The 57,671-nt window shown below is 65.6% G+C and carries 47 protein-coding genes (2 of these 47 cut by a window edge); 32 read left to right on the forward strand and 15 right to left on the reverse strand.

Features of this window, described 5'->3' with window-relative positions; translation table 11 throughout:
• The 4 genes from RRX38_RS24255 to RRX38_RS24270 form a co-directional block, all read left to right on the forward strand.
• Window positions 1-1,307, forward strand: partial view of an NADPH-dependent 2,4-dienoyl-CoA reductase gene (locus RRX38_RS24255; protein ID WP_315960974.1) — the 3' portion only. 730 nt of this gene lie to the left of the window's left edge; the window shows 1,307 of its 2,037 coding nt (coding positions 731-2,037); the start codon falls outside the window, past its left edge; it ends in the stop codon at window positions 1,305-1,307.
• Window positions 1,308-1,464: 157 nt separating this feature from the next.
• Entirely contained in the window at window positions 1,465-2,376 is a 912-nt protein-coding gene (locus RRX38_RS24260; RefSeq protein ID WP_315960975.1) for a 1-aminocyclopropane-1-carboxylate deaminase, read from the forward strand.
• 109 nt (window positions 2,377-2,485) lie between these two features.
• A complete protein-coding gene (locus RRX38_RS24265; RefSeq protein ID WP_295470015.1) occupies window positions 2,486-3,823 on the forward strand; it encodes an MFS transporter in 1,338 nt (445 codons plus the stop codon).
• A 150-nt stretch (window positions 3,824-3,973) separates the two neighbouring features.
• Entirely contained in the window at window positions 3,974-5,179 is a 1,206-nt protein-coding gene (locus RRX38_RS24270) for an MFS transporter (RefSeq protein ID WP_315960976.1), read from the forward strand.
• Between the two features lie 16 nt (window positions 5,180-5,195).
• Here the strand turns inward: RRX38_RS24270 and RRX38_RS24275 are convergent, their stop codons facing one another.
• A complete protein-coding gene (locus RRX38_RS24275; protein ID WP_315960977.1) occupies window positions 5,196-6,143 on the reverse strand; it encodes a DUF1853 family protein in 948 nt (315 codons plus the stop codon).
• Between the two features lie 148 nt (window positions 6,144-6,291).
• Here RRX38_RS24275 and RRX38_RS24280 point away from each other — a divergent pair, with 148 nt between their 5' ends.
• From RRX38_RS24280 to RRX38_RS24375, 20 genes are all read left to right on the forward strand, one after another.
• Window positions 6,292-7,185 (forward strand): NAD(+) kinase, encoded by an 894-nt coding sequence (locus tag RRX38_RS24280; RefSeq protein ID WP_315960978.1) that lies wholly within the window; start codon window positions 6,292-6,294, stop codon window positions 7,183-7,185.
• Window positions 7,185-8,156 carry a metallophosphoesterase gene (locus RRX38_RS24285; RefSeq protein ID WP_295470006.1) on the forward strand — a complete coding sequence of 324 codons (972 nt, stop codon included), beginning with the start codon at window positions 7,185-7,187 and terminating at the stop codon, window positions 8,154-8,156. Before RRX38_RS24280 ends, RRX38_RS24285 begins: the two co-directional genes overlap by 1 nt.
• The gene (locus RRX38_RS24290) at window positions 8,153-9,022 is read left to right on the forward strand and encodes a rhomboid family intramembrane serine protease (RefSeq protein ID WP_315960979.1); all 870 of its coding nucleotides are present in this window, start codon (window positions 8,153-8,155) and stop codon (window positions 9,020-9,022) included. Before RRX38_RS24285 ends, RRX38_RS24290 begins: the two co-directional genes overlap by 4 nt.
• A gap of 29 nt (window positions 9,023-9,051) precedes the next feature.
• Window positions 9,052-9,312 (forward strand): YeaC family protein, encoded by a 261-nt coding sequence (locus tag RRX38_RS24295; RefSeq protein WP_295470002.1) that lies wholly within the window; start codon window positions 9,052-9,054, stop codon window positions 9,310-9,312.
• Window positions 9,309-10,142, forward strand: a complete 834-nt coding sequence (locus tag RRX38_RS24300; protein ID WP_295469999.1) for a DUF2797 domain-containing protein — start codon at window positions 9,309-9,311, stop codon at window positions 10,140-10,142. The genes RRX38_RS24295 and RRX38_RS24300 overlap by 4 nt, the downstream gene beginning before the upstream one ends.
• Before the next feature lie 52 nt (window positions 10,143-10,194).
• On the forward strand, window positions 10,195-12,852 hold the full coding sequence (pepN, locus tag RRX38_RS24305) for an aminopeptidase N (protein ID WP_315960980.1): 2,658 nt from the start codon (window positions 10,195-10,197) through the stop codon (window positions 12,850-12,852).
• A 194-nt stretch (window positions 12,853-13,046) separates the two neighbouring features.
• Complete coding sequence (locus RRX38_RS24310; RefSeq protein WP_295469995.1) at window positions 13,047-13,700, forward strand: YjfI family protein; 654 nt, start codon at window positions 13,047-13,049, stop codon at window positions 13,698-13,700.
• 26 nt (window positions 13,701-13,726) lie between these two features.
• Window positions 13,727-14,428, forward strand: coding sequence for a PspA/IM30 family protein (locus RRX38_RS24315; protein WP_315960981.1), 702 nt, complete (start codon window positions 13,727-13,729; stop codon window positions 14,426-14,428).
• Between the two features lie 63 nt (window positions 14,429-14,491).
• On the forward strand, window positions 14,492-15,037 hold the full coding sequence (locus RRX38_RS24320; RefSeq protein WP_295469990.1) for a rhomboid family intramembrane serine protease: 546 nt from the start codon (window positions 14,492-14,494) through the stop codon (window positions 15,035-15,037).
• 40 nt (window positions 15,038-15,077) lie between these two features.
• Window positions 15,078-15,731, forward strand: a complete 654-nt coding sequence (locus RRX38_RS24325; protein ID WP_295469988.1) for a DUF2491 family protein — start codon at window positions 15,078-15,080, stop codon at window positions 15,729-15,731.
• Between the two features lie 16 nt (window positions 15,732-15,747).
• Window positions 15,748-16,173, forward strand: a complete 426-nt coding sequence (locus RRX38_RS24330; protein WP_295469985.1) for a DUF350 domain-containing protein — start codon at window positions 15,748-15,750, stop codon at window positions 16,171-16,173.
• A 10-nt stretch (window positions 16,174-16,183) separates the two neighbouring features.
• On the forward strand, window positions 16,184-16,903 hold the full coding sequence (locus RRX38_RS24335) for a DUF1190 domain-containing protein (RefSeq protein WP_295469982.1): 720 nt from the start codon (window positions 16,184-16,186) through the stop codon (window positions 16,901-16,903).
• Window positions 16,904-16,923: 20 nt separating this feature from the next.
• Window positions 16,924-18,081, forward strand: a complete 1,158-nt coding sequence (locus tag RRX38_RS24340; RefSeq protein ID WP_295469980.1) for a glutathionylspermidine synthase family protein — start codon at window positions 16,924-16,926, stop codon at window positions 18,079-18,081.
• Window positions 18,082-18,236: 155 nt separating this feature from the next.
• Complete coding sequence (locus RRX38_RS24345; RefSeq protein ID WP_410524853.1) at window positions 18,237-19,262, forward strand: WD40/YVTN/BNR-like repeat-containing protein; 1,026 nt, start codon at window positions 18,237-18,239, stop codon at window positions 19,260-19,262.
• Window positions 19,263-19,279: 17 nt separating this feature from the next.
• Entirely contained in the window at window positions 19,280-21,667 is a 2,388-nt protein-coding gene (locus tag RRX38_RS24350; RefSeq protein ID WP_315960982.1) for an RND family transporter, read from the forward strand.
• A gap of 76 nt (window positions 21,668-21,743) precedes the next feature.
• Window positions 21,744-22,022, forward strand: coding sequence for a DUF5629 family protein (locus RRX38_RS24355; RefSeq protein WP_295469973.1), 279 nt, complete (start codon window positions 21,744-21,746; stop codon window positions 22,020-22,022).
• Window positions 22,023-22,256: 234 nt separating this feature from the next.
• Window positions 22,257-22,802 carry a hypothetical protein gene (locus RRX38_RS24360; RefSeq protein ID WP_295469969.1) on the forward strand — a complete coding sequence of 182 codons (546 nt, stop codon included), beginning with the start codon at window positions 22,257-22,259 and terminating at the stop codon, window positions 22,800-22,802.
• Window positions 22,803-22,876: 74 nt separating this feature from the next.
• Window positions 22,877-24,052 (forward strand): lactonase family protein, encoded by a 1,176-nt coding sequence (locus tag RRX38_RS24365; protein WP_295469967.1) that lies wholly within the window; start codon window positions 22,877-22,879, stop codon window positions 24,050-24,052.
• Between the two features lie 154 nt (window positions 24,053-24,206).
• Complete coding sequence (locus tag RRX38_RS24370) at window positions 24,207-24,395, forward strand: hypothetical protein (protein WP_295469964.1); 189 nt, start codon at window positions 24,207-24,209, stop codon at window positions 24,393-24,395.
• A 292-nt stretch (window positions 24,396-24,687) separates the two neighbouring features.
• Window positions 24,688-24,867: a hypothetical protein gene (locus RRX38_RS24375; RefSeq protein WP_315960983.1), complete on the forward strand. Its 180-nt coding sequence runs from the start codon at window positions 24,688-24,690 to the stop codon at window positions 24,865-24,867.
• A 7-nt stretch (window positions 24,868-24,874) separates the two neighbouring features.
• Here the strand turns inward: RRX38_RS24375 and RRX38_RS24380 are convergent, their stop codons facing one another.
• Window positions 24,875-25,357: an Lrp/AsnC family transcriptional regulator gene (locus RRX38_RS24380; RefSeq protein ID WP_315960984.1), complete on the reverse strand. Its 483-nt coding sequence runs from the start codon at window positions 25,355-25,357 to the stop codon at window positions 24,875-24,877.
• A gap of 168 nt (window positions 25,358-25,525) precedes the next feature.
• Here RRX38_RS24380 and RRX38_RS24385 point away from each other — a divergent pair, with 168 nt between their 5' ends.
• Complete coding sequence (locus tag RRX38_RS24385; protein WP_295469956.1) at window positions 25,526-26,563, forward strand: zinc-dependent alcohol dehydrogenase family protein; 1,038 nt, start codon at window positions 25,526-25,528, stop codon at window positions 26,561-26,563.
• Between the two features lie 351 nt (window positions 26,564-26,914).
• On the opposite strand, the gene RRX38_RS24390 is transcribed toward RRX38_RS24385, so the two are convergent.
• From RRX38_RS24390 to RRX38_RS24435, 10 genes are all read right to left on the reverse strand, one after another.
• The gene (locus RRX38_RS24390) at window positions 26,915-30,559 is read right to left on the reverse strand and encodes an AAA family ATPase (protein WP_315960985.1); all 3,645 of its coding nucleotides are present in this window, start codon (window positions 30,557-30,559) and stop codon (window positions 26,915-26,917) included.
• Window positions 30,556-31,791: an exonuclease SbcCD subunit D C-terminal domain-containing protein gene (locus RRX38_RS24395; protein ID WP_315960986.1), complete on the reverse strand. Its 1,236-nt coding sequence runs from the start codon at window positions 31,789-31,791 to the stop codon at window positions 30,556-30,558. The genes RRX38_RS24390 and RRX38_RS24395 overlap by 4 nt, the downstream gene beginning before the upstream one ends.
• Before the next feature lie 66 nt (window positions 31,792-31,857).
• Window positions 31,858-33,516: a BatD family protein gene (locus tag RRX38_RS24400; protein WP_315960987.1), complete on the reverse strand. Its 1,659-nt coding sequence runs from the start codon at window positions 33,514-33,516 to the stop codon at window positions 31,858-31,860.
• Window positions 33,513-35,228, reverse strand: a complete 1,716-nt coding sequence (locus tag RRX38_RS24405; protein ID WP_315960988.1) for a VWA domain-containing protein — start codon at window positions 35,226-35,228, stop codon at window positions 33,513-33,515. The genes RRX38_RS24400 and RRX38_RS24405 overlap by 4 nt, the downstream gene beginning before the upstream one ends.
• Window positions 35,225-36,289 carry a VWA domain-containing protein gene (locus tag RRX38_RS24410; RefSeq protein ID WP_315960989.1) on the reverse strand — a complete coding sequence of 355 codons (1,065 nt, stop codon included), beginning with the start codon at window positions 36,287-36,289 and terminating at the stop codon, window positions 35,225-35,227. The genes RRX38_RS24405 and RRX38_RS24410 overlap by 4 nt, the downstream gene beginning before the upstream one ends.
• A complete protein-coding gene (locus tag RRX38_RS24415; protein ID WP_315960990.1) occupies window positions 36,282-36,776 on the reverse strand; it encodes a DUF4381 domain-containing protein in 495 nt (164 codons plus the stop codon). The genes RRX38_RS24410 and RRX38_RS24415 overlap by 8 nt, the downstream gene beginning before the upstream one ends.
• The gene (locus RRX38_RS24420; protein WP_295477474.1) at window positions 36,773-37,717 is read right to left on the reverse strand and encodes a DUF58 domain-containing protein; all 945 of its coding nucleotides are present in this window, start codon (window positions 37,715-37,717) and stop codon (window positions 36,773-36,775) included. Before RRX38_RS24420 ends, RRX38_RS24415 begins: the two co-directional genes overlap by 4 nt.
• A 4-nt stretch (window positions 37,718-37,721) precedes the next feature.
• Entirely contained in the window at window positions 37,722-38,681 is a 960-nt protein-coding gene (locus tag RRX38_RS24425) for an AAA family ATPase (RefSeq protein WP_295477472.1), read from the reverse strand.
• 217 nt (window positions 38,682-38,898) lie between these two features.
• A complete protein-coding gene (locus RRX38_RS24430) occupies window positions 38,899-39,657 on the reverse strand; it encodes an amidohydrolase family protein (protein ID WP_315960991.1) in 759 nt (252 codons plus the stop codon).
• A gap of 45 nt (window positions 39,658-39,702) precedes the next feature.
• Window positions 39,703-40,062, reverse strand: a complete 360-nt coding sequence (locus RRX38_RS24435) for a hypothetical protein (RefSeq protein WP_315960992.1) — start codon at window positions 40,060-40,062, stop codon at window positions 39,703-39,705.
• Window positions 40,063-40,435: 373 nt separating this feature from the next.
• Here RRX38_RS24435 and RRX38_RS24440 point away from each other — a divergent pair, with 373 nt between their 5' ends.
• A complete protein-coding gene (locus RRX38_RS24440; RefSeq protein WP_315960993.1) occupies window positions 40,436-45,292 on the forward strand; it encodes an NAD-glutamate dehydrogenase in 4,857 nt (1,618 codons plus the stop codon).
• 180 nt (window positions 45,293-45,472) lie between these two features.
• Here RRX38_RS24440 and acnB read toward each other — a convergent pair whose 3' ends face one another.
• Window positions 45,473-48,082 (reverse strand): bifunctional aconitate hydratase 2/2-methylisocitrate dehydratase, encoded by a 2,610-nt coding sequence (gene acnB, locus RRX38_RS24445; RefSeq protein WP_295477464.1) that lies wholly within the window; start codon window positions 48,080-48,082, stop codon window positions 45,473-45,475.
• Window positions 48,083-48,579: 497 nt separating this feature from the next.
• Here acnB and RRX38_RS24450 point away from each other — a divergent pair, with 497 nt between their 5' ends.
• Window positions 48,580-49,050 (forward strand): DUF1289 domain-containing protein, encoded by a 471-nt coding sequence (locus RRX38_RS24450; protein ID WP_315960994.1) that lies wholly within the window; start codon window positions 48,580-48,582, stop codon window positions 49,048-49,050.
• A gap of 11 nt (window positions 49,051-49,061) precedes the next feature.
• Here RRX38_RS24450 and RRX38_RS24455 read toward each other — a convergent pair whose 3' ends face one another.
• Window positions 49,062-49,922, reverse strand: coding sequence for a universal stress protein (locus RRX38_RS24455; protein ID WP_315960995.1), 861 nt, complete (start codon window positions 49,920-49,922; stop codon window positions 49,062-49,064).
• Between the two features lie 134 nt (window positions 49,923-50,056).
• Here RRX38_RS24455 and RRX38_RS24460 point away from each other — a divergent pair, with 134 nt between their 5' ends.
• The 5 genes from RRX38_RS24460 to RRX38_RS24480 all read left to right on the forward strand — a co-directional run bounded on the left by RRX38_RS24460 (window position 50,057) and on the right by RRX38_RS24480 (window position 55,576).
• Window positions 50,057-50,668 (forward strand): tRNA-(ms[2]io[6]A)-hydroxylase, encoded by a 612-nt coding sequence (locus tag RRX38_RS24460; protein WP_315960996.1) that lies wholly within the window; start codon window positions 50,057-50,059, stop codon window positions 50,666-50,668.
• Window positions 50,669-50,811: 143 nt separating this feature from the next.
• Window positions 50,812-51,300: a MarR family transcriptional regulator gene (locus RRX38_RS24465; protein WP_315960997.1), complete on the forward strand. Its 489-nt coding sequence runs from the start codon at window positions 50,812-50,814 to the stop codon at window positions 51,298-51,300.
• Complete coding sequence (locus RRX38_RS24470; protein ID WP_315960998.1) at window positions 51,297-52,763, forward strand: efflux transporter outer membrane subunit; 1,467 nt, start codon at window positions 51,297-51,299, stop codon at window positions 52,761-52,763. The genes RRX38_RS24465 and RRX38_RS24470 overlap by 4 nt, the downstream gene beginning before the upstream one ends.
• 5 nt (window positions 52,764-52,768) lie before the next feature.
• A complete protein-coding gene (locus RRX38_RS24475; protein WP_315960999.1) occupies window positions 52,769-53,974 on the forward strand; it encodes an HlyD family efflux transporter periplasmic adaptor subunit in 1,206 nt (401 codons plus the stop codon).
• Window positions 53,975-53,983: 9 nt separating this feature from the next.
• Window positions 53,984-55,576 carry a DHA2 family efflux MFS transporter permease subunit gene (locus RRX38_RS24480; RefSeq protein ID WP_295477452.1) on the forward strand — a complete coding sequence of 531 codons (1,593 nt, stop codon included), beginning with the start codon at window positions 53,984-53,986 and terminating at the stop codon, window positions 55,574-55,576.
• Between the two features lie 17 nt (window positions 55,577-55,593).
• Here the strand turns inward: RRX38_RS24480 and RRX38_RS24485 are convergent, their stop codons facing one another.
• Window positions 55,594-57,671 carry the 3' portion of an efflux RND transporter permease subunit gene (locus RRX38_RS24485; RefSeq protein ID WP_315961000.1) on the reverse strand. Its footprint extends 967 nt past the window's final position, so the window shows 2,078 of its 3,045 coding nt (coding positions 968-3,045); the start codon falls outside the window, past its right edge; the stop codon is at window positions 55,594-55,596.

The following is a 57,671-nucleotide window of genomic DNA, read 5'->3' on the forward strand; positions in this document are numbered from 1 at the left end:
GCGGTGCCACGCTGATCAACACCGGAATCGGCTGGCACGAGGCGCGGATTCCCACCATCGCCACCAAGGTGCCGCGCGCCGCGTTCAGCAAGGTGACCGCGCGGCTCAAGGGCGAGGTCAGCGTGCCGCTGATCACCACCAACCGCATCAATACGCCGGAAGTCGCCGAACAGGTGCTGCGCGAGGGCGATGCCGACATGGTGTCCATGGCCCGGCCGTTCCTCGCCGATCCGGAGTTCGTCAACAAGGCCGCTGCTGATCGCAGTGCCGACATCAATACCTGCATCGGTTGCAACCAGGCGTGCCTGGACCACATCTTCGCCGGCAAGCTGACCAGCTGCCTGGTCAACCCGCGGGCCTGTCACGAAACCGAACTCAACTACCTGCCCACCGAGCAACCGCGGCGCATTGCCGTGGTCGGTGCCGGCCCGGCCGGCCTGGCGGCGGCCACCGTGGCCGCCGAACGCGGGCACCAAGTGACGCTGTTCGATGCTGCCAGCGAGATCGGCGGGCAGTTCAACATCGCCAAGCAGATTCCCGGCAAGGAAGAGTTCCACGAGACCCTGCGCTACTTCGGCCGCAAACTGCAGAGCACTGGCGTAGCGTTGCGCCTGGGCACGCGCGTGTCCGCTGCCGACCTGCTGGGTGCGGGCTTCGACGAGGTGCTGCTGGCCACCGGCATTACCCCGCGTACGCCAGACATCCCTGGCATCGACCACCCCAAGGTACTCAACTACCTGGAGGTGATTGGCCAGCACAAGCCGGTTGGCCGTCGTGTCGCGGTCATCGGTGCCGGCGGCATCGGCTTCGACGTGTCGGAATTTCTGGTGCACCAGGGCGTATCCACCAGCCTGGACCGGGAGGCGTTCTGGAAGGAGTGGGGCATCGACATCCGCCTGCAGGCGCGGGGTGGGGTCACTGGTATCACGCCGCAGGTCGAGCCACCCGCCCGCGAGGTGTACCTGCTGCAGCGCAAGGCTTCCAAGGTTGGTGATGGCCTGGGCAAGACCACTGGCTGGATCCACCGCACCGGCCTGAAGAACCGTCAGGTGCAGATGCTCAGCAGTGTGCAATACCTGAAGATCGACGATGCCGGGCTGCACATTCGGGTGGGTGAGGGTGATGTCACCGTGCTGGAGGTCGACAACGTGGTGATCTGCGCCGGCCAGGAGCCGCTGCGCGAGCTGTACGACGCACTGGTTGCAGGTGGGCAGAGCGTGCACCTGATCGGCGGTGCTGATGTGGCTGCCGAGTTGGACGCCAAGCGCGCCATCGACCAGGGCTCGCGCCTGGCGGCAGCGCTGTGAAGCGCCGAGCAGAAAAGCACGGCCCGCCCTGGTCAGTCCTGGTAGGGAGCGGCTTCAGCCGCGAACAGCATCGCGGCTGAAACTGCTGCGTTCGGGTGCACAGCTGGCTGGCGCCGATTGGCGCTAGACTGGCGGCCCTCGCTCCCTGGAATGCGCCATGCTCGCCCATGCCCTGACCTGGCAACCCGATGCCCCCTTGCAACCCCTGAACCTGCCCTGGCTGCACCAGGCCGGGGTCGAGGTGGCGGTGCTGCGCCTGGACCTGCTCGATGCGCTGATCAGCGGCAACAAGTGGTTCAAGCTGATCGGCCACTTGCACACCGCCGTGGGGACCGGCGCCGCAGGCGTCGTCAGCCTGGGCGGTGCGCATTCCAACCACCTGCATGCCCTGGCGGCGGCAGGCAAGCGCTTCGGCTTCGCCACGGTCGGTCTGCTGCGCGGGCATGAGCAACTCACGCCCACGGTGCAGGACCTGCATGACTTCGGCATGCAACTGCACTGGCTCGGTTACGGCGGCTATCGGCAGCGCCATCAGGCGGATTTCTGGCAACCCTGGCAGCAACGCTACCCGCTGCTGTACCCGATCGCCGAAGGCGGTGGCGGCCTGCCGGGCCTGGAAGGCTGCGCGTTGCTGTTGCCGATGGTGGCGCGGCAGTTGGCGTCGCTGGGCTGGGACAGTTACCACGGCTGGTGGTTGGCTGCCGGCACCGGCACCACGCTGGCCGGACTGGTGAGCGCCGAGGCGGGACGGCGCCCGGTGCATGGCGCGTTGGCGGTGCCGGCCGATCATGGCGTGACCGGCAACCTGGAGAGTTTGCTGCAGTCTGCCGCTGGCTATCGGCTGGTCGACGCCAGCCGTGGCGGCTTCGCCAAGCTCGATGCGCACTTGCTGGCCTTCATCGAGGCTGCCGAACGCGACGCCGGCGTGCCGCTGGAGCCGCTGTACACCGGCAAGGCTCTGCTGGCCCTGCATGACGCCGTGAGCCAGGGCCAGTTCCCGCCCGGTACCCGGCTGATCTTCGTGCACACCGGCGGCCTGCAAGGGCGTCGCGCCCTCTCGAGGTCTTGACGGCCCGGTAATGTCGGCCTCGGATATGTCGACGCCCCTTTCAGAGTGAGCGGCGCGCTGCCAGCTTCGGATAATCGCTGTATTCCCCCTTCCGAACGCCGAGGTCAGCATGACAACCCCCGCTGCCGAGCAGGTCGATCCTGCCACCCTGAGAAAAGTCATCGTCGCGGCCGCCATCGGCAACTTCGTCGAGTGGTTCGATTTCGCCGTCTACGGCTTTCTGGCCACCACCATCGCGCTGCTGTTCTTTCCCAGCGGCGACGCCAGCGTCGCACTGCTCAAGACCTTCGCGGTGTTCGCCGTGGCCTTTGCCTTCCGGCCCCTGGGCGGCATCGTCTTCGGCATGCTGGGTGACCGCATCGGTCGCAAGCGCACCCTGGCCATGACCATCTTGTTGATGGCCGCCGCCACCACCCTGATCGGCCTGTTGCCGACCTACGCCAGCATCGGCCTGCTGGCGCCGGTGCTGCTGACCCTGATCCGCTGTGCCCAGGGCTTCTCGGCCGGTGGCGAATACGCTGGCGCCTGTGCCTATGTGATGGAGCATGCGCCCATCGGCAAGCGCGCCTGGTACGGCAGCTTCCTGCCGGTCTCGACCTTTTCCGCCTTCGCCTGCGCGGCGGTGGTGGCCTATGTGCTGGAGGCCAGCTTGTCGAGCGAAGCCATGACCAGTTGGGGCTGGCGTCTGCCGTTCCTGATCGCCGCGCCGCTGGGGCTGATCGGCCTGTACCTGCGCTGGCGTCTGGACGAGACCCCGGCGTTCCAGGCGGTCAGCGACGAGCATGAGGTGGCCCATTCGCCGCTGAAAGAAACCCTGGTGCATCACGCCCGGCCGATTCTCTGCCTGGGCGCCTTCGTGTCGCTGACGGCGCTGTCGTTCTATATGTTCACCACTTATTTCGCCACCTATCTGCAAGTGGCCGGTGGCCTGAGCCGCTCGGCATCGCTGCTGGTGGCGCTGATCGCCCTGGGTTTCGCCGCGGCATTCTGCCCGCTGGCCGGGGCGTTTTCCGACAAGGTCGGGCGGCGCAAGACCGTCGTGGTCACCTGTGTCTGGCTGGTGGTCGCGGACTTGCCAGCGTTTCTGATGGCCAGCTCCGGTTCGTTCCTCGCCTCGGTGCTGGGCGTGATGCTGCTGGCGGTCGGTGCGGTGCTCAGTGGCGTGGTCACGGCAGCGCTGCTCTCCGAAGTGTTCCCGACCCGCACCCGCTACACGGCGTCGGCGATCACCTACAACATGGCCTATACGCTGTTCGGCGGTACCGCTCCCTTGATGGCCACCTGGTTGATCTCCACCACCGGCAGCAACCTGTCGCCGGCCTTCTACCTGATCGCCGTGTCACTGCTGGCCCTGGTCGGCGGGTTGGCGTTGCCGGAAACCTCGCGGATCTCGCTGCACCAGGTGCCGTCGATGGATGCCAAGGTGCCGGCCGGTTCGCTGGCCTGAGCCCTGTCGGGCGGGGCGGGCGCCAGCCGGTCGAGGAAAGCCTGGCGCAGGCGCGGTGAAAAGTGGCACATTGTGGCCCCCTTGCGGCGACGACACATTTTGTAATCGTCGCCGCCAGGGCTTTGCTACCTGCCGCTATGGAAGACCCTCATGTCCAGTGCCCAATCCGCCCCTGCGGCGGCCTCGACCACCCCGCAGTCCAGCCCCCTGGTCATGCGCATCATCGGCGCCGTGGCGCTGGCGCACCTGATCAATGACCTGATCCAGGCGATCCTGCCGTCCATCTATCCGATGCTCAAGGACAGCTACGACCTGAGCTTCGCGCAGATCGGCCTGATCACCCTGACATTCCAGCTCACCGCCTCGCTGCTGCAGCCGTGGGTCGGCTATTACACCGACCGGCATCCTAATCCGCTGGTGCTGCCGCTGGGTTCGGTGTGCACGCTGATCGGTATCCTGATGATGTCGATGGTCGGCAGTTTCCCGTTGATTCTGCTTGCGGCGGCGCTGATCGGCATCGGCTCCTCGACCTTCCACCCCGAAGCGTCGCGCATCGCCCGCCTGGCTTCCGGTGGGCGCTTCGGCCTGGCGCAATCGACCTTTCAGGTCGGCGGCAACACCGGGACGGCGATCGGCCCGTTGCTGGCGGCGGCGATCATCATTCCTTTCGGCCAGGGCAACGTGGCCTTCGTCGGCGTGATCGCGTTGCTGGCTCTGGGGCTGCTATGGGCCATCAGCCGTTGGTACAAGAACCACCTCAACCTGTTCAAGCTCAAGGCCGGGCAGAAAGCCACCCACGGCTTGTCGCGGCAGAAGGTGATCTTTTCGCTGGTGATCCTGGCGCTGCTGATCTTCTCCAAATTCTGGTACATGACCAGCCTGACCAGCTACTACACCTTCTACCTGATCGAGAAGTTCGACCTTTCGGTAGCCAGCTCGCAACTGCACCTGTTCCTGTTTCTCGGTGCGGTAGCCGCCGGGACCTTCTTCGGCGGACCGATCGGCGACCGCATCGGGCGCAAGGCGGTGATCTGGTTCTCGATCCTGGGGGCGGCGCCGTTCACCCTGGCGCTGCCCTATGCCGACCTGTTCTGGACCAGTGTGCTGAGCGTCATCATCGGTTTCGTCCTGGCCTCGGCGTTCTCGGCCATCGTGGTCTACGCCCAGGAACTGGTGCCCGGCAATGTCGGCATGATCGCCGGGGTGTTCTTCGGCCTGATGTTCGGCCTGAGCGGCATCGGTGCCGGTACCCTGGGTTACCTGGCCGACAGCCGTGGCATCGAGTACGTCTACCACCTGTGCTCGTTCCTGCCCCTGCTGGGCATTCTCACTATTCTTCTGCCGCGCACCCGGTAACCTTGGACTTGGCCCGTCAGCGCCTGCTGTCGGGCAGCTCCGGCCAGGCGTCGGCCACCAGGAACAGCCGTTCGGCTTCCTGCCAGTCGTCCTCGGCCTGCTGCTCCAGGCGCACCAGCAGTTGCGCCGGGGCCTGTGGGTCGAGCTGCTGCAACCATTCATCCAGTTGCGTTTCCGGCCAGGCCGTGGTGCTGCGGGCCGGTGCCAGCCAGGCCTGGCGCGGTAGGGGTTGCCAGCGCCCGGCGGGGCACTGCGCGGCATAGGCCGGCCAGTCGCGCTGGTGCAGCCAGCGGCCGCGCAGATGCCGCTCATCGGCGCCTCGCGGTGGCTGTGCCTGCCCCGGCCAGGGGTAGAGCAGGTAGCCACCCAGCCAGAATTCGGCACTGAAGGCTTCGATGCCCAGCGCCGCCAGGGCCGTCTGGGCCTGTGGGCGGCTGGACATGGGCAACTGGTGCTCGCTCAGGTGGGCGAGCTTACGCCCCAGCCGGTCGTGGGAGGCGGGGCCGAGCCACTGCGCCGGGTCAGTGCCATCGTCGTGTGCCGGGCCGAGGTAGAGCTTGATGGCCAGTTCCAGGTGGTGCACGCCGTCGCGGTCGCGCAGCAGCAGGTCCAGCTCGCCCAGGGTATGGCCCTGTTCGCGCACCGGCAGATTGGCGGCCAGTACCTCGACACCTGGCGCCTGCTGGGCGGCGAACTGCCAGAGCTGCTCGTAGTAGCGGCCCAGGCGCCGGCTGCTGGCCTGTTGCAGCCAATGCTCGAGGGGCTCGGGATGCAGGTCCAGAGTACAGAGGAACCGCCGCCATAGCTCCGGGTCGTCCGCCCAGTCGCTGGCGCTGAGCGGATGACGCTGCGGCCATGGAGCCTGGGCCAGCAGCGGGGGTGAGCAAACCACCCAGGCGAGGTCACGTACCGCAGGGTGGTGCAGCTGGCGGGGCAGGTCGGCGAGGCAGGCGAAAGGTGTCATGCAGCGGATGATAGCCTGGGTCAGGCCCGGCGCGGGCGTCTTCGGCAGGAACGGGCAGGCCGGTTCAGGTGTCTGCCGGTTTGCCGCTGGCCGGGCGTTTCGCCATAATCCCCGGCATTACGCCGTTTCTACATTCAGCAGGAGCCTCATGGAGCACTTTCGCAATATCGGCATCATCGGCCGCCTGGGCAGTGCCCAGGTGCTGGAGACGGTGCGCCGGCTCAAGAGATTCCTGCTCGACCGGCATCTGCACGTACTACTCGAAGAAACCATCGCCGAGGTCCTGCCGGGTCATGGCCTGCAGACCTCTTCGCGCAAGATGCTCGGCGAGGTGTGCGACCTGGTCATCGTGGTCGGCGGTGACGGCAGCCTGCTGGGCGCGGCCCGCGCGCTGGCGCGGCACAACGTGCCGGTGCTGGGCATCAACCGGGGCAACCTGGGCTTTCTCACCGACATCCGCCCCGACGAACTGGAGACCAAGGTCGCCGAGGTGCTCGACGGTCATTACCTGGTGGAGAACCGCTTCCTGCTGCAGGCCGAAGTGCGCCGGCATGGCGAAGGCATCGGCCAGGGCGATGCGCTGAACGACGTGGTCCTGCACCCTGGCAAGTCGACGCGGATGATCGAGTTCGAGATCTACATCGACGGCCAGTTCGTCTGCAGCCAGAAGGCCGACGGCCTGATCGTCGCCACCCCCACCGGTTCCACCGCCTATGCGCTGTCGGCCGGCGGGCCGATCATGCACCCCAAGCTCGACGCCATCGTCATCGTGCCGATGTACCCGCATACCCTTTCGGGACGGCCGATCGTGGTGGATGGCAACAGTGAACTGAAGATCGTCGTGGCCAAGGACATGACCATCTACCCGCAAGTCTCCTGCGACGGGCAGAACCATTTCTCCTGTGCGCCGGGCGACACCATCACGGTGAAGAAGAAGCCGCAGAAACTGCGGCTGCTCCACCCGCTGGATCACAACTACTACGAAGTGTGCCGGACCAAGCTCGGCTGGGGCAGCCGCCTTGGTGGGCGAGGAGACGACTGATGGTCGATCCTGCGCGTAGCTTTGATCTTATCGGTGACGTGCATGGGTGTGCCCAGACCCTCGAACTGCTTCTGGAGCGGCTGGGCTATCGCCGTGAAGGCGGTGTATGGCGCCACCCCCGGCGTATGGCGTTGTTTCTCGGTGACATCGTCGACCGCGGCCCGCGTATCCGCGAGGCGCTGCACATCGTGCGCGACATGGTCCAGGCCGGACAGGCCCTGTGCATCATGGGCAACCACGAATTCAACGCGCTGGGCTGGGTCACCCCGGCGGCGCCGGAAAGTGGCCAGCGCTTCGTGCGCGAGCACACCCCGCGCCATGAAAAACTCATCGGCGAGACCCTGGCGCAGTTCGAGCGCTATCCCGATGAGTGGCGCGCCTTCCTCGACTGGTTCTACGAGCTGCCGCTGTTCATCGATGCCGGGCGCTTCCGTGCGGTGCACGCCTGCTGGGACCCCAACCTCATCGAGCCGCTGCGCGGCCTGCACGGCAGCGGCCTGATCGACCAGCATTTCATCCAGGCCTCGGCGGTGCCTGGCAGTTTCGCCAGCAACGTGTTCAACCGCCTGCTGCGCGGCACCGACATGCGTCTGCCACACGGCATGACCTTTACCGGTGGTGACGGCCTGACCCGTGAGTTCTTCCGCACCAAGTTCTGGGAAGACGACCCGCAGACCTACGGCGATGTGGTGTTCCAGCCCGACGCGCTGCCTGAAGGCGTGGCCAAGACGCCGTTGTCCACTTCCGACAAGAACGCCCTGCTGCGCTACGGCAGCGAAGAGCCGCTGCTGTTCGTCGGTCATTACTGGCGCAGCGGTACCCCGGCGCCGATCCGTCCCAACCTGGCCTGCCTGGACTACAGCGCGGTGCTGTATGGCAAATTGGTCGCCTACCGATTGGACCAGGAAACCGTGCTCGACCCTGGCAAGTTCGTCTGGGTCGACGTGCAGCGTCCGGAGCTGAAGCCATGAACCCGGTTGCCGTGCTACGCCTGCCGCTGTCCACCGACCTGAACGGCTTCGTCAGCCTGCTGCGGCGCCTGAACGTTCCGCACCGGGTCACCGAGGAGTCCGGCCAGCAGGTACTCTGGGTTCCGGATCACGCACAGTTGGCCGATGAGGTCCGCGAGCTTTACGAGCGGTTTCCCGCCGGCGATGACCAGTATCAGCCGCCCCAGTCGTTGGCACCGGCCGTGCAGCGCCCGAGTTTCGTCCAGCAACTGCGCCAGTCGCCGTTCACGGTGCTGGTGCTGCTGCTCACGCTGGTGGTGGCCGGGCGGACCCTGCTGGGCGAGAACCTGGAAGCGGTGCGCTGGTTCACCTTCCTGGATTTCCATATCTACGGCGACTACGCCAGCTTCGTGCCCCTGGCCGACAGCCTGGCAGCAGGGCAGTGGTGGCGCCTGGTATCGCCGATGCTGATCCATTTCGGCATCCTGCACCTGGCGATGAACAGCCTTTGGTACTGGGAGCTGGGCCGGCGTATCGAGCGGCGCCAGGGCGGGCTGATGCTGGTGCTGCTGACCCTGGTGTTCGCCGCCGTGTCCAACTACGTGCAATACCGCTTCAGCGGGCCGACGCTGTTTGGCGGGCTGTCTGGCGTGCTCTACGGCCTGCTGGGCCATTGCTGGCTGTACCAGTGGCTGGCGCCCAACCCGGTCTACCACCTGCCACGCGGGGTGCTGGTGATGATGCTGGTCTGGTTGCTGGTGTGCCTCTCCGGGGTGGTCAGCCTGCTGGGCTTTGGCGAGATCGCCAACGGTGCGCACGTCGGCGGGTTGATCATCGGTTGTGTCACGGGTCTGGTCGGGGGTGTCATGGCCCGCCGGACCGCTTAGAATTTGCGGCTGTCTTTTTGGAGTACGCCATGTCCTCGTTTATGGAAATGATCGAAAACATCACCCCTGACATCTACGAGAGCCTCAAGCTGGCCGTGGAAATCGGCAAGTGGTCCGATGGCCGCAAGCTGACCCAGGAGCAGCGCGAACTGTCGATGCAGGCGCTGATCGCCTGGGAAGTGCGCAACCTGCCCGAAGAGCAGCGCACTGGCTACATGGGGCCGCAGGAATGCGCGTCGAAGTCGGCACCGATCCCCAACATCCTGTTCAAGTCGGACGCCATCCATTGATCGAATTGGGCCGAGGTTCCGTCAACAAGATGGCGGCGCGTCAGTCGGACGCGCCACATGTGCAATACGCGTTTCGCCTGGGCGACGCGGAAATTCCGGTCAACCCGCTGATCGGCCAGAGCCTGCGCCTGGAGTACCTGGGCGCCATTCACTGCAGCCACTGCGGGCGCAAGACCAAGACCAGCTACAGCCAGGGCTATTGCTACCCTTGCATGCAGAAGCTGGCGCAGTGCGATATCTGCATCATGAGCCCGGAGAAGTGCCATCACCACGAAGGCACCTGCCGCGAGCCGGCCTGGGGCGAGCAGTTCTGCATGACCGACCACATCGTCTACCTGGCCAATTCGTCCGGGGTCAAGGTCGGTATCACCCGCGCCACCCAACTGCCGACCCGCTGGCTGGACCAGGGCGCCAGCCAGGCGCTGCCGATCCTGCGCGTCGCCACCCGCCAGCAATCGGGCTTCGTCGAAGACCTGCTGCGCAGCCAGGTCGCTGACCGTACCAACTGGCGTGAACTGCTCAAGGGCGAGGCGCTGCCGGTGGACCTGGTGGCCATTCGTGAGCAGCTGTTCGCCCAGTGCGCCGATGGCCTGGCGGCGCTGCAGGCACGTTTCGGCCTGCAGGCCATCCAGCTGCTCAGCGATGCCGAGCCGCTGACGTTCAGTTATCCGGTCGAGGCCTACCCGACCAAGATCGTCAGTTTCAACCTGGACAAGAACCCGGTGGTGGAAGGTACGCTGCTGGGTATCAAGGGCCAGTACCTGATCTTCGACACCGGCGTCATCAATATCCGCAAGTACACCGCCTACCAGATGGCCGTGCTTCAGTAGTCTTGCCGCGTGCCGCCGGTGGGTGGCACGCCGAACCTCACAAGGATTCCGTATGCGCACTGAACAACCGCAAGCGATCTACCTCAAGGACTATCAGGCGCCCGAGTATCTCATCGACGAGACGCACCTGACCTTCGAGCTTTTCGAGGATCACACCCTGGTGCATGCGCAACTGGTGATGCGCCGCAACCCGGAGCGTGGTGCGGGCCTGCCGCCGCTGGTGCTCGATGGCCAGCAGCTGGAACTGCTGGCACTGCAACTCGACGACCGTGAACTGCAGCCTGGCGATTACCAGCTGAGCGACAGCCACCTGACTCTGCAACCGGCCGGTGAGCGCTTCACCCTCGACAGCACGGTGCGCATCCACCCCGAGACCAACACCGCGCTGGAAGGCCTGTACAAGTCCGGCGGCATGTTCTGCACCCAATGCGAGGCCGAGGGCTTTCGCAAGATCACCTATTACCTCGACCGCCCGGACGTGATGAGCAGCTTCACCACCACGGTCAGCGGCGACAAGCAGAAGTACCCGATCCTGCTCTCCAACGGCAACCCGGTGGCCAGCGGCGAAGAGGGCGATGGTCGGCACTGGGCGACCTGGGAAGACCCGTTCCGCAAGCCCGCCTACCTGTTCGCTCTGGTGGCCGGCGACCTGTGGTGCGTCGAAGACAGCTTCACCACCCGCAGCCAGCGCGAAGTGACCCTGCGTATCTATGTCGAGCCGGAAAACATCGACAAGTGCCAGCACGCCATGGACAGCCTGAAGAAGTCGATGCGCTGGGACGAAGAGACCTATGGCCGCGAGTACGACCTGGACATCTTCATGATCGTCGCGGTCAACGACTTCAACATGGGTGCCATGGAGAACAAGGGCCTCAACATCTTCAACTCCAGCGCCGTGCTGGCCCGCGCCGAAACCGCTACCGACGCCGCGCACCAGCGTGTCGAGGCGATCGTCGCCCACGAATACTTCCACAACTGGTCGGGCAACCGTGTCACCTGCCGCGACTGGTTCCAGCTGTCGCTCAAGGAAGGCTTCACCGTGTTCCGCGACGCCGGGTTCTCGGCCGACATGAACTCGGCCACGGTCAAGCGCATCCAGGACGTGGCCTACCTGCGCACCCACCAGTTCGCCGAAGACGCCGGCCCCATGGCCCACCCGGTGCGTCCGGACAGCTTCATCGAGATTTCCAACTTCTACACCCTGACCGTCTACGAGAAGGGCTCGGAAGTGGTCGGCATGCTGCACACCCTGCTGGGCGCGGAAGGCTTTCGCCAGGGCAGCGACCTGTACTTCGAGCGTCACGACGGCCAGGCGGTGACCTGCGACGACTTCGTCAAGGCCATGGAAGACGCCAACGGTGTCGACCTGACCCAGTTCAAGCGCTGGTACAGCCAGGCCGGCACGCCGCGCCTGGACGTCAGCGAGGCCTATGACAGCGCCGCGCAGACCTACAGCCTGACCTTCCGCCAGAGCTGCCCGGCGACCCCGGACAAGCAGGAGAAGCTGCCCTTCGTAATTCCGGTAGCCCTCGGCCTGCTGGACGCGCAAGGGCAGGAACTGCCGCTGCGTCTGCTGGGCGAAGCGGCCGCTCAGGGCGGCAGCCGGGTGATTGCGGTCACCGAGGCCGAGCAGACCTTCACCTTCGTCGACGTGCCTGCCAAGCCGTTGCCATCGCTGCTGCGCGGCTTTTCGGCACCCGTGAGGCTGAGCTTCCCCTACGACCGCGACCAGCTGATGTTCCTCATGCAGCACGACAGCGACGGTTTCAACCGTTGGGAAGCCGGCCAGCAGCTGGCGGTGCAGGTGCTCCAGGAGCTGATCGGCCAGCATCAGGCCGGCCAGCCGCTGGTGCTCGACCCACGGCTACCCACCGCACTCGGCACGGTGCTGGGTGACGAGAGCCTGGACCCGGCCATGGTCGCGGAAATGCTCTCGCTGCCCGGCGAGGCCTACCTGACCGAGATCAGCGAAGTCGCCGACGTGGATGCCATCCACGCGGCCCGCGAGTTCGCTCGCCAGCAGATCGCTGCCGCCCTGTTCGACGCCCTGTGGGCGCGTTACCAGGCCAACCGCGAAGTGTCGCGCAACACGCCATACGTGGCCGAAGCCGCGCATTTCGCCCGCCGTGCCCTGCAGAACATCGCCCTGTCGTACCTGATGCTCAGCGAGAAGCCACAAGTGCTGGCCGCGGCCATCGAGCAGTTCGATGCCGCCGACAACATGACCGAGCGCCTTACCGCCCTGGCGGTGCTGGTCAATTCGCCGTTCGAGCAGGAGCGTGCCCAGGCCCTGGCGGTGTTCGCCGAGCACTTCAAGGACAACCCGCTGGTCATGGACCAGTGGTTCAGCGTGCAGGCCGGCAGCCCGCTGCCCGGCGGCCTGGCGCGGGTACGCGAGCTGATGCAGCACCCGGCGTTCAACATCAAGAACCCCAACAAGGTACGCGCGCTGATCGGCGCCTTTGCCGGGCAGAACCTGGTCAACTTCCATGCCGCCGACGGCTCGGGTTACCGCTTCCTGGCCGACATCGTCATCCAGCTGAACGGCTTCAACCCGCAGATCGCCTCGCGTCAGCTGGCACCGCTGACGCGCTGGCGCAAGTATGACAGCGCCCGCCAGGCGCTGATGAAGGCTGAGCTGGAGCGCATTCGCAGCTCCGGCGAGCTGTCCCCCGATGTGTATGAGGTGGTCAGCAAGAGCCTGGCGTGACCGCCTTGGGTCATGCTGAACCTCAAGGGCGCTTCCCGTTACGGGCAGCGCCCTTTTTCATGGGGCGTCGACCCCTGGCTGGTCATGTTGTGATGCAATCAGCAAAAAATCTCACATGTGATGACTATCGCGCCTGGGAAGCTTCTGTTAGCGTTCGCCATCACTGTGTCAACGAATTCAGGGAGCAGTGCCTCATGCCTCGCCAGAACGGCAGCGACAACGCAGCTGGCTCGGGCCGGAGCCTGAAAAGCTCGACCGACTACATGCGCGAGATGCGCCAGCGTCTCAAGGACGCCGGCCTGGTCAAGCGCGAGTTCTGGATCCGGCCCGAGAACGTCGATGCCCTGCGTGGCATCGAGAAAGCCCTGCGCCAGCCCTACCTCGGTAAACGAATCAAACTGGAGGATTTCATGACCGAGAACACCCAATGGACCATCCATTCGCTGCACAAGGCCCTGGCCGGGCTTGACCTGGTGATCCAGGGTCAGATCGAGCTGGCCCTGACCGAAGGTACCGAGACCGGCATTCGCCTGATCCTCACCGAGTACGGTGATCTGCCGGTGTATCTGGCGGTGGAGGGCGAGCAGATCCTCGCCGATACCACCCTGATCGAAACCCGCCGCGTCAAGGACCCGGCTGCGTTCAACGACCTGGTGCTGCGCAGTCGCGACCTGTTCCCGCTGTCCTCGGTGGGCATCGAGCGCCTGGCCGATGGCCAGGAGGTCTACTGCCTGTTCGGCGCGTTGAGCGCCGCGTCGAGCCTGACCGTGATCGTCCAGGAGATCCTCACCCTGGCCGACAACGTGATCCACGCCGCCGAAGCCTTCGAAGACCATTTCACCGCCTGAACACCGCCATAGGCAGGAGAGCATTCATGACCACAAGCATCTGGAAGAAACTGGTCACCGCCGTGCGCGGTGGTGCCTCGGAAGTCGGTGAAGCCATCGCCGATGCCAACGCCCTGCGCATTCTCGACCAGGAAATCCGCGACGCCGAGAACGCCCTGGCCAAGGCCCGCGAAGGGCTGATCGGCATCAAGGCCAAGCACAAGCTGTCGGCCCAGCGTCTCGAAGAGCACGCCACCAACATCGCCAACTGGGAAGGTCGCGCTCTGCAGGCGCTGAACAAGGGCGAAGAGGGCCTGGCCGTCGAATGCGCGGCGAAGATCGCCGAGATCGAAGCCCAGCGTGACCAGGAAAAGACCCTGGCCGACCAGTTCGGCCAGCAGGCTGAACTGCTGCAAGAGCAGGTGATCAAGTCCGAAGCACGCATCCGTGGCCTCAAGCAGCAGGTGGAAATGGCCAAGGCACGGGAAACCGTACAGCGTGCCCGGGTCGCCACCGCCAATGCCACTGGCGGTGCCAATGGTGCAGTGGAAACCGCCGTCGGCTCACTGGCGCGCCTCAAGCAGCGCCAGGACGAGCGCGATGCCAAGCTCGAAGCGGCCGAAGAACTGGCCAGCCAGGCCAACGGCGGTGACCTGGAGCGACGTCTGCAGGAAGCCGGTATCGGCGCCCGCAGTGGCGGTGCCGACGACGTACTGGCCCGCCTCAAGGCCCGCCAGACCCCGCAGTAACTCCCAGCGCTGCCCCCGGCTTCCCGGGGGGCAGCGGCATGCCATTTCGTTAAGGACGACCCCTTGGCACTCTCCACCCGACTGCGTGTCATCCTCGGCCTGGCCCTGCTCATGCTGGCGGTACAGCTGTATAACGCCGCCAGTGGCTACAGCCTGGTCGGGCACGGTATCCTGCCGCGCCACCTGTGGGGATTGCAGGGCATCGTCTTCGCGCCTTTCCTGCATGGTTCCATGGCTCATCTGCTGAGCAACCTGGTGCCGTTCCTGGTGCTCAGCTGGCTGGTGGCCACTGAAGGCGTCGGTCGCTACCTGAGGGTCGTGCTGCTGGTCTGTCTGGTCGGTGGCGGGCTGGTCTGGCTGGTGGGCCGCAGCAGCCTGCATGTGGGGGCCAGCGGCCTGATCTTCGGCTTGTGGACCTACCTGCTGGCCCGCGCCTGGTACCAGCGCAGCCTGGCCAGCCTGGGCCTGGCACTGATCGCCCTGGTGGCCTACAGCGGGATGCTGGCCGGTTTCGTGCCGGTGCCCGGTGTATCGTTCGAATCGCATATCGCCGGTGCGTTCGCCGGCATCCTCGCGGCCCGCTGGCTGCACGCGGGGCAGGGCACATGAAGCGCCGAGTGGCGGGCGCGCGGTTTCAAGGAGAAACGCTATGAGTTGGTTCAAGCGGGTCATGGGCCTCGAAGCCCCGGCCCCCAAGGGTGCGCTCAGCGCCAACGGCAGCCCGCTGGGGCTGCGCAATGGCGGCATGCTGTGCCTGGATTCGTCGTTGAAGCTGCTGCTCGACGGCCATTCCTATGTGGTATTGCCGGGCGACGAGAAGATCTGGGCCACCGGCCGGATCGACCTCGGCCAGGCCATGACCCTGTGGCGCTTCTACCTGGATGACGAAGACTACTTCCTGCAGGTGGTCAGCAACGGCCCGCAGCCTGAAGATGTCCAGGACATCATTCTCTTCGGCTACTACAGCGCCACGCCCATCAACAGCCGTGACGAACTGCTGCGCCTGACCGGGCCGGACTCGCCGATCGGCCTGCCCACCTACGAACATGAAGGCGAAGTGTTCGAACGCCAATGGGGTAGCGAAGCCGGGCAGACCGAACTCACGCCCATGCTCGAACAGGTTGCCAGCCCCGACAGCCGCTACCAGGTCAAGCACCTGAGCATGCTCTATGCCCGTGAAACCGGTCTGATCGGCCGCCGTGAGTTCCTGCTGTTTTCGCTGGAAGAAGACGAGGAGGGGAACCTCACCCTGACCACGGCGGTCGGTGTGACGCTCGCTTCCACCGATATCACCGTTCTCTAAAGACAAGGAAATCTTCATGATCGATGCGTTGCGCATGTCGCTCGATGCCCAGGCGGTCTTCGGCTTCATCCTCTACATTCTGGTGGCTGCGGCACTGTTCGCGCTTTTCCAGTTCATCTACACCCGCATCACACCGCACAAGGAGTTCGCGCTGATCCGCGACAACAACCCGGCCGCTGCGCTGGCCCTGGGTGGTTCGCTGATCGGTTTCGCCTTGCCCGCCAGCAACGTCATCGCCTACAGCATCAATATCCTCGACGTCATCGTCTGGGCGCTGATCGCCGCTGTGGTGCAACTGCTGGCCTTCGGTGTTACCAGCCTGGTGCTCAGGGGCCTTTCGGCGCGCATCGCCAAGGGCGAGATGGCGGCAGCCATCTATGCCGCCAGCGTGGCGATCAGCGTGGGCCTGCTCAACGCGGCCTGCATGACCCCCGCGAACTGAGGGCGCCGCCATGAGACGCAGCCCCACTCAACTGGTACTGGTCGGCACCCTGCCACTGGCCCTCACTGCCTGCGGAGGCTCGGACGACGAGCCGAACTTCAGCGCACAGACTACCTTCGCCTCGGTGCAGGAGTGCGCCAACGCCAAGGTGCCGGTGGATTTCTGTTCCGAGGCCTACATGAAGGCCCTGGCCGAACACCTGCGCATTGCGCCGACCTATGACGACCAGGCGTCCTGCGAGGCCGACTTCGTTCCCGACTACTGCCAGGCCACCTCCGACGGCAAGTACATGCCCAAGGTGGGCGGCTTCCAGCTGTCGTTCGAAGGCAACGTGCCCAAGGACGTGCTGCAGCAGACCAACCAGCAACTGGTGCAGTCCAACCCCGGCGCCAGCAGCAACTTCCTTACCGGCCTGCTGATCGGCAACCTGCTGAGCAATGGCTTTGGCAGCCGCTACGCGACGCAGCCGGTGTACATGAACCGCGATGACCGTGGCGGTTACTACAGTTCGACGCTGTACAGCCAGATCGACCGCGGCAAGACCTACAGCCGCTCGACCCAGGCGCGCTACAGCCCCGACAAGACCTACAGCAAGACCACCCTGGCACGCAGCCTGGGCGCCGGCTCCTCGGTTTCGTCCACGGTTTCGCGTGGCGGTTTCGGCAGCCAGGCCACCGCGCGCAGTGGCTGGGGTGGCAAGAGCAGCAGCCGCTCCAGCTTCGGCGGCTGAGACTCGGCAAGGACGGGGTCATGAAACGGATCAGCATCGCAGAACGCCCGGACTGGCGGACCACCGCCGAGCGCGAAGGCTTCGACTTTCACACCATCGAGGGTGAACGCTACTGGGACGAACGGCATTACTACCTGTTCAGCGAGGCGCAGGTGACCCGCGACCTCGAAGCCCCCACCCGCGAGCTGCACCAGCTGTGCCTGGACGCCGTGGCGCGGGTCGTGGAAAGCGAAGCGCTGTTGCACCAGTTGGCGATTCCGCCGGCGTACTTCGACCTGATCCGCGACTCCTGGCGGCGCCGCGAGCCGCACCTGTATGCGCGCTTCGACTTTGCCTACCACGGCGATGGACCGGCGAAGATGTACGAGATCAACGCCGACACCCCCACCAGCCTTATGGAGGCGGCGGCTTTCCAGCTGGTGTGGCTGGACGAACAGATCGCCCGTGGCGAGCTGCCGGCTGCGGCCAGCCAGTTCAATGCCATTGCCACCGACCTGGTCGCGGCTTTCGAGGCGTTTCGCGGCCCGGCGCCTTTCTATTTCTCGGCCATGTCCGGTTCGGCCGAAGACCGCGGCACCACCGAGTTCCTGCGACGCATGGCCGGGCACGCGGGGATCGCCACCCGGCATATCGACATCGAGGACATCGGACTGGACGCGGCGGGGCGCTTCGTCGACTTGCAGGGTCGCCCCATCGAGCGCTTGTTCAAGCTGCATGCCTGGGAGCACATCTTCCACGAGCCATTCGGCCAGCATGTGGCGGCCAGCGGCACGCAGTTCGTAGAGCCGGCCTGGAAAGCGATTCTCAGCAACAAGGGCATCCTGCCGCTGCTCTGGCAGTTCAACGAGGGCCACCCGAACCTGCTGCCAGCGTTTGTCGACGACCGTCCCGGGGCCGCAGTGCCCAAGGGGTGGGTGCGCAAACCGTACTTTTCCCGCGAAGGGGCGAACATCGAGATTCGTACGCCAGGTGACGAGACCATCGCTGAAGACGGCCCCTACACCGATGCGCCGTACATCCTGCAGGCGTATTCGCCATTACCGCGCTTTGGCGACAGCTATACGCTGGTCGGCGCCTGGGTGATCGGCGACCAGGCCTCGGGCATCGGCATTCGCGAAGATGACAGCCTGATCACCAAGGACAGCAGCCGCTTCCTGCCCCATGTGGTGATCGACTGAGCGGCCCGCATGGCAGGGGGCGACCGGTCGCTTAACAAAACATAACGTCGCGTCGATTGTCAGGCGTCGGCGTTGCCTTCTAGGATGAACCGGCTTCCACAAAGCGTCGCGCGGCCCCCGGGTGTGCGCTGCATAACAAGAACAGGGAGAGTTTCATGCACGAGCCCACCGCCCGGTGCCTGCGCCGCACCGCGCTCTGGCTGGCCACGCTGCTGGTCATGCCGTTCAGCGTTTCCCTCCATGCCGCCAGCGACACGGTCCAGGCCGATGTATATGCCATCGAGTCGAACAGAGCTGCCACGACCCTGTTGCTCGACGTGGCCCACGCCGGGCCGCGCGTGGTGGCCGTGGGCGATCATGGCCACATTCTCTATTCCGATGACCAGGGCCAGAGCTGGCAGCAGGCGCGGGTGCCCAGCCGCCAGCTGCTGACGGCGGTGTATTTCGTCGATGAACGACATGGCTGGGCCGTCGGCCACGATGCACAGATCCTTGCCAGCAGCGACGGCGGGCAGACCTGGAGCAAGCAGTTCGAGGACCAGCAGCGCGAGGCGCCGTTGCTCGACGTGTGGTTCCAGGACCCGAACACCGGCTTCGCGGTAGGTGCCTACGGCGCATTGCTGGCAACGCTGGACGGCGGGCGGCATTGGGACGATGTGAGTGCGCGCCTGGACAACGAGGACCAGTTCCACCTCAATGCCATCGCAGCGATTCCCGAGGCCGGGCTGTTCATCGTCGGCGAGGCGGGTGGCATGTACCGCTCCCGCGACCTGGGGCAGAGCTGGGAAAAGCTCGACAGCCCTTACCACGGTTCGTTGTTCGGGGTGATCGCCACCGGCCAGCCGCAGACCCTGCTGGTGTTCGGCCTGCGCGGCAACCTGCTGCGCTCCAGCGACTTCGGTGACAGCTGGGAGGCGGTGCAGGCGCAGGATGAGCGCGGCGCGCTGCAGGCTACCCTGGCCGGTGCCGGGCGGCTCGACGACGGTTCGCTGGTGCTGGTGGGCAACGCCGGCACCGTCTTGCGTAGCACGGACGCCGGGCAGAATTTCACCGTGTTCAATCGCCCGGACCACATCGCCCTGGCCGGGGTTACCGGCAATGCCAGGGGTGAACTGATTCTGGTCGGCCAGGGCGGCGTGCGCCTCGGCTCTTCAGACGGCGCGGCGCTCGAGCAGCGATAAGCACAAGGACCCCAGGCATGAACGATCTCCAGCACCCGCGTACCGATGAGCGCGCCACCTTCCTTGAGCGGCTGATCTTCGACAACCGCCCCACGGTGATCATCCTCTGTCTGCTGACCAGCCTGTTGCTGGCCTGGCAGGCTCTGCAGGTCAGGCCGTCGACCAGTTTCGAGAAGATGATCCCGCTCGGCCACCCCTACATCCAGAACATGCTGGCCCACCGCAACGACCTGGCCAACCTGGGCAATACCGTGCGTATCGCGGTGCAGGCGCGCGATGGCGATATCTTTTCGGCGTCCTACATGGAAACCCTGCGCGAGATCCATGACGAAGCCTTCTATATTCCGGGCGTCGACCGTTCGGGCCTGAAGTCGCTGTGGAGCCCCAGCGTACGCTGGACCGAGGTCACCGAAGAGGGCTTCGCCGGCGGCGAGGTGATACCCAAGAGCTACGACGGCTCACGCGACAGCCTCGATCAACTGCGCAACAACGTGCTCAAGTCCGGACAGGTCGGGCGTCTGGTGGCCAATGACTTCAAGTCGAGCATCGTCGAGTTCCCGTTGCTGGAAGCCTACCCGGACCCGAACGACCAGAGCGTGCTGCTCAACCTGGACTACCAGGGCTTCTCCCATCAACTCGAAGAGAAGATCCGCGACAAGTACCAGCTGAAGAATCCGCAGGTCAGTATCCACATCGTCGGCTTCGCCAAGAAGGTCGGTGACCTGATCGACGGGCTGTTCATGGTCGTGGCGTTCTTCGCCGTCGCCTTTCTCATCACCCTGGTGCTGCTGGTGTGGTTCACCCGCTGCCTGCGCAGCACGGTGGCGGTACTCAGTACCACCTTGATCGCGGTGATCTGGCAACTGGGCCTGATGCACCTGGCCGGGTTCGGTATCGACCCCTATTCGATGCTGGTGCCGTTCCTGATTTTCGCCATCGGCATTTCCCACGGGGTGCAGAAGATCAACGGCATCGCCCTGCAGTCCGGCGAGGCCGACGGCCCCCTCACTGCCGCACGGCGCACCTTCCGGCAGCTGTTCCTGCCGGGCATGATCGCGATCCTTGCCGATGCGGTGGGCTTCATCACCCTGCTGATCATCGACATCGGGGTGATTCGCGAGCTGGCCATCGGCGCTTCCATTGGTGTGGCGGTGATCGTCTTCACCAACCTGATCCTGCTGCCTGTGGCGATTTCCTACGTGGGGATCAGCAAACGTGCGGTGGTGCGCAGCAAGCAGGATGCGGTGTCGGAGCATCCGTTCTGGCGCTTGCTGGCCAACTTCGCCAGCCCCCGCGTGGCGCCGGTATCCATCGTCCTGGCACTGCTGGCCTTCGGTGGCGGGCTCTGGTACAGCCAGAACCTGAAGATCGGCGATCTCGACCAGGGTGCGCCTGAACTGCGTCCGGACTCGCGTTACAACCAGGACAACGCGTTCATCATCCAGCACTACGCGACCAGCTCCGACGTGCTGGTGGTCATGGTCAAGACCCCGAGCGAAGGCTGCTCGGCCTATTCGACCCTGTCGACCATGGGCGAACTGGCCTGGAAAATGGACAACACCCCTGGCGTGCAGTCGACCATCTCGATGGTCAATGTCTCGCGCCAGGTGATCAAGGGCATGAACGAGGGCAGCCTCAAGTGGGAGACGCTGTCGCGCAACAAAGACGTGCTCAACAGCTCCATCGCTCGCGCCGAGGGCCTGTACAACGCTGACTGCTCGGTGGCGCCGCTGCTGATTTTCCTCAACGACCACAAGGCCGAGACCCTGGAACGCGCCGTGGCGGCGGTCAAGGCGTTCGCCGCCGAGCATGACGGCCCGCAGTTGCAGTTCCTCCTGGCGGCGGGCAACGCCGGGATCGAAGCCGCCACCAACGAGGTGATCAGGGAGTCCGAGCTGCTGATTCTGGTACTGGTCTATCTCTGCGTGGCCGGCATGTGCCTGATCACCTTCCGCTCCTGGGCAGCGACCTTGTGCATCGTCCTGCCGCTGGTGCTCACCTCGGTGCTGGGCAATGCGCTGATGGCCCTACTGGGCATCGGCGTGAAAGTCGCCACGCTGCCGGTGATCGCCTTGGGGGTGGGCATCGGCGTCGACTACGGCATCTATATCTACAGCCGCCTGGAGAGCTTTCTGCGCGCGGGCCTGCCGTTGCAGGAGGCCTACTACGAGACGCTCAAGTCCACCGGCAAGGCGGTGCTGTTCACCGGCCTGTGCCTGGCCATCGGGGTGTGTACCTGGATCTTCTCGGCCATCAAGTTCCAGGCCGACATGGGCCTGATGCTGACCTTCATGCTGCTGTGGAACATGTTCGGCGCGCTGTGGCTATTGCCCGCCCTGGCGCGTTTTCTGATCAAGCCGCAGAAGCTGGCCGGGCAGGTGGGACACTCGCTGTTCTCCCACTGAAACGCGATGGGGCAGGGCGCGGTAGCGCGCTTTGCCCTATCATGGGCGCTTTCTCCAACAGGCCTGTGATTTACCCATGACCACTTCTACCTTTCTGCACGCCCTGCAAACCACCACCATGCTTGAAATCGACGGGCTGCACGCCTGGGAGTTCAGCCTGGACAACGGGCTGCAGGTCGAATGCATGGACGGCCGGGCGCGCAAGGTCTGGGCCTTCACCCCGGCCCAGGTCGAAGCGGCCAGTTTCGATGAGTCACTGCAAAGCTGGGTGATCAGCGACGGCCAGGCCGACCATCGCGTGGTGTGCCTGGACGCCTTCAGCCCCGACGATGACGAGGAAACCGACCTGGATTGATCCAGGTCAGTTCCCACGTCTGCCTGCGCCCTTAGACTCCGGGGGCGTGCCAGTCGTCCCGTCAGGGGCGAGCGGCATCGGGATGGTAGGGTGCCCGCTCGCCGTGGCGGGCACTACACACGGATGTGCTTGCCTTTTCTTGCTCCCCCGCTGGAGCAACGACCTTCATTCCGCCGGCTGCTGCCGGTATCCGCTCCATGGAAGCGAGCGAAGCACATTCAGGGAGATTGTCTTATGCCTGTTCAAGGCGCGTTGAGCCGTGCGCGGCTGTTGTCGACTTTTCTCGGGGCTCTGCTGCTGGTGGCCGGGCTGGTGACCTTGCTGGCCGGCGTGCAGCTGGCCGAGCTGGGTGGCACCTGGTATTTCACCCTGTCAGGGCTGGGGCTCGCCGCCTGCGGGATATTGCTGATGGCGGCCCTGCGCTGTGCGCTGTGGCTGTTCAGCCTGTGCCTGGCCTGCGCCACGGTCTGGGCCTTGTGGGAGGTAGGGCTGGACCCCATGCAGCTGCCGCCGCGCCTGCTGGTCTGGTTCCTGGCCGGGCTGCTGCTGTTGCTGCCGGTCTTGCGCCGCGGCCTGCGGCCGGTCCGTCGGTCGTTTTCCCTGGCGCATCTGGTGGTGGCGCTGCTGCTGGCGGGGATCTGCCTGGATCCGCTGGCCCAGGTGCGTCTTTCCCGGGAATACGACAGGCCCTGGTATGGCGTGCTGCTGCCACCGGTGCTGAGTGTGGTGCTGGCGATGGACGATGCCCTGGGCCGCGTTGCGCGCCTGGCCGAGGGTTGAGCTGAACCTTTGCCGGTTGCTCGCTGTCCGCATGCTCAACGGCTTGCAACGCCCCTATAAAAAGGAAGACCGCCATGTTCCGGCCCCTGCTGTCTTGTCTGGCGATGGCCAGTATGTTCGGTGTGATGAACGTACAGGCCAGACAGGAATCGGACTTCGACCTGCTGGTCGGCACCTATACCCAGGGTGCCAGCCAAGGCTTCTACCGTCTTGGCTTCGATAGCCAGACCGGGCTGATCGACAGCCAGCCGCGCCAGGTGGTGCAAGCGGGCAACCCTTCCTGGCTGGCGCTTTCCCGAGAAGGCGGCTACCTGTTCGTGGCCAACGAGAACGGTCCCGGCCAGGCTGACGAGCGCGGCAAGGTCAGCAGCTACACTGTGGATGGGTCAAGCCATCAAGTGACGGCGATCAATCAGGTGGCCAGCCAGGGTGATGAGCCGACCCATGCCAATCTGACGCTCGACCAGCGTTTCCTGCTGGTGGCCAACTATGCGGTACAACCCAGGCCCGGTGGCTCCCTCGCGGTGTTTCCCGTGGACAGCAGCGGACGCCTGGGTGACGCCGTGCAGGTGCTTGGTCCGAACCCGCCGAGCAAAGTGAATGCCGAGCGGCAGGCTTCGTCCCATGTGCATGCCGTGGTGCCGGCACCGGAAGGTGACTACGTGGTGGCGGCTGACCTGGGGGCCGATCGCCTGTTCGTCTACCGTTATGACCCCAGCCTTGCCCAGCCGTTGCGGCGCGCCGCACACCCGCAGGTGCGCCTGCCGCCTGGCAGTGGTCCACGGCATCTGTTGTTCAGTGAAGATGGCCGGCATGCCTGGCTGACCCTGGAAATGTCGGCACAGGTGGCGGTGTTCGATTATCAGAACGGTCAGTTCCGCCAGACCCAGCTGGTCGACCTCAAGGGTTCCGACAAGCGTCAGGCAGTCGGTGCCAGCGGCTTGCATGCTTCCGCTGATGGGCGCTTCCTGTATGTCGCCAACCGTGGGGATGCCAATCAGTTGCTGGTATTCGGCATCGACCCGGCCAGTGGTCACCTGAAGGAAATCCAGCGACGCTCGGTCGAGGGACGTGAACCGCGAGAATTCAGCATCGACCCCAGCGGTCGCTTTCTGCTGGTTGCCAATCAGAAGAGCAACCAGATTGTCACCCTGCGCCGCGACCCGCAGACCGGGATGCTGGGCGACATCGTCCAGGCGCTGGACATCGACTCGCCTTCGGCACTGGTGTTTCTCCCTGCTGCCCGCTGAGCCGGTCGCGGCTCGAAGCGGGCGGGGCGCCATTATCAATCTCGCTGATACACGCTAGTGGCCTAAAGGATTTTTGCCAGGCACGCCCCGGGAGTAAGTTTGATCCATGGCCAACGAGGCCCTGAACCCAGACCGAATTCCAAGGAGCACCACCATGAACTTCAATGTCTTTTCGCTGATCGCCGCTTCAGCCATCTCCGCGACCGTCGCCCTGCCTGCCAGTGCCAGTTCCGAAGTGGCGGAAAACAAGCTGCATGCCACCCAGAGCCAGAGCTACACCCCGCAGTACCTGCAACAGAGCGCCAAGTTCTACGCCGCCCTGGACCATAAAAGCGTTGAGTAAGGCGAGACCCTGAGGCTTTCGCGAGTCAGTTTGCCCACCCCTGACTGACGACCCCTGCCCATGGCGCGGCAGACCCCGCAGATCCGGTCGCAAGCCTGCTCGCGAAAGTCTCTTCGTTGAACGATCCCCGCCCACTTCACGGTTGGCGGGGATTTTTTTCGTCTTGCACGGGGTCGGAATCTTATCGACCGTGGCATCGAATTCATTGATGACCGCTATATGCAACGATGTTTTTTCATCTAAAGGGTTTTCAATGATGCTAGGGTCATCAAATCCCCGAGGAGCCAGACCTATGGCCACCGCCATACTTCATTCGATCAGGCAGGGCGCCTATATCGCCATCGCTCTGTATGTCGTGTTCATCGCCGTCATTACCCTGACCAGCGCCTACCCGCAGCTCACCGACAGCCAGGCACCGGCCGTGGTGCACGATGCGGGCAGCGCTCAGCCGGTGGCGCAGCACACCTCCTGAGGCGCACTTACAGGCTGACCAGCTCGCTCACCGGCAGGCGGTTGTCAGTCTTCAGTTCGCGCAGCGACAGGTTGGAGCGGATGCTCGACACCCCCGGCAGCGTGCGCAGCACCTTCTCGACGAAACGGCTGTAGCTGTCCAGGTCCCGGGCCACCACCTGCAGCAGGTAGTCCGCCTCACCGGTGGTGTTGTGGCAGCTGAGCACCTGTGGCGCGGCCTGGATGATGCGCTCGAATTGCGCGGTGACCTCTTCACTGTGCTCATGGCAGGAAATCTGTACGAAGGCCATCACCCCCAGACCCAGCTTGCGGCGGTTGAGGATGGCCTGGTAGCCCTCGATGAGGCCGCGCTCCTCCAGGCGTTTCTGGCGTCGCCAGCAGGAGGCCTCGCTGAGCGCGACCTGTTCGGCCAGGCGGGTGTTGGAAAGCCTGCCATCGCGCTGAAGGCGTTCGGCGATTGCAATATCCACTCTGTCCAGATCGCTGTCCATGAAAGGGGCCTGCACTGAAAGGGAAAAGAGTGAAAGGTAATTTCACCATTCGCCCAGCGTCAATCGCATTCTGAAAAGTAATTTCAGGCGCTTGCGGCATACTTTTGCCAGCGCCCCGACCGCCTTTGGCGAGGGACCAATGCCTGCAGATCTTCAGAGGTGATACCCATGAAAGCGGTCGTCTACGAAGCCTTTTCCCAACCGCCCCGGATCATGACCGTGGACGATCCGACTCCCGAGCGCCATGGCGTGGTGGTCCAAGTCAAGGGCACCGGCGTCTGTCGCAGCGACTGGCATGGCTGGAAAGGCCACGACCCGGACATCCAGCTGCCTCACGTGCCGGGCCATGAGCTGGCCGGTGTGGTGGCGGCGGTGGGCAAGGACGTCACGCGCTGGAAGGTCGGCGACCGGGTCACCGTGCCCTTCGTCGGTGGTTGCGGCGCTTGCCCGGAATGCCACAGCGGCAACCAGCAGGTCTGCTACAGCCAGTTCCAGCCTGGCTTCACTCACTGGGGGTCGTTCGCCGAATACGTGGGCATCCATCAGGCCGACCTCAATCTGGTAGCGCTGCCCGAGCACATGGACTTCGCCACGGCCGCCAGCCTGGGTTGCCGTTTCGTCACCTCGTTCCGCGCCGTGGTCGACCAGGGCAAGGTCAGCGCCGGGCAATGGGTGGCGGTCCATGGTTGCGGTGGCGTGGGCTTGTCGGCGGTGATGATCGCCCAGGCCCTGGGCGCCAATGTGGTCGCCATCGATATCGCCGACGACAAGCTCGACCTGGCGCGTGCCCTTGGCGCGGTGGCGACGGTGAATGCCAGCCAGGTGGCGGACGTCTGCGAAGCGGTGCGTGAAATCACCCAGGGCGGGGCGCATGTCTCGCTGGATGCCCTGGGGCATCCGAGCACCTGCTTCAACTCCATCGCCAACCTGCGTCGCCGCGGCAAGCACGTACAGGTGGGGCTGATGCTGGCCGACCACAGCACTCCGGCAATCCCGATGAGCCGGGTCATCGCTTATGAGCTGGAGATCCTGGGCAGCCACGGTATGCAGGCGCACCGCTACGACGCCATGCTGGCGATGATCGCCTCCGGCAAGTTGGCGCCGGAGAAACTGGTGGGCAAGACCATCAGCCTGGAGGCGTCCATCGAGGCGCTGATGAACATGGATCGGTTCGAGACGGCAGGGGTGACCGTCGTCACTCTCTAGCACTGCCCCCGGTGCGAGCGGTTTCAGCCGTGCACCAGGGCCAACCCGATTGGCGGCTCAGGCCGGTCCCACCCACCGGGTGGGATCGGCCTCTGTCGTTAACCTGGGTCAGCCCGATTCCCGGCTGAATCCAGTCTCACCAGGTCGTTGAGGGCGAGCGGAGCTGAAGGGACCGCGAACCGCACCCCGGCTGAAGCCCAATACGGGTCAGTCAGGCCGGGTAGGAGCGGCTTCAGCCGCGAAGCGACCGTATGTTCACAATAGATGCAGTGAATTTCCTGGCGCTTTCGCGAGCAAGCTCGCCCCCACAAGGCCGCAAGGCGCTTAATCGAACAGCGCTCCGCCCCGCGTTCAGGACCCCACTTCAAGCTGGCTCAGGCCGTTGCCCTGGCGCTTCACGCGGATCTGCACGGCGATGCGTTCGTGCATTTCCTGCACATGGGAGATCACCCCGACCTTTCGGCCCTGCGCCTGCAGGCCGTCGAGGGCATCCATGGCCAGTTGCAGGGATTCGGGGTCCAGGCTGCCGAAGCCTTCGTCGATGAACAGCGACTCGATGCGCAGGGTGCTCGAGGCCATGGAGGCCAAGCCCAGGGCCAGCGCCAGGGACACCAGGAAGGTTTCGCCGCCGGACAGCGAATGCACCGAGCGCAGCTCGTCGCCCATCTCGGTGTCCATCACCAGCAGGCCCAGCAGGCTGCCACCCCGCTTGAGCCGATAACGGCGTACCAGTTGGCGCAGCTGTGCATTGGCATGCAGCACCAGCAGGTCGAGGTTGTAGGCTTGGGCGATCTTGCGGAAGCGGTCGCCTTCGGCGGAGCCGATCAGCTCGGCCAGCCGGCCCCAGCGCTGACGCTCGGCGCTGGCCTGCTCGATGCGGGCCTGCAGCTCGGCGCTGGCGGCCTGACGGCGCTGGTCTTCACTGACCTGGGCGCGCAGGTCGGCGCACTGCTGGTCCAGCGCCGCGCATCGCTCGTGTACCTGTTGCATGGCCTGCTCCAGCGCCGTGGCATCGGGCAGGTCGGGATGCCGGGCATGCTGCTGAGCCAGGCGTTGTTCGCGCTCCTGCAGCAGCACGCGGCTTTGCTCCAGAGCCTTGTCGCTGGCCTGCAAGCGCTGGCGCAGGTCTTCGAGGTGGGCGTCGTCGAATTCCAGCAGGCGCTGCAGCGTCGTGTCGTCCAGCTCCGTGTGCTGGGCGCGCCAGGCGTTCAACTGTTCGCTGAGCCCGGCCTGCTCCTCCTGCAGAGCCTGGTGCTGCTGTTCACTGGCCTTGAGTTCGGCGGCCAGCTGGATGGCTCGCGCCTGGTGTTCCTGCAGGGCCTGGGCGGCTTGTGCCTGTGCACTGCGAGCCCGCTCCACGGCCTGTTCGAGGGCTTGCTGCCAGTGCTCGGCGCTGGCCTGCTGGCCGAGCAGGGCGCTGAGCGCCGAGCGCGTGGCCTGCTGCTGCTCGTCCAGCTGCTTTACCTGCTGCTGCAACTGGGTATGGCGTTGTGTGAGGCTGTCCTGGGCCTGCTGCTGTTTTTCGAGGGCCTTCTGCCGTTGCTCTCGCTCCTGCTCTTCATCGCGCTGCTGCTCCAGCAGGGCCTGGCGCTCGGCAACCTGCTGCTGCAGGCGCATCACCGTGGCCGAGGTGTCGTCATGCAGCGCCTGCAGGGTCTCGGCGGGCAGTAACGGTGCCAGTGCTCCCAGCGCTTCGTCGAGGCGCGTGCGGTCAGCGCCGAGCTGACGCTGCTGGTCGTCCAGCAGCTGCCGGGCCTGCTGGCTGGCCTGCTCGGCTTCCTGGCGCTGGCGTTGCAGGCTGGCGGCATGGCGTTGCAGATCGAGCAGGGCCTGCTGGCGTTGTTCATCCTTGGCGACGGTCTGTTCCAACTGCTGGTGCTGGCGCTCCAGCCAGTCCGCGCGCTGTTCGGCGCCGATCTGCAGCAGCGTATTGGCCTGTGCATGCTGGTGCAGGCTGTCGTCCAGCGCCTGCAGCTGGCCTTGCACCTGCTCCTGCTGGCCCAGCAGGTCCTTCATGCGCGCGGTCAATACCCCGTACTGCTCACGCAGCTGGCTGCGGCGCTCCTTGAAGCGCTCTACGGTCTGTTCGGCCTGGGCCAGTTCGTTGTCGTCGAACTCCGCCAGGCCCTGCAGCAGGGCTTCGGGCTGATGCCAGGGGTGTTCGACGCTGCCACACACCGGGCAGGGCTGGTCGTCCTGCAGCTGGTTGCGCAGGGTTTCCACGCTGGCACTGCGCGCCAGGCGCTGGCGCTCCAGCAGCTCGCGGGTGACGCTGAAAGCCTGTTCGGCCTGCTTGAGCTGTTCATTCAGCGCGCTTCCGGCGCTGGCCAGCTGCTCACGCTCCTCTGCCGCGCTACGCAACTGCTCGCCCAGGCTCTGGTGCTGCCGCTGCAGATCCTGATGGTTGCTCCACAGCCGCTTGAGGTCCTCGATCACACGGCACTGGCGGCGGTTGTCCTGCAGCAGTTCGCCGAGCAATTGCAACTGTTCGGGCACTGCCTCGACTTCGCAGTCGGCTTCGCGGTACAGCAACTGCAGGGCTTCACTGCGTTCGGTCAGGCGTTCGGCAGCGCGATGAGCGGCCTGCTCCAGGGCAGGCAGTTCCTGCTGGCCATGGCGCCAGCGGTTGGCGGCCTGAATCAGCGACTGGAAACGGTCCTCCCAGGCACTCCAGCCCTGGACCAGGGCCGCCAGCGAGACGCTGAGCTGCAGGCGTTCGGCGACCGTGGTCAGGCGCTGGTCGGCCTGCTGCTGGCGCTCCTGCAGGTCTTCAAGGCCCTGCCGGGCCTCGTGGATTTGCTGCTCGCTCTGCTGGCATGTCGCCTGGAGGTCTTGCAGGGCCTTGGCCTGGTGCCTCAGGGTGTTCTGCAGCTCGAACGCCTGCTGCAGCGGCCCGCGTGCCTCCCCAGCCTGTTGCTGAGCGGCAAGCAGAGCGGCCTGGGCAGCGTCGCTGTCGGCCTGCAGGCGTTGACGCAGTTCGTCCATGTGCTGTTGTTCAGCACGTTGCTGAGCGATCGAACGGGCCAGCGGCGACAGCTGCGTGGTCAGCGTCGCCTGGCGGGCGAAGCGATGCCGCTGCGGCCCGAGGCGCTCGAGCTGTTCCAGGGTCTGGCGCTCGCCAGCCAGTTGCTGGCCGTACTGCTCGGCGCTGTGCAGGTGTTCGCGCGCGGCCTGGGCTTCATCTTCCAGGCGGCTTTGCTCCAGGAGCGCTTGCTGCTGCTGTTCCAGCGTCTTCAATTGGGCGTGCTGGCTTTTCAGCTGCGCCTGGGCCTGGGTCAGTTGCTGGTCCAGTTCGGTGCGCGCCTCGGCGGCCAGGGGGGCGATGCCGGTGGCCTGCAGGGTCAGCTCTTCGAGGGCCTTGCGGGCCTCGTTGGCCTTGAGAAAGGCACGCTTGCCCAACTGGCTGTAGATCGCCGTGTTGGTGAGCTTTTCCAGCAGTTCGCTGCGCTCCTTGTCGTCGGCCTTGAGGAAGGCGCTGAACTCGCTCTGCGCCAGCATCACGGCGCGGGTGAACTGTTCGAAGTTCAGGCCCAGGCGCTGCTCGATCAGTTGCTCGAATTCACGCTTGCTCTGGTTGCTCAGCAGCTGTTCGCTGTCCAGGTCGGTGAGGATCTGCCGGCTGGCCTGCAGCTTCTTGCTGGCGTTGTCGCGGGCCCGGTTGGTTTCCCAGCGGGCTCGATAACGGCGCTGGTCGATGCCGACGAAGTCCACCTCGGCGTAGCCGCTGCCAGTGCCACGACGCAGCAGCGTGCGCGGGTCGCTGGTGGTGATCTCGCCGTCGACGTCCGGCACCTTGGACTGACCGACCCGGCTGAGCCGTGGCACGGCCCCGAACAGTGCCAGGCACAGGGCGTCGAGCAGGGTGCTTTTGCCCGCGCCGGTGGGGCCGGTGATGGCGAACAGCCCGGCGCTGGCCAGCGGCTCGGCGGTGAAGTCCACTTCGAAGGGACCGGCCAGCGAGGCCAGGTTCTTGAGGCGAATGGCGAGGATCTTCATGCCTGCTCCTCCTGCACTTCCCGCAGCAGCGTGGCGAAGTCGTCCAGGGTCTGGGTGTCGACCTCGTTGCCGTAGTTGTCCAGCCAGGCGCGACGGAACAGTTCCTGAGGCGTCAGTTGTTCGAGGGCGATCAGCTCAGCGTCGCTGCCTTCCGGGGCGCCTGCCTGGCCGGCGTACTCGGCGGCGATGCGCACCAGGCGTACCGCCTTGCCCTGCAGCGCCGCCTCGATGCGGCTGCGCAGGTCCGGCTGCGGCTGGTCGAGGAGCACCCGCGCCTCCAGCCAGGGCTGACGTTCCGGTTCGTCGAGCAGGTCGACGTTCGGCAGGGCCTGCAACTGCTCCAGCAAGGCGTCGAGGGGCGCCGGGCCCAGGCGCTGCAAGGGCACGGCACGGGGGATCAGCAGCGGTTCGACGCTGACCAGTCGCTCCCCGTCGCAGGTGATTTCCAGAATCTGGTGCTTGTAGCCGATTTCCGAGAATGACAGCGGAATCGGCGAGCCGCTGTAGCGGATCCGCGTTTCGCCGTTGACCTGCTGCGGCTTGTGCAGGTGCCCGAGGGCCACGTAGGTGATCTGTTCGCCGAACAGGCTGGCTGGCAGGGCTTCGGCGTTGCCGATGATCAGGCTGCGCTCGGAGTCTTCGGAGACGCTGCCGCCGGCCATGTGCGCGTGGCTGATGGCGATCAGCGCCTGACCCGCATCGCGTCTGGCTTGCGCGGCCTCGATCAGTTGCCGGTGCACCTGGGCAATGCCCTGCAGGTAGTCGTCGCCCAATTGGGCGCCGGTGACTTCCGCCGGGCGCAGGAACGGCAGGGCCAAGCACCAGGCGCGTACCTCGCCGCTGGCGTCGGGCAGCGGTACCAGCAGACGCTCGGTGTCCAGCGTGCCGTCATCCAGCCACAGCACCCGGCCCAGGGCGTGGGTGCGCAGGCGGCGCATCAGCGGGGCGGGCAGCTCGATGCGTGAGCCGGAGTCGTGGTTGCCAGCGATCATCACAATGGTCAGCGCTGGCTGTTGTTCGTGCGCGTCGACGATGAACTCGTAGAGCCGCTCCTGGGCTTTTACCGGCGGGTTGACCGTGTCGAAGATGTCGCCGGCGATCAGCAGTACATCGGGGCGTCGCTCGGCCAGGCGGGCCAGCAGCCAGGCCAGGAAGGCCTGATGCTCGAAGTCGCGTTCCTGGCCATGCAGGTGCTGGCCCAGGTGCCAGTCGGAGGTGTGGAACAAACGCATGGCATTACCTTGTCGATCATACGGAGCGGTCGCGCCGCCCAGCGCTTGGGGCGGCGCGACCGGCATTCATTTCGGGTACAGCGGCGGCAGCCCGGCATCGCCGCCGGAATTCTCGGCGTGCTCGACGGTCGGCAGGCTGCGGATCGCCCGCCACAGTTCCTCGCCCAGCCACAGCTGGCCCGTCTCGCTGTACAGCGCGCCATTGAGGCCATCCAGGGCGTCGGACAGCGGTACGAAACGCGCCGCCATGTCGGCCAGGGTCTCGGGTTGCTGGCGCGCCCAGGCGTCGAGGGCCTGGCGGGTGGCCTGTGGGTCGTTGGCCAGGCAGGCGCGCTTGAGGTCGTCCAGTACACTGCGCGGGCTGGGGCCGGCCTGCGCCGCACGTGCCACGGCCGGCAGGCCGCGGGCCCGCCACCAGAGCCACAGGCCCAGCAGGGTGGTGCAGGCAAAGAACAGCGTGCTCAGCTGCCAGAGCCACAGCCAGGCAGGCAGCAGGCCCTGCTCGCCGCCCACCGGCGTATCCACCGCCAGCCCGGGGTTGGCACTCACCTCCAGGGTGCGCGCCGGCAGGCTGCTGTGTTCGATGTGGTCTTCGCGGGTATTCCACCAGGTCAGTTCCACGGCCGGCAGGTCGATGCTGCCGGGACGGTTGGGCACCAGGGCTTCGCTTTCCTTGCGGCTGCCGGTCAACCCGCGCTCGCCGGGCTGGTTGCTCAGTTGCGGCTGGTCCGGGTAGCGCCGCAGACCGAGCAGGTCCTGTTCGGGCAGCGGCGGCAACTGCGAGGCGGACAGCCCTTCGACCTTGAGGGTCAGGGTGCGGGTCACCGAATCGCCGGCCTGCAGGTGGGTGGTCTCGGGGTTCCAGCTTTCTTCGAGATTCACCGCGCTGGCCGGCAGCCACGGGCGGTCGGCGGGCCATACGTCAGGACGCGGCTTGACCTGCAGGCTGATCTCCGCCGAGCTGACCTGCAATGCCTTGCCCGGTTGCGGACCATAGGGGTTGAGTGCCTGCTGCTGGCCGGGGCCGGCGGCACTGTTGGTCTGCACCTGGGTGGCGCTGAACACCAGCGCGGGAATCTTCAGCCGTCCGCTCTGCTGCGGGTAGATGGCGTAGCGGGTCTCGATCACCCCATGGCGGATGCCGTTGATGAGCTTTTCGTAGGTGAGTGGCGTATCGCCGAGCTTCTCGATGCGCGCATCGGGCAGTTGCAGCGGGCTCAGGCTGCTGTCGTCGAACAGTGATACCGAATGGTAGATGCGCAGGGTCAGTACGGCCTGCGCCTGGACGTAGACGGTGTCTTTGTCGAGGCTGGCCTCGATGAACACCGGCGCCAGCTCGTTGCCGGTTTCCTGGGCATTGCCGGGCAGCACCTGGAGGATCACCGGCTGGCTGCGTGAGTCGCCCAGCTGTACCGGGGGAATCTCGACGCTGCCGGTATGCCGGGGCAACAGGGTGATCAGCCAGCGGGTGTTGGCCTGGCTGGTGCCGTCCAGGGTGGTAAGGCTGTTGACCTGGCGCGTGTCGCGGACCTCGAAGGCCTGGTCCAGGACGCTCAGGTCGGGCTTGCCGAACTGGGTGACGTCGTGGGTTTCCAGGGTCAGCTCCACCGTTTCGCCGGCATTCAGGCGGGTGCGATCGACCTGGGCGGTCAGTTCTGCCGCCTGGCTGGAGGACAGGGCCAGCCACAGCAGCAGGCCGGTCAACGAAGAAGAGGCGCGGCTCATCGGCTGTTTTCCTGGTGTTGCTGTTCGAAACGGAACTTGCGGCGCAGCAGTTCACCCGGATCGTCGGGAATCTGCCGCAGCCAGTGTTCCAGGGCCTGGCGCCGCTCGCCGTCGAGCGGCGCATCGGGCATCGGCACGGGCGGACGCGTGGTGTCGTCGGCGGCGTCCAGGGCATCGCTGTCGGCCGGTCTGCCTTCGGCCTTGGCCGCCGCCTCGCTGTCATCCCGCGTGGCGCTGTCGGTCTGCGCCGGGTCCTGCTGCCGCGCGGCGTCCTGCTGCTGTGCTGCCGATTCTGGTGGTGGCTCGTTGTCTTCGCTCGGGGCGGGTTGCTGGTCCTTGTCCTGGGACGGCTGCCGCTGTTCCAGGGCCTGACGCACCAGTGTCTGGTTGATCTGTGCGGCCGCGAAGTCCGGCTGGCGTTCCAGGGCCTGGTCATAGGCGTCCAGTGCGGCTTCCAGTTCACCGGCCATGGCCAGGGCGTTACCTCGGTTGTAGTGGTCGGTAGCCGTCTCGCCCTTGGCGAAGTAATCGGCGGCGCCGGAATAGTCGCCGGCGTCGAACAGTGCGATGGCTTTCCAGCGCGGGTCCTCGAAGTGCTGGGCTGCTTCGGCCGGGCGCTGCTGTTGCAGCAGACGCTGGCCCTGCTGGTCGGGGCGCAGCCACAGGTCCTGGAAATCGAAGGCCATGGCCGGGCGTGGCAGCAGGCAGCACAGGGCCAGGGCGAAGACCCAGCCGCGGCGTGCCGCGCAGGCTGCCAGCAGAAGCAGCGGCAGCAGCAGCCAGTAACCCTGGTCGGCGCGCCGGTCGAGATGCACCAGGCGCCCGTCGCGGTTCATCTGTTGCGGGCCGTCGAGCAGACCCAGGTCGCGCAGGTCTTCCAGGTCAGGACGTGCCTGGCGATAGCGGCCGCCGGTTTCGGCGGCGAAATCCCGCAGTCCGGCGCTGTCCAGGCGGGCCACCAGAATCGCACCGTTTTCGTCGCGCAGCAGGCCGCCGTTCTCCAGGGTCACCGGTGCGCCCTCGGCGGTGCCGATGCCCAGAATGCTCAACGCCGGCGCCTGGCCGCGCAGTTGCGCGAGAATGCCCTGGCGTTCCTGGGCATTGAGGTCCGAGGCAATGAGCAGGATGCGGCCCTGGCCGAGATCGGCCTGGCGCAGCAGGGCCAGGGCCTTGCCGATGCCCAGGTCGGCGCGCTGGCCGACGCTGGGCATGATCGATGGGCGGATCGCTTCCAGCAGGTTCTGGCTGGTACCCAGGTCATCGGACAGCGGCACCAGGGTATGTGCACTGCCGGAATAGACCACGATGGCGGTCTGTGCTTCGCTGCGCGCCTGCAGCAGGTCGCGCAGCTTGCGGCGGGCATATTCCAGACGGCTGGGCTGGGTGTCGGCGGCGAGCATCTGTGGGGTCAGTTCCAGCACCACCACCAGTGGGTCGACGGGTTTCTGCCCGGTCTGTTCGAGGCGCTGCCAGCTGGGGCCGAGCAGGGCCAGGACCGCGAGCAGCCAGGCCAGCCCCAGCACCAGCCAGGGCTGCTTGCTGCCGCGCCCGCTGCCGCCGTTGAGCAGGACATGGTGAAAGGCCGGCGGCAGCAGCATCTGCCAGCGCCCGGCGCGCTTCTGGCGGTGCCAGAGCTTCCACAGCAGCCAGGCCAGCAGCGGCACGGCGAGCAGCCACAGGGGGCGTAGCCAGTGCGGCCAGAGCGCGCTCATGGTCGGCCTCCCGGACGCTTCAGGCGCAGCCGCACGGCAGCCGCGGCCTGGCCCAGGCGGCTGCGCAGGCGCTGCACGGCGTTGTTCGGCCACAGCTCGACGATCACCCACAGCATGCTCAGCAGCACCGCCACGGCCAGAGGCCAGGCATACAGCGGATGGGCGGGGCGTGCCTGGGTCGGCTGCTGGGCGACGGGCTCCAGGGCGTCGAGGGTGGTGCGGATACGCTCGAGCTGGTCGCCGTCGCGGGCGCGGAAATATTTCCCGCCCGTGAGCTGGGCGATGCGCTGCAGGGTCGGCTCGTCGAGGTCCAGGCTGGGGTTCAGCCCGAGCAGGCTCTGGATGCCGCCGTTGTCAGGGTCGGCGCCGATGCCGATGGGGTAGATGCGCACGCCCTCGTCGGCGGCCAGGCGTGCGGCGGTCACCGGGTCGATCTGCCCGCCATTGTTGGCGCCGTCGGTAACCAGCACCAACACCCGGCTTTCGGCGGGGCGCTGGCGCAGGCGCTTGAGCGCCAGGCCGATGGCATCGCCGATGGCGGTGTTCTTGCCGGCAATGCCAATGCGCGCTTCATCCAGCCAGACCCGCACGGTGTGCCGGTCGAAGGTCAGTGGCGCCTGCACGAAGGCCTGGCTGCCGAACAGGATCAGGCCGACCCGGTCGCCTTCACGGTGTTCGAGGAAGTCGCCGAGCAGTTGCTGCACCAGCGCCAGACGGCTGACATCCTCGCCCTGCCACTGCATGTCGGGGTAATCCATGGAGCCGGAAACGTCCACCGCCACCAGCAGGTCGCGGCCACTGGCGGCGATGGGCAGCGGTTCGCCCAGCCATTGCGGACGCGCCGCCGCCGCCAGCAGCAGCAGCCAGATCAGCAGCAACGGCGCGCGCAGGCGCCAGGCCGGCAGGTTGGCCCTGGCGCGACGGCCTTTCAGGCTTTCCAGCTCACTGATGAAACTGACCCGCAGCGCCGCTTCGCCGTTGTCGGCGGGCGGCAGCAGCACGCGCATCAGCCAGGGCAGCGGCAGCAGGGCGAAGACCCAGGGCCAGGCGAACTCAAACATGCTTGCGGATCCAGGTTTCGACGGACTGGGTCAGGCCATTGATGGCCTTGTCGTCAAGCTTGCATTCGGGTTTGTAGGCGCCTTCGACCAGTACCATCCAGCGGGTCAGGCCGGCGGCCGGGCAGCGGTTGTCGAGAAACGCCAGCCACTGGCGGCCGTTGAGGGTATGGCTCTGGCTTTGTGGGTACTGGTTGCGGCACAGGCGCTTGAGCAGGCCGTTGATATGCTGCAGCCAGGCGCCGGCCGGTGCCGCGTCATAGGGTTTGGGCAGGCTGGCCAGTTCGGCGAGCGCAGCCACCCGCAGCGGGTCCAATGGCTGTTCGGCGCGTGGCAGTGGCGAGCGGCTGCGCCATACCCGGTACAGGCGCGACAGGCCCCAGGCGGCCAGCGGCAGCAGGGCGAGCAACAGCCACCAGCCTGGCGCGGGCGGCCACCAGCCGGGCAGCGGCGGGGCGATCAGCGGTTGCAGCTGGTCGAGAGGATTCATGGCTGTTTCACCGGCCGCCGGGCGTTGAGAAATTCCCGCAGTTGCTCGACCAGGTCGGTCTGCGTGCTCAGCGGCATCAGCAGGACGCGCAGCTTCTGCGCCAGGCGTTCCCAGCGTGCGCAGCGGGCTTCGCCCTGGGCGCGGTAGTTGCGGCGCAGGTCGGCATCCAGGGTGTCGAGCTCCAGCTGCGCACCGCGCTCGGCGAAGCGCAGCAGGCCGGCAGCGGGCAGGGCGCGGTCCAGCGGGTCGGAAAGTGGCAGCAACAGCAGATCGCAATGCCGTGACAGCAGGCTCAATTGTTGTTCGGCGCCCTCGCTCAGGGCTCGCTCGTCGCACAGCACGATCACCAGGCTGCCCGGGCGCAGCACCTCCCGCGCCCGGCGCAAGGCCGTACCGAAGGCATCGCGCTCGGCGGCGAGTTCGGTATGCAGCGACTGGTTGACCCGTGCCAGGCGGTTGAGCAGTTGCAGCAGGCTCTGCTTGCTGCGTCGCGGCTTGATCTCGTAGTGCTCGTGGTCGCCGAACACCAGGCCGCCGACCCGGTCGTTGTGCTCCAGCGCCGCCCAGCCGAGCAGGGCAGCGGCCTGGGCCGCCAGGACCGACTTGAACATCAGCCCGGAGCCGAAGAACAGCCGTCGGCTTTGCTCGACCATGATGAAGATCGGCCGCTCGCGCTCTTCGTGAAACAGCTTGGTGTGGGGTTCCTGGGTGCGTGCGGTGACCCGCCAGTCGATGTTGCGTACGTCGTCGCCCGCCTGGTAGACCCGCACCTGGTCGAAGTCCACGCCGCGACCGCGCAGCTTGGAGTGGTGCAGGCCGATCAGCGGGCTGCGCCGGGTCGGGGTCGAGAACAGCTGCACCTCGCGCACGCGATGGCGCATCTCGATCAGCTCGTGCAGGCTGACCCGGATACCCGGCTGGATGACGGAAGAAGACGGCATGGTCTCAGGCGACAGCCACGACGTCGAGGATGCGCTGGGTCACGCGGTCCTGGTCGATGCCGGCTGCCTCGGCCTCGAATGACAGGATGATGCGATGGCGCAGCACGTCGAACAGCACCGCCTGGATGTCCTCGGGGCTGACGAAGTCACGCCCGGCCAGCCAGGCATGGGCCCTGGCGCAGCGGTCGAGGGCGATCGAGCCGCGCGGGCTGGCGCCATAGCCGATCCACTCGGCCAGTTCCGGGTCGAACTTGGCCGGGGTGCGGGTGGCCATGACCAGTTGCACCAGGTATTCCTCCACCGCATCGGCCATGTACAGGCCGAGGATTTCCTTGCGTGCAGCGAAGATCGCCTGCTGGCTGACCCGTCGCTCCGGCTTGGTTTCACCATTGAGCGCCTCGCCACGGGCCTGCTGGAGGATCTTGCGTTCCACGGCGGCATCCGGGAAACCGATCTTGACGTGCATCAGGAAGCGATCGAGCTGCGCCTCGGGCAGCGGGTAGGTGCCTTCCTGCTCGATGGGGTTCTGGGTGGCCATCACCAGGAACAGTGGCGACAGGTCGTAGGTGCTGCGCCCGACGCTGACCTGGCGTTCGGCCATGGCTTCGAGCAGCGCCGACTGCACCTTGGCTGGCGCGCGGTTGATTTCGTCGGCCAGGACCAGGTTGTGGAAGATCGGACCCTGCTGGAATACGAAACTGCCGGTTTCGGGGCGGTAGATTTCGGTGCCGGTGATGTCGGCCGGTAGCAGGTCGGGGGTGAACTGGATACGGTGGAACTGTGCCTCGATACCCTCGGCCAGTTCCTTGATGGCCTTGGTCTTGGCCAGCCCTGGTGCACCTTCGACCAGCATGTGACCGTCGGCGAGCAGGGCGATCAGCAGCCGGTCGATCAGCTTGTCCTGACCGAGGATCTGGGTTGAAAGAAAGCTTCGCAGCGCGATCAGCGCTTCACGATGTTCCATCGGTGAGGATTCCTGGCAAGGTGATACCGGTCTGGCGAATGACGGCCAGGGGCGGCGAGCGGGTGAGGCGTGCCTGAGCGACGCTCGCTGGCCTGCACGACAGAACCCTGGCTGGGGGCGTTACTTTAATCCATCCGGGGCCTGATCGACTAATGGCGCCGGGGCTTTTTTGGCATGTCGCTTCTCGGGAGCTGCGCCGCTCGCACCCTGGGGCCGGCTAGAAGGGCTGCACCCGGTAGAGTTGTGCCGCGTTGTGCCACAGCAACCTGGGCAGCGCCGCTTCACCCAGGACCTCGCTGAGCGTGTCGAGGTCACGCTGCACAGCGGCTGTCGTGCTGTCCGCCGATGGCAGGCCGCTGCCGAACATCAGCGCCTGCGGGTTGGCGCTGTACAGGTCGTCGAGCAGGGCCGTGCAGCTGGCGTTGAGACGCCCGATGCCGAAGAGCTTGATGCGCGCGCCGCGTTCGACCAGGCGCAGCAGGCTGGGCAGGCAGCCGCGTGCCAGTACGCGAAGGTCCAGGCACAGGGCCGGCAACTGCGCCAGGCTCTCTTCGAAGTCGGCCAGTTCACGTGGGTCGAGGGTGACTTCGGCGTGCCACCCGGTGTGCTGGTGAACGCGTCGGGCCAGTGCCAGGCACTGCTCGGGCGCTACGCTGGCGCCGCGCTTGAGGGTCAGGCGCAGGCCGCGTACGCCGAAACTGTTGAGGGTGTCCAGCTCACTGTTGCCGACGTTCAGCGGCAGTCGAGCGACCCCGACGTACCCTGGCCCGAGCCGGCGCAGGGCGTCGAGCAGGTGACCCTGGCGCCAGCCCTGGGCAGGCGTTGCCACCACGGCACCACCGGTGAAACCCAGCGGTGCCACCCTGGCGCGATAGTCGTCGCAGGTGAAGGCTGCCGGCAGGGGGGCGCAGGAGGCCTGCAGCGCAAAGTGCGGGTCGAAGATGTGGCAGTGGGCGTCGAAGCGGTAGGGGGGCATGGCGGTCTCCTGGCAGACAGTGCCCCCTGACTTTACCCCCGGCTGTCAGGCGATCTGGCTGACATATGTACCGACACCCGCCAGGATGATGCGTAGCGTGCTGTCGACTTCGGCGAGGTCGTCGGCATCGGTGGCATGGCGGATTTCCACCGGCTCGGGGCCGGTCAGGCTGGCCGCGTCGGTCGGTTCCAGTTCGATCAGCAGGCGTGCCGGCTCCAGGGTCACCCTGAGGCTGCCGACCGCCAGGCTGCGCTCGTCGCCGACACTGACTTCCACCTGGTCTTCGTCAGGGAAACGGCTCAGCGAGAACAGCTCGCCGTTGTCGCCATGACAGCACAGCATGGCCATGTCGTCGTATTCGTCGTCGCAGGGGTTGGCGATGAGCCAGGGCGTGTTGATGAGCATGTCGAAATCCTGATCGAGGCGGCAAGGTCGGTAATTGTGCCAGTCCCTGATGAACTTTTCCTAACGCCGCCATGGTGTTTTCCGGCTGCTGCCGTGGCCCTTGGCCCGTTACCTGTCTGCTAGTCGATGACCGAATATGTCGCAGCCTTGTAAGCCCTGTATGGACCGCTGTCGTTAAGCTGACCGGCGACAAACGGTCGCATGCCCTGCCTGACAGGCCCGGCGCGCTTTCTGACGCAGTTCTCGGAAATGGCATTGAAACACCTCGGTCCCCTGAGCATCGCCCGTTTACTTCTACACTCGATCCTGTCGACCCACGGATCGTGGCAAAAAGCCCGTCTCCTTCTAAAAAAGCCAAAGCGGAGTAACATCGATGGCGTTCTTCACCGCAGCCAGCAAGGCCGACTTCCAGCATCAACTGCAAGCGGCCCTGGCGCAGCACATCAGCGAACAGGCACTGCCACAAGTGGCGCTGTTCGCCGAGCAATTCTTCGGCATCATTTCCCTTGACGAATTGACCCAGCGTCGCCTTTCCGACCTGGCGGGCTGCACCCTTTCAGCCTGGCGGCTGCTCGAACGCTTCGAACACGACAAACCCCAGGTACGGGTCTACAACCCCGATTACGAGCGCCACGGCTGGCAGTCCACCCACACGGTGGTCGAGGTGCTGCATCACGACCTGCCCTTTCTGGTCGACTCGGTACGCACCGAGCTGAACCGCCGCAGCTACAGCATCCACACCCTGCAGACCACCGTCCTGAGCGTGCGACGCGGCGCCCAGGGTGAACTGCTGGAAGTGCTGCCCAAGGGCACCACCGGCGAGGGCGTGCTGCAGGAATCGCTGATGTACCTGGAGATCGACCGTAGTTCCAATGCCAGTGAGCTGAGCGCTCTGGCGCGCGAACTGGAGCAGGTGCTCGGCGAAGTGCGCGTAGCCGTCGAGGACTTCGAGCCGATGAAGGCACGGGTCCACGATGTCCTGGCGGCCATTGACGCCGGCGCGCATGGCATCGACCCGGAGGAGGTCGACGAGGTCAAGATCTTCCTGCAGTGGTTGCTGGACAACCATTTCACTTTCCTGGGCTACGAAGAGTTCCAGGTGCGCCTGGAAGCCGACGGCGGCCACATCGAGTACGACCCTTCGTCGTTCCTTGGCCTGACCAAACTGTTGCGCGTGGGGCTCAGCAGCGAAGACCTGCATATCGAAGACTACGCGGTGAAGTACCTGCAGGAGCCCACCCTGCTGTCGTTCGCCAAGGCTGCGCTGCCCAGCCGTGTACACCGCCCGGCCTATCCCGACTACGTGTCGATCCGCCTGATCGACGCGGCGGGCAAGGTGGTCAAGGAGTGTCGTTTCATGGGGCTATACACCTCGTCGGTGTATGGCGAGAACGTGCACCGCATTCCCTATATCCGTCGCAAGGTCGCGGAGATCGAGCGCCGCTCCGGCTTCGACGCCAAGGCCCACCTGGGCAAGGAGTTGGCCCAGGTCATCGAAGTGCTGCCGCGTGACGACCTGTTCCAGACCCCGGTCGACGAGCTGTTCGGCACCGTGATGTCCATCGTGCAGATCCAGGAACGCAACAAGATTCGCGTGTTCCTGCGCAAGGACCCGTACGGGCGCTTCTGCTACTGCCTGGCCTATGTCCCGCGCGACGTGTACTCCACCGAAGTGCGGCAGAAGATCCAGCAGGTGCTGATGGATCGCCTCAAGGCCAGTGACTGCGAATTCTGGACCTTCTTCTCCGAGTCGGTGCTGGCCCGCGTGCAGCTGATCCTGCGCGTCGATCCGAAGATCACCCTGGATATCGACCCCGTGCAGCTGGAGAACGAGGTCATCCAGGCCTGCCGTTCCTGGAAGGACGACTACGCTAGCCTGGTCATCGAAAGTTTCGGTGAGGCCCAGGGCACCAACGTGCTGGAAGACTTCCCGAAAGGTTTCCCGGCCGGCTACCGCGAGCGCTTCGCCGCGCATTCGGCGGTGGTCGACATGCAGCACGTGCTGAGCCTGTCGGAGAGCAACCCGCTGGTGATGAGCTTCTACCAGCCACTCGCCGGCCGCCGCCAACAGCTGCACTGCAAGCTGTATCACGCCGATACCCCGCTGGCGCTGTCCGATGTGCTGCCGATCCTGGAGAACCTCGGCCTGCGCGTGCTCGGCGAGTTCCCCTATCGCCTGCAGCATGTCGATGGCCGTGAGTTCTGGATCCACGACTTCGCCTTCACCTACGCCGAAGGCCTGGACCTCGACATCCAGCAGCTCAACGACGTCTTGCAGGACGCTTTCGTGCACATCGTGCGCGGTGATGCCGAGAACGACGCCTTCAACCGCCTGGTGCTGACTGCCGGCCTGCCGTGGCGCGACGTGGCTCTGCTGCGTGCCTATGCGCGCTACCTCAAGCAGATCCGCCTGGGCTTCGACCTGGGCTACATCGCCAGCACCCTGAACAACCACACCGAGATCGCCCGCGAGCTGACCCGGCTGTTCAAGACCCGCTTCTACCTGGCGCGCAAGCTGGCCAGCGAAGACCTCGATGACAAGCAACTGCGCCTGGAGCAGGCGATCCTCACCGCCCTGGACGACGTCCAGGTGCTCAACGAAGACCGCATCCTGCGTCGCTACCTGGACCTCATCAAGGCCACCCTGCGCACCAACTTCTACCAGACTGACGCCAATGGCCAGAACAAGAGCTACTTCAGCTTCAAGTTCAACCCGCGCCTGATTCCCGAACTGCCCAAGCCGGTGCCGAAATTCGAGATTTTCGTCTATTCGCCGCGCGTCGAGGGCGTGCACCTGCGCTTTGGCAACGTGGCTCGCGGCGGCCTGCGCTGGTCGGACCGCGAGGAAGACTTCCGCACCGAGGTGCTGGGCCTGGTCAAGGCGCAGCAGGTGAAGAACTCGGTGATCGTGCCGGTGGGTGCCAAGGGTGGTTTCGTACCGCGCCGTCTGCCGGCTTCCGGCAGCCGTGACGAAGTGCAGGCCGAGGCCATCGCCTGCTACCGCATCTTCATCTCCGGCCTGCTGGACATCACCGACAACCTCAAGGAAGGCGCGCTGGTGCCGCCGGCCAACGTGGTGCGTCACGACGATGATGACCCGTACCTGGTGGTCGCGGCCGACAAGGGCACCGCGACCTTCTCCGACATCGCCAACGGCATCGCCCTGGACTACGGCTTCTGGCTGGGTGACGCGTTCGCTTCGGGCGGCTCGGCCGGCTATGACCACAAGAAGATGGGCATCACCGCCAAGGGTGCCTGGGTGGGCGTGCAACGGCATTTCCGTGAGCGCGATATCAACGTGCAGCAGGACAGCATCACCGTGATCGGCATTGGCGACATGGCCGGTGACGTGTTCGGCAACGGCCTGCTGATGTCCGACAAGCTGCAACTGGTGGCGGCCTTCAACCACCTGCATATCTTCATCGACCCGAATCCGGACCCGGCCAGCAGCTTCGCCGAGCGCCAGCGCCTGTTCAACCTGCCGCGCTCGGCCTGGACCGACTACGACGCCAGCCTGATCTCCGCCGGTGGCGGGGTGTTCCCGCGCAGTGCCAAGAGCATCACCATCACCGAGCAGATGAAGGCACGCTTCGACATCAAGGCCGACAAGCTGACCCCGACCGAGCTGATGAATGCGTTGCTCAAGGCGCCGGTGGACCTGTTGTGGAACGGTGGTATCGGCACCTATGTGAAGTCCAGCGAAGAGAGCCACGCCGACGTCGGCGACAAGGCCAACGACGCGTTGCGCGTCAATGGCAACGAGTTGCGCTGCAAGGTGGTGGGCGAGGGTGGCAACCTGGGCATGACCCAGCTGGGCCGTGTCGAGTTCGGCCTGCATGGCGGGGCGACCAACACCGACTTCATCGACAACGCTGGTGGCGTGGACTGCTCCGACCATGAGGTCAACATCAAGATCCTCATCAACGAAGTGGTGCAGGCCGGTGACATGACCCAGAAGCAGCGCAACCAGCTGCTCGAGAGCATGACCGACGAAGTCGGCCACCTGGTGCTGGGCAACAACTACAAGCAGACCCAGGCGCTGTCGCTGGCGGCGCGGCGTGCCTATGATCGCATCGCCGAGTACAAGCGCCTGATGGGTGACCTGGAGGCGCGCGGCAAGCTCGACCGGCTGATCGAATTCCTGCCTTCGGAAGAGCAGATCGCCGAGCGCGTCGCCGCCGGCCATGGCCTGACCCGTGCCGAGCTGTCGGTGCTGATCTCCTACAGCAAGATCGACCTCAAGGAAGCGCTGCTGGAATCCCGCGTGCCGGATGACGACTACCTGGCGCGTGACATGGAGACTGCGTTCCCGTCGTCGCTGGGCGCGCAGTATTCCGCGGCCATGCGCAACCATCGCCTCAAGCGCGAGATCGTCAGCACCCAGATCGCCAACGATCTGGTCAACCACATGGGCATCACCTTCGTGCAGCGCCTGAAGGAGTCCACCGGCATGAGCGCTGCGGCGGTCGCCGGAGCCTATGTGATCGTGCGGGACATCTTCCACCTACCGCACTGGTTCCGCCAGATCGAGGCACTGGACTACAAGGTGCCGGCCGAGATCCAGCTGACCCTGATGGACGAACTGATGCGCCTGGGCCGTCGCGCCACGCGCTGGTTCCTGCGCAGCCGCCGCAACGAACTGGATGCCGCCCGTGATGTGGCGCACTTCGGTCCGCATATCGCGGCGCTGGGCCTGAAGCTCGACGAACTGCTCGAAGGCCGCACCCGTGCCGTCTGGCAGGAGCGCTACGAGGCCTATGTGGAATCTGGCGTGCCTGAGCTGCTGGCGCGCATGGTGGCCGGTACCACGCACCTCTACACCCTGTTGCCGATCATCGAGGCTTCCGACGTGACCGGGCATAACGCTGCCGACGTGGCGAAGACCTTCTTCGCGGTGGGCAGCGCCCTGGAAATCACCTGGTACCTGCAGCAGATCAGCAGTTTGCCGGTGGAGAGCAACTGGCAGGCCTTGGCCCGCGAGGCGTTCCGCGACGACATCGACTGGCAGCAGCGGGCGATCACCATCTCCGTGCTGCAGATGCAGGACGGGCCGGAGGATCTGGAAGCTCGCCTGGCCCTGTGGCTGGAGCAGCACGCGGCGATGGTCGAGCGCTGGCGCGCCATGCTCGTGGAGTTGCGTGCCGCTACGGGTACCGACTACGCGATGTACGCGGTGGCCAACCGTGAGCTGCTGGACCTGGCCATGAGCGGGCAGGCGGCGACCGTGTGAGGCGTTTGGCATAAGCCGCTTGTAGAGAGCTTGTGCCCAGGGGGCTGGCCGCGGCGTGTGCCGCGACCAGCTTGCGGCCCTGCCGGGCTCTCTGGGCGCCACAAAGTTGTTCGCAAGGCAAAAAGAAACCCCGCACTTGGCGGGGTTTCTTTTTTACAGCGCTACAGCCAGGTCAGGGCATCAGGCCTGGACGACCGGGATGTTGGCGGTGGCCGCCGCGTCGCGGAACTCGGCGATCTGGTCGAAGCTCAGGTAGCGGTAGACGTCGGCAGCCATGCTGTCGATGTCCTTGGCGTACTGCATGTACTCCTCGACGGTCGGCAGCTTGCCGATGATCGAAGCCACGGCAGCCAGCTCGGCCGAAGCCAGGTAGACGTTGGTGGCGTCGCCCAGGCGGTTCGGGAAGTTACGGGTCGAGGTGGAAACCACGGTCGAACCGGTCTGTACGCGAGCCTGGTTACCCATGCACAGCGAGCAGCCTGGCATTTCCATGCGCGCGCCAGCCTTGCCGTAGATGCCGTAGTAGCCTTCTTCGGTCAGCTGGTGAGCGTCCATCTTGGTTGGCGGAGCCAGCCACAGACGGGTCGGAATACCGCCCTTGACCTTGTCCAGCAGCTTGCCGGCAGCGCGGAAGTGACCGATGTTGGTCATGCACGAACCGATGAACACTTCGTCGATCTTGTCGCCCGCCACGGTGGACAGCAGGCGAGCGTCGTCCGGGTCGTTCGGCGCGCAGAGCACAGGCTCCTTGACGTCGGCCAGGTCGATCTCGATGACGGCAGCGTATTCGGCGTCCTTGTCGGCTTCCAGCAGCTCTGGCTTGGCCAGCCAGGCTTCCATCGCCTGGGCGCGGCGCTCCATGGTGCGGGCATCGCCGTAGCCTTCGCTGATCATCCAGCGCAGCAGGGTGATGTTGGACTTCAGGTACTCGGCGATGGAGGCTTCCGGCAGCTTGATGGTGCAACCGGCAGCCGAACGCTCTGCCGAGGCGTCGGACAGTTCGAAGGCTTGCTCGACGGTCAGTTCGTTGAGGCCTTCGATCTCGAGGATGCGGCCGGAGAAGATGTTCTTCTTGCCTTTCTTCTCTACGGTCAGCAGGCCTTGCTGGATGGCGTAGTAAGGAATGGCGTGTACCAGGTCGCGCAGGGTGATGCCAGGCTGCATCTTGCCTTTGAAGCGCACCAGGACCGACTCCGGCATGTCCAGCGGCATGACGCCGGTGGCCGCGGCGAAGGCGACCAGGCCGGAACCGGCCGGGAAGGAGATGCCGATCGGGAAGCGGGTGTGCGAGTCGCCGCCGGTGCCGACGGTGTCAGGCAGCAGCATGCGGTTCAGCCAGCTGTGGATGATACCGTCGCCAGGACGCAGCGACACGCCGCCACGGGTGCGGATGAAATCCGGCAGGGTGTGGTGGGTGGTGACGTCGATCGGCTTCGGATAAGCCGCGGTGTGGCAGAACGACTGCATGACCAGGTCGGCGGAGAAGCCCAGGCACGCCAGGTCTTTCAGCTCGTCGCGGGTCATCGGGCCAGTGGTGTCCTGGGAGCCGACGGTGGTCATCTTCGGTTCGCAGTAGGTGCCAGGGCGCACGCCTTTGCCTTCCGGCAGGCCGCAGGCCTTGCCGACCATCTTCTGCGCCAGGGTGAAGCCCTTGCCGCTGTCGACCGGTGCTTCAGGCAGGGCGAACAGGTCGGTTGGCCCCAGGCCCAGCTCGGCACGCGCCTTCTCGGTCAGGCCACGGCCGACGATCAGCGGGATACGGCCGCCAGCGCGGACTTCGTCGAGCAGCACCGGGGTCTTCAGTTCGAAGGTGGTGATGACTTCGTCGGAACCGTGCTTGCAGACCTTGCCGGCGTGCGGGTAGACGTCGATCACGTCACCCATGGCCAGGTTGGTGCAGTCGAATTCGATCGGCAGGGCGCCGGCGTCTTCCATGGTGTTGTAGAAGATCGGGGCGATCTTGGTGCCGAAGCAGAATCCACCCGCGCGCTTGTTCGGCACGTAAGGGATGTCGTCGCCGAAGAACCACAGCACGGAGTTGGTCGCGGATTTACGCGAGGAACCGGTACCGACCACGTCACCGACGTAGGCGACCGGGAAGCCTTTGGCCTTGACCGCTTCGATCTGCTTCAGGGGACCAACGGAACCCGGCTGCTCAGGCTCGATGCCGTCGCGGGCCATTTTCAGCATGGCCAGGGCGTGCAGCGGGATGTCGGGACGCGACCAGGCATCCGGGGCTGGGGACAGGTCGTCGGTGTTGGTTTCGCCAGGCACCTTGAATACGGCCAGGCTGTACTTCTCGGCGATGGCTGGCTTCTTGGTGAACCACTCGCCGGCGGCCCAGGATTCCAGGACGGCCTTGGCATGCGCGTTACCGGCCTTGGCTTTCTCAGCCACGTCGTGGAAGGCATCGAACATCAGCAGGGTGAACTTGAGTTGTTCGGCGGCGACGGCGCCCAGTTCGGCGTCGTCGAGCAGCTCGACCAGGGTGGCGATGTTGTAGCCGCCCTGCATGGTGCCCAGCAGTTCGGTGGCGCGCTTGCGGTCGATCAGGGGAGAGGAGGCTTCGCCCTTGGTGATGGCGGACAGGAAACCGGCCTTGACGTAGGCGGCTTCGTCGACTCCTGGTGGAACGCGGTTGGTGATCAGGTCAACGAGGAAAGCTTCTTCGCCAGCCGGTGGGTTCTTCAGCAGCTCGACCAGGCCTGCGGTTTGTTCGGCGTTCAGCGGCTGGGGCACGATGCCCTGGGCGGCACGCTCTTCGGTGTGTTTACGGTAGGCTTCAAGCACAGTATTACCCTCATCAGTGGTCCCAAATGGGTGTCCGGGACGCTCATCCAGAAATTGTCCATTACTCTGTATGCCGATGCTCGGTCGAGCATCCTGGCCAAGAGTAGTGGCAATTCCTTACGAAGCTGTTTTCAAAGTTTTACGCCTGCAGGACGGCTGGGTGGGACGGTCGGTGGCCATTCTTGATGAGGGAACGGCCGTGCCGACACCGGACTGCGGGATAACTTGACTGTGCTCGTGACGCTTTGAAAACAGCTTCTGACGGACATTGGCGCCTTACAAGGCCCGGTGATTCTACGGCAAAACTTTCTCGAAGGTAAGCGCGAGCGCGGCGGCCATCGCTGCCGCGTTGCCGTTGCAAAGCGCCGCGCAGCCAGGGCAAAGGCCCGGCTGGCGCGGCCTGGCAGCATCAGGGTGCTTAGCCCTGCAGGTCGAGGGGTGACCCTCATTAGACAAAGGGCTAACATGGCGGCTCGTTCCACCAGCCGCAGCCCGCCATGCCCGATCAGATCATCAAGACGCCCTGCGTCGGCCTTTGCTCCACCGTGTTCGGTGACCGCGTGTGCCGGGGCTGCAAGCGTTTCCATCATGAAATCGTCAACTGGAACAGTTACGGCGAGGATGAGAAGCGCGCGGTCTGGCTGCGCCTGGAGCAGTTGCTGGTGCAGGTGATGACCGCCAAGGTCGAGGTGTTCGACCCGGAAAAGCTGCGCTGGCAGCTGACCCAGCGCAAGATCCGCTTCGTCGCCCACCAGTCCGAGTACTGCTGGGCCTACCAGCTCATCGCCCGCGGTGCGCGGGTCATCAGCAATGTCGAGGCCTACGGCTTCGTGCTGTTGCCGGAATTCCGCGACTGGCCACTGCCCGACCTGCGCGATGCCATCGACCGCGAGTTCTTCCTGCTTTCCGACGCGCACTACGAGCGCTACATCGCCCCTTCCTTCCTGCGGGACGCACTGGGCGCCTGAGGGCGTTGGCTTCAGCCCTGGAACAAGGCTTCCAGGTGTTCGATGATGGCCTCGGTCTTGAGTACCAGCACATCGCTTTCCAGTGTGTCGAGCACCACCTCGGCCGTATTGCCCACCAGGGCGCCCGCCATGCCGGTGCGCGCCACGGTGCCGATTACCGTGACAGCGGCCTGGAGCTGGTGCGCGGTGTGCGGAATCAGCACGTCGGCCGGCCCCTCGGTGACGTGCAGACGGGCATCGGGGATGTCGAAGCGCTGCTGGAAGGTCCGGCACTGCTGGCGATAACGCGCCTCGATGGCGCTGCCGGGCTGGTAGGCCGGGTCCGCCGCCGAGAGAGTCGGTGCCGGGTGGGCGGCGATGACGTGCAAGTCGCCGCGGGCCAGCATGGCGAGGCCGTAGCCGTGATCGATGATGGCTTCGTGCAGGGCCTGGTGCTGGCTTTCCGCGTTGTCGACGTCCACGGCCGCGAGCATCACCGCACCGGCCCAGGGGCGGTCGTTCTTGACCATCAGCACCGGGCTGGGGCAGTAGCGCAGCAGCTTCCAGTCGTCAGGGGTGAGCAGCGCCTTCTTCAACGGGTTGTCGGGGTAATGCTGCTTGATGACCAGCCCACAGCCTGCGGCCTGCTGGGCCTTGATGACGGTTCGATGCAGCGAGTCCTGCCAGTCTTGTGCAGCGCTGACGGTGAAGCCCTGTTCCTGCAGGTTGATTCGTGACTCGGCCAGCCAGGGGCCGTGGTCGTGGCGCGGGTCGCAGACCAGCAGATGCAGGTGGGCCTGGGTCACGCCGGCGATCAGGCGAGCTCGCTTGAGGGCGAGGTGGTCGGGGCTGCCGGGGTCGATGACCACCAGGATGCTGCGGATCGATTGCATGATGCGGCGCTCCACACGCGGGCTGACCTGTTTACTATAGTTCGCGAGTAGGCTGTGGATCAGCGAATCAGGCTCGCCGCATGCAGCGGTGGCTCGTATAATGCGCGGCTTTGCCCAGCCGTTGCCGTGAGCCTATGTACCCGATCCCTGAAATCGAAGCCTTCCTGTTGTGCCGTACGCCCGATGCCTGGGTGCAGGCGGCGCTGCGCAACCTGGACATTCTGCTGATCGACCACGCCAACAACGAGAAGAAGGCCGCCGGCGCGGCGTTCCAGTTCATGTTCCAGTACAACGACAAGTTCGACCTGCAGGCCAAGATGTCACGCCTGGCGCGTGAAGAGCTGCGGCATTTCGAACAGGTCATCAGCCTGATCCGCAAGCGCGGCATCCCCATGGCCAACGTCAGCTCGGCACGCTACGCCGGTGCGCTGCGTAAATGCGTGCGCAATCACAACCCCTACCGGCTTACCGATGCGCTGATCGTCGGCGGCATCGTCGAGGCGCGCTCCTGCGAACGTTTCGCTGCCCTGGTGCCGCACCTGGATGAGGAGCTGAGCAAGTTCTACGCGAGCCTGCTCAAGTCCGAGGCGCGGCATTTCCAGGATTACCTCAAGCTGGCCTACCTGTACGGCGACAAGGCTGACGTGGATGCCAAGATCGAAGAAATCCGCCTGGTCGAGAAGGAGCTGATCGAAAGCCCCGACGAGGACTTCCGCTTCCACAGCGGTGTACCGCTGGTCGCCTGACGCCAGCGCATAACGCTGCGGACCGCCCTTGTGGCGGTCTTTTTTTTGCCGTTATTGAAAGCAAGCTAACTAATGTTTTGACATTTGCTGTCATGGCAGTAATATCGTGCAACAACTGCCTAAGCAGCTATCTGGGTGATCCTTTGAAACATTTCTCGCCGGACAACTTCGACTCCAGCCTCATGGGCCTGCTGCTCGGGCGCACCGCTGCCCTCAAGGACCGCATACTCGACAAGTATCTGCTGCCCTATGACGTCACCTTCGCGCAGTACAAGGTGCTGATCATCATTGCCCAGTTCGCCTCCGACACCCCGGTGGAGATGTGTCGGCACCTGAGCCTGGACAGCGGTTCGATGACCCGCATGCTCGACCGCCTGGAACAGAAAGGCCTGATCCTGCGCAACCGTTCGGACGCTGATCGACGTCAGGTCAAGGTTGCCCTTACCAGCAAGGGCCAGGCCCTCGCCGACCTGCTGCCAAGCATCGGTGCCGATGCCATGAACGACCTGCTCGCCCCCCTGGAACAGGAGGAGGTCGAGACGTTGCGGCGGATTCTCACCAAGGTGCTGGTGGCCTCCGACGATCAAATCATCCTCACTCGCCTGAGCTTCAAGTCCAAGGTGGCGCCATGAACGCTTCGATTCTGCTGCGGCGTGCCGCGCCCCTGGCCATCGCCATCGGCCTGGCCGGCTGCGCCAGCTCTGCCGGGCTGCACCCGCAGGCCGAGCGCATGCCGGCGCAGAACCTGCAGGCCGCCAGCAGCCTGCGCGACATTCCTCTTTCGGCAGCGGCCTGGCCGCGTGATGACTGGTGGAAGAGCCTGGGCGATGCCCAGCTCGACCGCCTGATCGACCAGGCCCTGCGCGACAGCCCGGACATGCAGGTGGCCAGCGCCAGGGCGCACCAGGCCATGGCCGAGGCCGATGCCGCCGATGCTGCGCGTATGCCCAGCCTGGATGCCAGCGCCGGGGTGACCCGCTCGCGCCTGGCGCGTGACCAGGATCCGCTGGGGCAGGGCAGCCGCTACAGCACGGTGCGTAACCTGGGCCTGAACTTCAATTACAGCTTCGACCTGTGGGGCGGTCAGCGCGCCAATTGGGAGGCCGCGCTGGGCCAGGCCCGGGCCGCCGAAGTGGACCGCCAGGCGGCGCGTCTGACCCTGGCCACCGACGTGGCCCGTGCCTACAGCCAACTGGCTCAGGCCCATGTGATGCGCGACCTGGCCGCCGAAGACCTGCAGCGCACCCGGCAGATGCTCGACCTGGGCCAGAAGCGCCTGGGCTCGGGTATCGACAGCCAGTATCAGTTCCAGCAGAGCCAGAGTCTGGAAGCCGGTGCCCGGCAGGCCCTGCTGGACGCCGAGAGCCAGTTGCGCAGCGCGCAGATCGCCTTGGCGGTGCTGCTCGGCAAGGGCCCCGATGAAGGCAGCCGCCTGGCGCGGCCGCAAGTGCTGCAGCCAGCGGTCGTCCAGCTGCCGTCGTCGCTGCCTGCCGAACTGCTCGGTCGGCGCCCCGATGTGGTCGCGGCGCGCTGGCGCGTCGAGGCGGCCGGCAAGGGTATCGAGGCGAGCAAGACGCGCTTCTACCCCAACCTCAACCTCAGTGCCGCCGCCGGCACCGAGTCGCTGCTGGGCGATGCGCTGTTCGGCAGCGCCAGCCGGTTCTTCAACATTCGCCCGACCGTGTCGCTGCCGTTGTTCGATGGCGGTCGCCTGCGCGCCGACCTCGACGCCCGGGATGCCGACTACGAGCTGGCCGTGGCGCAATACAACAAGGTGCTGGTCGCCGCCCTCGGCGAGGTTGCCGACGGGATCGGCCAGTTGCGCGATATCGACGGCCAGGTGCAGGCGCGCCGCGAAGCCACCGACATCGTGCGGCGTTCCTTCGATACCGCGACCCAGCGCTATGCCGCCGGCATCGGCAACTATCTGGACGTGCTCAGCGTCGAGCAGCAGCTGCTGCAGTCGCAACGTCAACTGGCGGATCTGGATGCCCGGCGCATCGATCTGTCGATCCGCCTGATGCAGGCCCTTGGCGGCGGCTTCATCGCCGATGCCCAGGCTGCTCAGGTGCCACCCGTTTCTCTGCAAAGGTAATCGCCATGGCCGACGCCACTTCTGCTTCTTCATCCACCGCCGTGACCAAGGACCAGCCCTCCGGCAAGCGCAAGGTCATGCTCCTGGGCCTGGCCGCCGTGGTGATCGCCGCCGGCCTGGGGGCCTGGGCCTGGCATGAACTCTATGGCCGCTGGGGCGAGAGCACCGACGATGCCTACGTCAACGGCAACGTGGTGGAAATCACGCCGCAGACCACTGGCACGGTGATCAGCATCGGTGCCGACGATGGCGATCTGGTGCGCGAAGGCCAGGTGCTGCTGAAGTTCGATCCTGCCGATGCCGAGGTCAGCCTGCAGAACGCCGAGGCCAACCTGGCCCGGGTGGTGCGCCAGGTACGTGGCCTGTACAGCAATGTCGACGGTATGAAGGCGCAACTGGCGGCGCAGCGTGCGGCGCTGCAGAAGGCCCAGGACAATTACAACCGGCGCCGTAACCTGGCGGCCAGCGGGGCGATTTCCCAGGAGGAGCTGTCCCACGCCAAGGATGATCTGGTCAGCGCGCAGAGCGCCCTGAACAACGTCCAGCAGCAACTGGCCAGCAGTGTGGCGCTGGTGGATGACACGGTGGTTTCCTCGCACCCGGACGTCAAGGCCGCTGCCGCGCAGGTGCGCCAGGCCTGGCTGGCCAAGGCGCGTACCACCCTGGTCGCGCCAGTGACCGGTTACGTGGCCAAGCGCAATGTGCAACTGGGCCAGCGCATCCAGCCGGGCACCGCGACCATGGCGGTGATTCCCCTGGATCAGCTGTGGATCGACGCCAACTTCAAGGAAACCCAGCTGGGCAAGATGCGCATCGGCCAGCCGGTAGAGATCCATGCCGACCTTTACGGCAGCGACGTGACCTACAGCGGCACCGTCGACAGCCTCGGCGCTGGCACCGGCAGTGCCTTCGCCCTGTTGCCGGCGCAGAACGCCACCGGCAACTGGATCAAGATCGTCCAGCGCGTGCCGGTGCGTATTCACATTAATCCGCAGGAACTGGCCGACCACCCGCTGCGCATCGGTCTGTCGACCACCGTGGACGTCGACCTGCACGACCAGAGCGGTCCGGTGCTCGCCCAGCAGCCGCCGCGTCAGCCGAGCTTCAGCACGGCCGTGTATGACCAGCAGCTGGCCGAGGCCGATACGCTGATCAATCGCCTGATCCACGAAAACAGCGCCGGCACCGCCAAGGCCACCGCGCAGCGCTGATCCGCCCATGTGCATGCCCCGGCCCGTTGGCCGGGGCGCCGTTTCCGTGTCCAGGACCCCGCCATGAGCCAGAACGCTCCCGCTTCATTCACACCGCCGAGCCTGCTGCTGTCGACCATCGGCCTGTCGCTGGCGACCTTCATGCAGGTGCTCGATACCACCATCGCCAACGTGGCCCTGCCGACCATCTCCGGCAACCTGGGGGTCAGCTCCGAGCAAGGCACCTGGGTCATCACCTCGTTCGCGGTGAGCAACGCCATCGCCTTGCCGCTGACCGGCTGGCTGAGCCGCCGCTTCGGCGAGGTCAAGCTGTTCATCTGGGCCACGCTGCTGTTCGTGCTGGCCTCGTTCCTGTGCGGCATCTCGCAGTCGATGCCGGAACTGGTGGGCTTTCGCGTGCTGCAAGGGGTGGTGGCCGGGCCGCTGTACCCCATGAGCCAGACCCTGCTGATCGCCATCTACCCGCCGGCCAAACGGGGTATGGCCCTGGCGCTGCTGGCGATGGTCACGGTGGTGGCGCCAATCGCCGGGCCGATTCTCGGTGGCTGGATCACCGACAGCTACAGCTGGCCGTGGATCTTCTTCATCAACGTGCCCATCGGTCTGTTCGCCGCCTTTGTGGTGCGCACTCAGATGGCCAAGCGCCCGGTCAGCACCAGCCGCCAGCCCATGGACTACATCGGCCTGATCACCCTGATCATAGGCGTGGGGGCGTTGCAGGTGGTGCTGGACAAGGGCAATGACATGGACTGGTTCGAATCGAACTTCATCATCGCCGGTTCGCTGATCTCGCTGGTGGCCCTGGCGGTGTTCGTGATCTGGGAAATGACCGACCGGCACCCGATCGTCAATCTGCGGCTGTTCGCATACCGTAACTTCCGTATCGGCACGTTGGTTATGGTCTTCGGTTATGCGGGCTTCTTCGGCATCAACCTGATCCTGCCGCAGTGGCTGCAGACCCAGATGGGCTACACCGCGACCTGGGCGGGACTGGCTGCCGCGCCGATCGGCATCCTGCCGGTGGTGCTGTCGCCACTGGTGGGCAAGTATGCGCATCGCTTCGACCTGCGCCTGCTGGCCGGCCTGGCGTTCCTGGCCATGGGGCTGTCGTGCTTCATGCGTGCGGGGTTCAACAGCGATGTGGACTTCCAGCACGTGGCGATGGTGCAGCTGTTCATGGGGATCGGTGTGGCGCTGTTCTTCATGCCCACGCTCAGCATCCTGCTCTCGGACCTGCCGCCGCAGCAGATTCCCGACGGTTCAGGGCTGGCGACTTTCCTGCGCACCCTGGGCGGCAGCTTCGCCGCCTCGCTGACCACCTGGATCTGGATTCGCCGCGCCGACCAGCATCATGCCTACCTGAGCGAGAACATCAGCAATTTCGACCCGGTGACCCGCCAGACCCTGGATACCCTCGGCGGCGCCGGGCCGCAGGCCTATGCGCAAATGGAGCGCATGCTGAGCAGCCAGGCCTACATGATGTCCACGGTGGACTACTTCTACATGCTGGCGTGGATCTTCATGGGCCTGATCCTGCTGGTCTGGCTGGCCAAGCCGCCGTTCGCCGCCAAGGCCGCGCCGCCCGGTGGCGGCGGGCATTGAGTGGTCGCTGCGTCGGCTCATCCGGGCGGCGCCGTGGTGTGGCGATCGTCATCAGCGCCATACAGCAGCGAGTACAGAACGGGGATGAATCCCAGGGTCACCAGGGTGCCCAGGGCCAGACCTCCGATCATGCTGATGGCCATGCCGGTCCATAGTGCGCCACCGAACAGCATCAGCGGGATCAGCCCCAGGATGCAGGTCAGCTTGGTCATGATGATCGGCCGCAGGCGGTCCAGCGCTGCCTGCATGATGGCCTGGCGCAGCGGCTGGCCCGCAGCGGCTTCGACCTCGATGCGTTCGAGCAGCAGCACGGCGTTGTTGACGATGATGCCGGCCAGCGACAGCAGGCCGAAGGTCGCCATGAACCCGAATGGGTAGCCGCTCAGCCACAGCGCCAGGGCGACGCCGATGAGGATGAACGGAATGCTGGCGACGATGATCAGCACCTTGCGCCATGAATCGAACTGCCACACGAACAGCAGCAACATGGCGAATACCGCCAGGGGCAGGTAGCGCAACAAGGCGTCGTTGGCTGCTGCCGAGTCTTCGATTTCGCCACCCATTTCCAGGTGGTAGCCGCTGGGCAGCATCAGCTCGGCGAGGCGTGGTTCGAGGGCTTGCATCAGGCTGTCGGCGGTCATCCCGGGGTTGCGGCCACTGACGGTAATGGCGCGCTCCTGGTTGCGCCGTACCCGCACGCTGGCTTCCGAGGCCAGGCTGAGGCTGGCGACCGCCGACAGCGGCAGCGCTGCGCCACCTGCACTGGGGTAGACCGGCGTATCGGCCAGTTGCACGGCGCTGGCGGGGCGGGCGCGGGCGGTGATCTCCAGGCTGTACTGGCCGTCGCGCAGCGGCGTCACGCTCACGCCCTGGTTGGCCAGGCGCAGGGCCTGGGCGATGTCCTGGGTGTCCACGCCGGCGCGGCGGGCCCTGTCCTGGTCGATGTTGACCTGGTAGCGCAGTACCCGCGGGCCCCAGTCATTCTGGATGTCGAGGGTCCCCGGCAGCGCTGCCAGCAGGTTGGCCATTCGCTCTCCCAGCTGGCGCAGGGTGGCGTCATCCGGGCCGCTGATCCGGTACACCGCCAGACCGCTTTCGGTGCTGCCCAGCGAGAAGCGCTTGGGCTGGGCGCGTACGTCGGGGTACTCGCTCAGCAGGTGATCACGGACCCGGTCCATGACCTGTTGCAGGTCCGCCCCCGGCCGGGTGGTGATGGTGAAGTACGCCACCTCCGGGCCGGGCAGCGGCGGGTTGAGGCCCAGCACGATGCGCGGGCCGCCTTCGGCGACATAGCCGATGCTTTCGCTGATGTCGGGGTCCTTGCCCAGCCAGTCACTGAGCGCCTGCATGCGCTGCATGCTGCGTTGCGCATGGGTGCCGGGTTCGAGCTGGATCGGCAGCTGGAACTGGTTGCGGTCTGACGGCGGCAGGAAGTCGTAGGGCAGGCTGAGCAGCTTCAGGCTGGCGGCACCCAGCAGCACCAGCATGGTCAGGATGTACAGCGCGCGGTTGCGCAGCGCCACGGCCAGCAGCCGGGCATAGCCGCGGTGCAGTGTGCTTGCGCTGGGGGCGCTGGACGACTCGTGACCCGGCGTGCGGACCAGGCGCAGGCACAGCAGCGGTGTGACGGTCAGGCTCAGCGCCCAGGAACCGAGCAGGGTCAGGGCCAGGACCACCGCCAGCGAACGCAGGTATTCATTGGTGCTGGTCTGGCCGAGGAAGAACGGCGAGAAGGCCAGGATGATCACCAGCGAAGAGGTCAGCAGCGGTACGGCCAGGGTACGGCCTGCCGCTTCACAGGCCTGGCGGCGCGGCTCGCCGGCACGCAGGCGCCGCTCGATGTCTTCGGCGATGACGATGCCATTGTCCACCAGCAGGCCCAGGGCCAGGATCAGCGCGGCGATCGACACCGTCTGCAACTCGATGCCCAGGGCGCGCATCAGAATCAGGCTGGCGAGCACGGTGAGCGGCACGATGGTGCCGACGATCAGCCCGATGCGCCAACCCAGGAACAGCATCACCACGCCCATGACGATGACCATGGTTTCCATCAGCACATGTTGCATGCGCTGCATGGCGTGATGCACCACGTCGG

The sequence above is a fragment of the Pseudomonas sp. DTU_2021_1001937_2_SI_NGA_ILE_001 genome (assembly GCF_032463525.1).
Taxonomy (GTDB): domain Bacteria; phylum Pseudomonadota; class Gammaproteobacteria; order Pseudomonadales; family Pseudomonadaceae; genus Aquipseudomonas.

Excerpts from the sequence above, each read along its gene's own strand:
- RRX38_RS24410 (WP_315960989.1), bottom strand. The coding sequence starts at position 36,289 with ATGTTTGAGTTCGCCTGGCCCTGGGTCTTCGCCCTGCTGCCGCTGCCC.
- RRX38_RS24425 (WP_295477472.1), bottom strand. The coding sequence starts at position 38,681 with ATGGAACATCGTGAAGCGCTGATCGCGCTGCGAAGCTTTCTTTCAACC.
- RRX38_RS24380 (WP_315960984.1), bottom strand. The coding sequence starts at position 25,357 with ATGGACAGCGATCTGGACAGAGTGGATATTGCAATCGCCGAACGCCTT.
- RRX38_RS24455 (WP_315960995.1), bottom strand. The coding sequence starts at position 49,922 with ATGCAATCGATCCGCAGCATCCTGGTGGTCATCGACCCCGGCAGCCCC.
- RRX38_RS24395 (WP_315960986.1), bottom strand. The coding sequence starts at position 31,791 with ATGCGTTTGTTCCACACCTCCGACTGGCACCTGGGCCAGCACCTGCAT.
- RRX38_RS24385 (WP_295469956.1), top strand. The coding sequence starts at position 25,526 with ATGAAAGCGGTCGTCTACGAAGCCTTTTCCCAACCGCCCCGGATCATG.
- RRX38_RS24415 (WP_315960990.1), bottom strand. The coding sequence starts at position 36,776 with ATGAATCCTCTCGACCAGCTGCAACCGCTGATCGCCCCGCCGCTGCCC.
- RRX38_RS24435 (WP_315960992.1), bottom strand. The coding sequence starts at position 40,062 with ATGCTCATCAACACGCCCTGGCTCATCGCCAACCCCTGCGACGACGAA.
- RRX38_RS24450 (WP_315960994.1), top strand. The coding sequence starts at position 48,580 with ATGCCCGATCAGATCATCAAGACGCCCTGCGTCGGCCTTTGCTCCACC.
- RRX38_RS24345 (WP_410524853.1), top strand. The coding sequence starts at position 18,237 with ATGCACGAGCCCACCGCCCGGTGCCTGCGCCGCACCGCGCTCTGGCTG.
- RRX38_RS24325 (WP_295469988.1), top strand. The coding sequence starts at position 15,078 with ATGAGTTGGTTCAAGCGGGTCATGGGCCTCGAAGCCCCGGCCCCCAAG.
- RRX38_RS24360 (WP_295469969.1), top strand. The coding sequence starts at position 22,257 with ATGCCTGTTCAAGGCGCGTTGAGCCGTGCGCGGCTGTTGTCGACTTTT.
- RRX38_RS24285 (WP_295470006.1), top strand. The coding sequence starts at position 7,185 with ATGGTCGATCCTGCGCGTAGCTTTGATCTTATCGGTGACGTGCATGGG.
- RRX38_RS24335 (WP_295469982.1), top strand. The coding sequence starts at position 16,184 with ATGAGACGCAGCCCCACTCAACTGGTACTGGTCGGCACCCTGCCACTG.
- RRX38_RS24350 (WP_315960982.1), top strand. The coding sequence starts at position 19,280 with ATGAACGATCTCCAGCACCCGCGTACCGATGAGCGCGCCACCTTCCTT.
- RRX38_RS24370 (WP_295469964.1), top strand. The coding sequence starts at position 24,207 with ATGAACTTCAATGTCTTTTCGCTGATCGCCGCTTCAGCCATCTCCGCG.
- RRX38_RS24365 (WP_295469967.1), top strand. The coding sequence starts at position 22,877 with ATGTTCCGGCCCCTGCTGTCTTGTCTGGCGATGGCCAGTATGTTCGGT.
- RRX38_RS24270 (WP_315960976.1), top strand. The coding sequence starts at position 3,974 with ATGTCCAGTGCCCAATCCGCCCCTGCGGCGGCCTCGACCACCCCGCAG.
- RRX38_RS24295 (WP_295470002.1), top strand. The coding sequence starts at position 9,052 with ATGTCCTCGTTTATGGAAATGATCGAAAACATCACCCCTGACATCTAC.
- RRX38_RS24375 (WP_315960983.1), top strand. The coding sequence starts at position 24,688 with ATGGCCACCGCCATACTTCATTCGATCAGGCAGGGCGCCTATATCGCC.
- RRX38_RS24265 (WP_295470015.1), top strand. The coding sequence starts at position 2,486 with ATGACAACCCCCGCTGCCGAGCAGGTCGATCCTGCCACCCTGAGAAAA.
- RRX38_RS24430 (WP_315960991.1), bottom strand. The coding sequence starts at position 39,657 with ATGCCCCCCTACCGCTTCGACGCCCACTGCCACATCTTCGACCCGCAC.
- RRX38_RS24355 (WP_295469973.1), top strand. The coding sequence starts at position 21,744 with ATGACCACTTCTACCTTTCTGCACGCCCTGCAAACCACCACCATGCTT.
- RRX38_RS24405 (WP_315960988.1), bottom strand. The coding sequence starts at position 35,228 with ATGAGCGCGCTCTGGCCGCACTGGCTACGCCCCCTGTGGCTGCTCGCC.
- RRX38_RS24315 (WP_315960981.1), top strand. The coding sequence starts at position 13,727 with ATGACCACAAGCATCTGGAAGAAACTGGTCACCGCCGTGCGCGGTGGT.
- RRX38_RS24260 (WP_315960975.1), top strand. The coding sequence starts at position 1,465 with ATGCTCGCCCATGCCCTGACCTGGCAACCCGATGCCCCCTTGCAACCC.
- RRX38_RS24390 (WP_315960985.1), bottom strand. The coding sequence starts at position 30,559 with ATGAAGATCCTCGCCATTCGCCTCAAGAACCTGGCCTCGCTGGCCGGT.
- pepN (WP_315960980.1), top strand. The coding sequence starts at position 10,195 with ATGCGCACTGAACAACCGCAAGCGATCTACCTCAAGGACTATCAGGCG.
- RRX38_RS24310 (WP_295469995.1), top strand. The coding sequence starts at position 13,047 with ATGCCTCGCCAGAACGGCAGCGACAACGCAGCTGGCTCGGGCCGGAGC.
- RRX38_RS24340 (WP_295469980.1), top strand. The coding sequence starts at position 16,924 with ATGAAACGGATCAGCATCGCAGAACGCCCGGACTGGCGGACCACCGCC.
- RRX38_RS24290 (WP_315960979.1), top strand. The coding sequence starts at position 8,153 with ATGAACCCGGTTGCCGTGCTACGCCTGCCGCTGTCCACCGACCTGAAC.
- RRX38_RS24280 (WP_315960978.1), top strand. The coding sequence starts at position 6,292 with ATGGAGCACTTTCGCAATATCGGCATCATCGGCCGCCTGGGCAGTGCC.
- RRX38_RS24275 (WP_315960977.1), bottom strand. The coding sequence starts at position 6,143 with ATGACACCTTTCGCCTGCCTCGCCGACCTGCCCCGCCAGCTGCACCAC.
- RRX38_RS24460 (WP_315960996.1), top strand. The coding sequence starts at position 50,057 with ATGTACCCGATCCCTGAAATCGAAGCCTTCCTGTTGTGCCGTACGCCC.
- RRX38_RS24420 (WP_295477474.1), bottom strand. The coding sequence starts at position 37,717 with ATGCCGTCTTCTTCCGTCATCCAGCCGGGTATCCGGGTCAGCCTGCAC.
- RRX38_RS24440 (WP_315960993.1), top strand. The coding sequence starts at position 40,436 with ATGGCGTTCTTCACCGCAGCCAGCAAGGCCGACTTCCAGCATCAACTG.
- RRX38_RS24330 (WP_295469985.1), top strand. The coding sequence starts at position 15,748 with ATGATCGATGCGTTGCGCATGTCGCTCGATGCCCAGGCGGTCTTCGGC.
- RRX38_RS24400 (WP_315960987.1), bottom strand. The coding sequence starts at position 33,516 with ATGAGCCGCGCCTCTTCTTCGTTGACCGGCCTGCTGCTGTGGCTGGCC.
- RRX38_RS24475 (WP_315960999.1), top strand. The coding sequence starts at position 52,769 with ATGGCCGACGCCACTTCTGCTTCTTCATCCACCGCCGTGACCAAGGAC.
- RRX38_RS24470 (WP_315960998.1), top strand. The coding sequence starts at position 51,297 with ATGAACGCTTCGATTCTGCTGCGGCGTGCCGCGCCCCTGGCCATCGCC.